We start from the raw sequence: 55,463 nt of genomic DNA, 5'->3' as shown, positions 1-55,463 counted from the left end.
GGGCACCGACCAGCCCGGTGATCCGCTCGGCGACGTCGCTCACCGCGCGTCCAGCGCGTCCAGGTCGAGCTTGGCGGCGGCCTTCTGGATGTCGTCCTGGTGCTTGAGGATCACCCCGAGACTGTCCCGTACGACCGTCTCGTCCAGCGCGTCGGCGCCCAGGGCGAGCAGGGTGCGCGCCCAGTCGACGGTCTCGGCGACGGACGGTGCCTTCCGCAGGTCCATCGCGCGCAGCGCCCCGACCACCCGCACCACCGATGCGGCCAGCGCCTCGCCGAGCCCGGGCACCTTCAGCCGTACGATCCGCCGCTCCAGCTCCTCCTCCGGGAACCCGATGTGCAGGAACAGACAGCGGCGGCGCAGCGCCTCGGACAGCTCCCGGCCGGCGTTGGAGGTGAGGACGACGAACGGGCGGCGGGTCGCCGTGACCGTACCCAGCTCCGGGACGGTGACCTGGAAGTCGCTGAGTACCTCCAGCAGCAGCCCCTCCATCTCGACGTCGGCCTTGTCGGTCTCGTCGATCAGCAGCACCGTCGGCTCGTCGCCGCGGATGGCGGTGAGCAGCGGGCGCGGGAGCAGGAACTCCTCGCTGAAGATGTCGGTGCGGGTCTCGTCCCAGGTCTCGTCGCGGCCCGCGCTGATGCGCAGCAGCTGCTTGGCGTGGTTCCACTCGTACAGCGCCCGGGACTCGTCCACGCCCTCGTAGCACTGGAGCCGTACCAGCCGGGCGTCCGCCACCTGGGCGACGGCCTTGGCCAGCTCGGTCTTGCCCACGCCCGCGGGGCCCTCCACGAGCAGCGGCTTGCCCAGCCGGTCCGCGAGGAAGACGGTCGTGGCGACGGCGGGCGAGGCGAGGTAGCCGGTCTCGGCGAGGCGGGCGGAGACGTCGTCGACGGACGTGAACAACGGGGGCCTCCGGCGGGTCGGGAGCGTGCGGGTCGGTCACCATCTTTGTGCTCAATCTATGTGGCACTATCTAAGCGCTTGTTCAGGGTCTGTGTCACGTGGAATCGGCCACGTCCGATACCCGACGGATCCGCCTGGTGCCGCACGAACGGGCCACCCCGGCGCGCCGACCCGTACGCCCGCCCGTGCAATGGAGAGGTGACCGCGCCCCCGCACGACTGCCTCACGCGCAACGAGTGGATCTGCGGCGCCTATCTGAGCACCCGCCGCCAGATCGTCCTCGACGCGGTCGTCCAGCACCTCCAGCTGACCGCGCTGTCGGTGCTCATCGGCCTGGCCATCGCCCTGCCGCTGGCGGTGCTGGCCCGGCGCTGGGCCTTGGCGGCAGGGCCGGTCCTCGCGGTGACGACGATCCTGTACACCATCCCGTCGCTGGCGATGTTCTCGCTGCTCCTGCCCCTGTACGGCCTCTCGGCGACCCTGGTCGTCGCGGGTCTCGTGCTGTACTCGCTCACCGTGCTCGTCCGGAACATCCTCGCCGGGCTGCGCGCGGTCCCCGAGGAGACACGGCAGGCCGCGCGCGGCCTCGGCTACGGCCCCGTGCGCCTCCTCCTCACCGTCGAACTGCCCCTTGCCCTGCCCGCCGCGATGGCCGGGCTGCGCATCGCGACCGTCTCCGCCGTCTCCCTGGTCACGGTCGGTGCGATCGTCGGTTTCGGCGGCCTCGGCAACCTCATCTACACGGGCATGAACACCTACTTCAAGGCCCAGGTGCTCACCGCGTCCGTGCTGTGCGTGCTGATCGCCGTCGCCGCCGACCTGCTCCTGCTCGGCGTGCAGTGGCTGATCACGCCCTGGGCGCGGGCGGCCCGCGCATGAGCACCCTCACCGCCGCCTGGGACTGGCTCAGCGACCCGGCGCACTGGTCCGGCGACGACGGCGTCCGGCACCGGCTGCTCCAGCACCTGCTGCTCACCGTGGTCTGCCTGCTCGTCAGCTGCCTGATCGCCCTTCCCGTCGCCCTCGTCCTCGGCCACCTCGGCAAAGGCGGCGCGCTCGCCGTGAACATCGCCAACGCCGGCCGTGCCGTGCCCACCTTCGCCGTGCTGGTCCTGCTGCTGCTCACCCCGGTCGGGAAGTGGGGCGAGGGGCCCACGGTCGTAGCCCTGGTGCTGTTCGCCGTGCCGCCGCTGCTCACCAACGCCTACGTCGGCATGCGCGAGGTCGACCGCAGCGTCGTACGGGCGGCCCGGGGCATGGGGATGGCCGGGCGGCAGCTGCTGTTCCAGGTGGAACTGCCCCTCTCGCTCCCCATGGTGCTGAACGGGGTTCGGATCGCCGCCGTCCAGCTCGTCGCCACCGCCACCATCGCCGCGCTCGCCGGTGGCGGCGGCCTCGGCCGGATCATTACGGCGGGCTTCAACCTGGCCAGCACACCCCAGGTGGTCGCGGGCGCGTTCCTCGTCGCCGTGCTCGCGCTCGTGGTGGAGGGCGTCTTCGAGGCCGTCGAACGGCTGGCGCCCGCCTGGGCGAGGAGGGGACGGTGAGAGGGCGCACCGCAACCGCTGTGGCCGCCCTGCTCACCCTCACCGCCTGCTCCACCGGCCCCTCCCTGGAGAACCGCGGCCAGGTCACCGCCCCGCCCGGCGACAGCCACCACCTGACCATCGGCTCGGCCGGCTTCACCGAGAGCGATCTGCTCGCCCAGATGTACGCCCAGCTGCTGAACCAGGCCGGCTACAAGACGTCCATCCTCACGGTCGCCGACCGGGAGCTGTACGAACCGGCTCTGGAATCCGGCCAGATCGACGTCGTACCCGAGTACGCGGCCACCCTCGCCGACTGGCTCAACGCCAAGACCCACGGCCCCGGCGCGGAGCCGGCGGGCTCGCCCGACCTGGCCGCCACGATGAAGGCCCTGCGCGCACTGGCCGCCCCGCGCGGACTCACCGTCCTCCCGCCGGGCCGCGCAGTGGACCAGAACGCCTTCGCGGTGAGCGCCGACTACGCCCGCCGGCACCGGCTCAGCACCCTCAGCGACCTCGGTGCCTCGCGGCTGGGAGTACGGCTCGCGGCAGGCGACGAGTGTGTACAACGGCCTTACTGCGAACCGGGGTTGAAGAAGGTGTACGGCATCGACATCACCGGCGTCGACCCCAAGGGCGTCGGCACCACCCCGGCCAAGCGGGCCGTGCAGGAAGGCCGGGACCAGATGGTGCTGACCACCACCACGGACGCCACCCTCGACGCCTTCGGCCTGGTCCTGCTCGCCGACGACAAGCACCTGCAGAACGCGGACTACGTCGTCCCGGTCGTCAACCGCTCCCGCGCGGGCAGCTTGGGCGTGACGAAGGCGCTCGGCAAGCTCAACGAGGCCCTGACGACAAGGGACTTGGCGCAGCTGAACCAGCAGGTGGACAGCTGGCGGCGGCTGCCCGCCGATGTGGCCCGGACCTATCTGAAGGACAAGGGCCTGCTGAAGTGACGTACCTCCGGGGAGGTTCAGGCATCCGCCACCGAGTCGAACGGCACCTGCCCCCGCGAGACTCCCCGGGCATCCGCGTCCACCGAGCGGCGCAGCGTCTCGTGCAGCTTCGCCGGGGTGAGGACGCCCAGGAAGCGCGCGCCGTCCAGCACCGCGACCCAACCGGCGTCGTACTGGAGCATCACCCCGAACGCCTGCTTCAGCGGGGCCCCGACCGGCACCCATGCGGTCATCCGATGGGCGAGGTCGCCGACCGCGCCGCCCGCCGCCAGCTCGTCGATGCCGGCCCAGCCGTGCAGGTCGCCCGCGCCGTCCAGTACGACCGCCCAGCGGGAGCCCTCGGCCCGCAGCCGCTCCAGGGCCCGCTCGGCGGGCTCGTCCATGCGGGCCACGGCCGGCTGCTCCAGATCGTCCGGCTCGATCGCGGTGACCGAGAGCCGCTTCAGGCCCCGGTCGGCGCCCACGAACTCTGCGACGTACGGCGTGGCGGGCGCCCCCAGCACGGCCCCCGGCGTGTCGAACTGCTCGATGCGGCCCTGCCCGTACACGGCGATACGGTCGCCCAGCCGGACCGCCTCCTCGATGTCGTGCGTGACCAGCAGTACCGTCTTGCGCACCGCCGCCTGCATGCGCAGGAACTCGTCCTGCAACTGCTCGCGCACCACCGGGTCGACCGCCCCGAACGGCTCGTCCATCAGCAGCACCGGCGGATCCGCCGCCAGCGCCCGCGCCACGCCCACCCGCTGCCGCTGGCCGCCCGAGAGCTGCTCCGGATAGCGCGGCCCGTACGTGTTCGGGTCCAGGCCCACCAGATCGAGCAGTTCGGCGGCGCGGGCCCGCGCCTTCGCCCGCTTCCAGCCGAGCAGCGCCGGGACCGTGGCGGTGTTGTCCAGGACGGTGCGGTGCGGGAAGAGGCCGACCTGCTGGATGACGTAGCCGATACGGCGGCGCAGCCGCACCGGGTCGACCCGCGCGATGTCCTCGCCCGCCACGAAGATCCGGCCGGAAGTCGGCTCGATGAGCCGGTTCACCATCATCATGGTCGTCGTCTTGCCGCAGCCGGAGGGGCCGACGAGCGTGACGAGTTCGCCCTCCGCGACCTCGAAGGAGAGGCCGTCCACAGCCGTCGTGCCGTCCGGATACCGCTTGGTGACCTGCTCGAACCGGATCATTCCCCCACGCTAGCCACTGGGCGCGTCACCCGCGCGCTCAGTCGCCCGAGCCGCTGACCAGCACCACCTCCAGGGTGCGGGGGCCGTGCACGCCCTCCACGCGGTCCAGCTCGATGTCGCTGGTGGCCGACGGGCCGGAGATCCAGGTCAGCGGGCGCGTGGGGGAGAGGCGTTCGAGGGCCTGCGGGACCGAGGAGACGACCTGGCCGGGCACCCGCACCACGCAGATGTGATGGTCGGGCACCAGACTGATCCGGCGCCGCCCCTGGTCCGGGCCGCCGTCCAGCACGATCGTGCCGGTCTCGGCGATCGCCACCGCGCAGCCCGTGACCACGCTGTCCACCCGGTCCAGCTCACCGGCCGTGCTCTCGGCCCGGTCGGCGACCCGTACGACCTCCGCCCGCGCGAGCCAGTCCTCCGCGAGCCCCGGCGGGACCAGCGCCGAGCCCGACTGCCGGTCGGCGAGCAACCGGCCGATCAGGGACGGCAGTTCACCCTCCGTGCAGCGGTGTACGAGTGCCCGGTAGTCCGCCAGGTTCTCGGCCAGCAGCTCCACCGTCTCCTCGGCCGTGCGCTCCCCGTGCTCGCGCAGATAGTCCCGCGGCACCGCCTCCTCGTACGGCCGCTCGTCCGGCTGTACGTCCGCGAGGGCGCGCCGCACCCGCCCCAGGATCCGCTCCCTGCTGCTCACTTCGCCTCGTCCTTTCCGCCGCGCGTGCGCTGCCACCAGTCGCGGAACGGCTCCGCCGGCACCGCCGGCAGGTCCCGGGCGCCGCTCCACGCCCGGCCGGGACCCGGCAGGGTGCGAGGGTGCAGCCGGCGGGTGCGGGAGGCCAGCCGCTGGCCCGCGCGGAGGGCACCCGGATGCGCGAACGCCCAGCGCGCCGCCCGCATGGCCGCCCGCTCGGCCGCGTGCCCCTTGGCCGGCTTCAGGACGACCTTGTTGCCGTGCCGGACGGCCGGTCCCCCCTCCACGACCCGTTCCCGCAGATGCACCAGCACCTCGGGGATGTCGATGGCGACCGGACACACCTCGTAGCAGGCCCCGCACAGGGAGGAGGCGAACGGCAGGGAGGCGTCGATCTCGCTTGCGGTGCCCCGGAGTTGGGGGCTGAGGATGGCGCCGATCGGGCCCGGGTAGACCGAGCCGTAGGCGTGCCCGCCCGCCCGCTCGTACACCGGGCACACGTTCAGGCAGGCCGAGCAGCGGATGCAGCGCAGCGCCTGCCGGCCGACCTGGTCGGCGAGGGTGTCGGTGCGGCCGTTGTCCAGCAGCACGAGATGGAAGGTCTGCGGGCCGTCCTCGTCCGTGGTGCCGGTCCACATGCTGGTGTAGGGGTTCATGCGCTCGGCGGTCGAGGAGCGGGGCAGGGTCTGGAGGAAGACCTCCAGGTCCCGCCAGGTCGGTACGACCTTCTCGATGCCGACGACCGAGATCAGCGTCTTGGGCAGGGTCAGGCACATCCGGCCGTTGCCCTCGGACTCCACGACGACCAGGGTGCCGGTCTCGGCGACCATGAAGTTGGCGCCGGAGATGCCGACTTCGGCCCGCAGGAACTTCTCCCGCAGATGCAGCCGGGCCGCCTCGGCGAGTTCGGCAGGGCTGTCGGTCAGGCCCTCGGGGGCCGGGCGGCCCCACGCGCCCATCTCGGTGCGGAAGATGTCACGGATCTCGCCCCGGTTGCGGTGGATGGCCGGGACCAGGATGTGCGAGGGCCGGTCCCTGCCCAACTGCACGATCAGCTCGGCGAGATCGGTCTCGTAGGCGCGGATTCCCTCGGCGAGCAGGGCCTCGTTGAGCCCGATCTCCTGCGTGGCCATCGACTTGACTTTGACGACCTCCGACTCACCGGTCTCCTTGACCAGTCGGGCGACGATCCGGTTGGCCTCGTCGGCGTCCGCCGCCCAGTGGACGGTACCCCCTGCCGCGGAGACCGCCTCTTCCAACTGCTCCAGATACCTGTCGAGATGGCGCAGGGTGTGGTCCTTGATGCGCCGGCCCGCCTCCCGCAGCCCGTCCCAGTCGGCCAGCTCACCCACCGCCTTGGCCCGCTTGGCGCGGATGGTGTGCGTGGCGTGGCGCAGATTGCCGCGCAGGGTGGGGTTGTTGACGGCATCGTGCGCGGCCTGCGGGAAGGCCGGCTGGGTGGGTGGGGGAAACACAGGCATCCCGACGAACGTTCCGCTCATACCGCCGCTTCCTCCTCCGTGGTCGCCAGGATCTCCGCGAGGTGCACCGGCCGCATGCCCGTTCGCAGCCGGCTCATCGTGCCGCCGATGTGCATCAGGCAGGAGTTGTCGGCCGCGCACAGCACCTCGGCGCCGGTCGCCTCGGCGTTGCGCACCTTGTCGACGCCCATCGCCGCCGAGACCTCGGAGTTCTTCAGCGCGAAGGTGCCGCCGAACCCGCAGCACTCCTCGGCCCCCGGCAGCTCGACCAGCTCAAGACCCTTGACGGCCTGAAGCAGCCGGCGCGGCCGGTCGCCGAGGCCCAGGCTGCGCAGGCCGTGGCAGGTGGGGTGATAGGTGACGGTGTGCGGGTAGTACGCGCCCACGTCCGTCACGCCGAGCACGTCGACCAGGAACTCGGTCAGCTCGTACGTCTTCGGCACCACCGGGGCCAGGGTCCGGGCGAGCGAGTCCCCGCGTCCCTCGGCGCGGGCCCGCTCGCCGAGGCGCGGATACAGCTCCCGCACCATCGCCGCGCACGAACCGGACGGGGTCACGATCGCCTCGTACTCCCCGAAGACCTCGGAGAAGTGCCGGGCCATCGGTTCCGTCTCGTGCCGGTAGCCGGTGTTGTAGTGCGCCTGCCCGCAGCACGTCTGGGCCATCGGGAAGTCGACCTCGACGCCCAGCCTGGTCAGCAGTTTCACCACGGCACGGCCGGTGTCCGGATAGAGCGTGTCGTTGACACAGGTCAGGAACAGAGCGACACGCATCGCGGCTCCTCGGGGTCGGCCATCGGACGGGTGCTGGGGGCACCTCCTACGGGCGTTCAGGGTAGTGGGGGAGCACGGGGACGGCTCGGCCGGCGGCCGGGCCATGTGCTGAACTGGGACTCGTCCGTCCCATCCGTCCCGGGAGCCCCGTTGAGCCTCAGCTACCGCCAGCCCGGCGTCGTCCTCACCGACCGCCACTTCACCGTGCCCCTCGACCACACCGACCCGGGCGGCGAGACCATCGAGCTGTACGCCCGCGAGGTGGTCGCGAGCGACAAGGCCGGGCAGAACCTGCCCTGGCTGCTGTACCTCCAGGGCGGTCCGGGCTTCGGGGCGAACCGTTTCGTCGGACGGCAGGCCTGGCTCGACCGTGCCCTGAAGGACTACCGCGTCCTGCTGCTCGACCAGCGCGGCACTGGCCGTTCCACACCCGCCACCCGGCAGACGCTCCCGCTGCGCGGCGGCCCCGCCGAACAGGCCGACTATCTGGCCCGGTTCCGCGCCGACTCGATCGTCCGCGACTGCGAGGCCATTCGCCCCGAGGTCACCGGCGGCGCGCCCTGGACCGTGCTCGGCCAGAGCTTCGGCGGCTTCTGCACGGTGTCGTACCTCTCCCACGCCCCCGAGGGCCTCGACACCGCGATCGTCACCGGCGGGCTGCCCTCCCTGGACGCCCACGCCGACGACGTCTACCGGGCCGCCTACCCGCGCATCGAGCGTAAGGTCACCGCGCACTACGCCCGCTACCCACAGGACGTCGGGCGGGCCCGCCGTATCGCCGACCACCTCCTCACCCACGACGTCGTCCTGCCCAACGGTCACCGCCTCACTGTCGAGGCCTTCCAGTCCCTCGGCCTGATCCTCGGCACGAGCGACGGCAGCCACCGGCTGCACTACCTGCTGGAGGACGCCTTCGTCCGCACGCCGGGCGGCGCGCAGCTGTCCGACGCCTTCCAAGAGCAGGCGCAGGCCCTGCTGTCGTACGCGGGCCACCCGCTGTACGCCCTCGTCCACGAGGCGATCTACGGCCAGGACGACCGCCCCACCGCCTGGGCCGCCGAGCGCGTCCGCGCCGAGTTCCCGCAGTTCGACGCCGCCAAGGCACTGGCCGGTGACGCCCCGGTGCTCTTCACCGGCGAGACGATCCACCCTTGGATGTTCGACACCGACCCGGCCCTGCGCCCGCTGCGCGAGACGGCCGAACTGCTCGCGGCCCGTACCGACTGGGCTCCCCTGTACGACACCGAGCGGCTCGCCGCCAACGAGGTCCCGGTCGTCGCGGCCGTCTACCACGACGACATGTACGTCGACACCGCCCACGCCCTGGAGACCGCGCGCGCCATCCGGGGCCTGCGCACCTGGGTCACGGACGAGTTCGAGCACGACGGGCTGCGTGTGGGGGCGCCCCGTGTGCTGGACCGGCTGCTGGCGCTCGCCCGCGACGAGGCGTGAGCCACGACGTACGGCGCCTGCGGCAACAGGAGTTGCTCTGACAAAAGGAGTTGCGCCAGGGGCGCGGCGGCATAGTCTGCGCCCCATGACCGACTCCAAGATCACCCAGCTCCAGCCCCTGCCCGACGACTGGCAGCGCGCCCTCGCCGTGGTCGCGCACCCCGACGACCTGGAGTACGGGTGCGCGTCGGCCGTCGCCGCCTGGACCGACGCCGGCCGCGAGGTCGCCTATGTGCTGGCGACCCGCGGCGAGGCCGGCATCGACACCCTCGACCCGGCCACCTGCGGCGAGTTGCGCGAGCGCGAGCAGCGGGCGAGCGCGGCCGTCGTCGGCGTGGACACCGTGGAGTTCCTGGACCACCGGGACGGGATGATCGAGTACGGTCTCGGGCTGCGCCGTGACATCGCCGCCGCGATCCGCCGCCACCGCCCCGAACTCGTCATCACCCTCAACCACCGCGACACCTGGGGCGGCGTCGCCTGGAACACCCCCGACCATGTCGCCGTCGGCCGCGCCACTCTGGACGCGGCGGCCGACGCCGGCAACCGCTGGATCTTCCCGGAACTCGCCGAGCAGGGGCTGGAGCCGTGGAACGGCGTCCGCTGGGTCGCCGTCGCGGGTTCCACGCAGCCGACCCATGCGGTGGACGCCACGGCCGGACTGGAGCGGGCGGTGCGCTCCCTGCTCGAACACCGCACCTACATCCAGGCGTTGACCGACGAGGACCCGCAGACGTACGCCCGTGACTTCCTGACCGCCAACACGAACGCCAACGCGGAACGCTTCGGCGGCACACCGGCCGTGGCCTTCGAGGTGTTCAGCCGATAGCGCCGATCTGCGCGGGGGCGGGGCGCCGCTCCAGGCCGAGCCGCAGCCCCTCCGGCATCACCGTCAGGCGTTCGGTGACCCGGAGCCGGTAGTCCGGGTCGGCCCGCAGCTCGTAGCGGCGTAGCAGCAGGCCGAGGACCAGGGTCGCCTCGTGCAGCGCGAACTGGCGGCCGATGCAGGCCCGCGCGCCGGTCCCGAACGGCTTGAAGGTGTGCGCGGGACGGGACCGTACGGCCTTGGCGTCGAACCGGTCCGGGTCGAACTGCTCGGCGTCCTCGCCCCATACCTCGGGGTCGCGGTGCAGCAGCGGCAGCAGCACCAGCGCCCACGCGCCGCGCCGCATCGGGTGGTCCCCGGCGAGCACCGTGTCCTGCAGGGCCTCCCGGGCGTAGGCGGGCGCGGTCGGCCACAGCCGCAGCGACTCGTCCAGCACCCGGCGGACGTAGCGCAGCTTGGCGACCTGGTCGTAGCCGGGCTGCGGGGTGTCGCCCCAGACGCGGTCCACCTCGGCGCGGGCCTTCGCGGCGATCTCCGGGTGCCGGGCCAGGTAGTACAGGGCGAAGGAGAGCGCGCCCGAGGTGGTCTCGTGGCCCGCCACCAGGAACGTGATGACCTGCTTGCGGACGTTCTCGGCCGACAGCCGCTCCCCGGTCTCGGGGTGGGCCGTCTCCAGCATGCGGTCCAGCAGGTCCCCGTCCCCGCTGCCGGAGAGGCGCCGGGCCGCCACGACCCCGTCGACCGTGTCGTTCAGGAAGGCGATGTCGGCATCGTTGCGCCGGGAGCGGTCGCGCAGCAGCAGCGGCGCCAGCGGCCGGGGCACGCTGTTCAGGCGCTGGGCGTAGGTGAGCGTGCCCACCATCGCCTTCACGAAGGGGTGCGGCCGGTCGCGCTCGAAGGAGCCGAAGTCGTGCCCGAACCCGGTGCGCGCGATCGTCTCCAGCGTCAGCTTGGTCATGTCGCCGGGCACGTCCACCGTGCGGCCGGCCGCCAGCTCCCGGTCCCAGTGGCCGGTGAGCCGCTCGGCGACGTCCAGCATCATCCCGTGGTAGCCCTCCATGGCCTCCCGGCTGAAACCGGGCGCCAGGACGTCGTGCGCAAGCTGCCAGTTCGGCTCGTGGTTGTACGCCGTGAACAGGCCGTCCCCGGCGAGCGGACGCAGGTTGGCGACCCCGAGGCCCACATGCTTGGCGAACCGGGACTCGTCGGCGAAATCGGCGACCAGGCGGGAGCCCCACACGAACACGAACTCGTTGCCGAAGGCGCGGCGCCGGAAGATCGGGCCCAGTTCGCGGCCGAAGCGCATGGAGTCCTGCACGGGCCGGCGCCGGTCGACGCCGAGGACATCGCCGAGCAGGGGAAGCCGGCGCGGCGGATGCGGGATGCGGTCCAGCTCGGGCCAGCCCTGCTCGGCACCCCGGAACCCCTTCGGCAGCCCGGTCTCCCTCGTCTCCGCCATGGCGTGATCTCCCTTGATCCAGCGGGGCGTTGTCCTTGCGCGCACGCGTGTTGTACGTGGGTTCAATAAGGCTTCCAGTGTGGTCCGCTTGTTGAACCGGCGTCAAGTAAAGTGGCGGCATGCCCGCGAACCAGGGGGAGCGTGCCCGGCGCAGACTCAGCACCGAGGAGCGCCGCGAACAGTTGCTGTCCGTCGGGGCCAGACTGTTCTCGGAGAGCCCGTACGACGACGTGTGGATCGAGCAGGTCGCCGAGATCGCGGGAGTCTCGCGGGGGCTGCTCTATCACTACTTCCCGACCAAGCGGGACTTCTTCGCGGCGGTGGTGGAGCGCGAGAGCGAGCGGATGCTGCGCATGACGGCGGCGGTGCCCGGAGTGCCGGTGCGCGAGCAGCTCACCGCGGGGCTCGACACCTACCTCGGCTATGTCCAGGCCCACGCCCATGGCTTCCGTGCCTTCCACCGTGCCGACGCGGCCGGGGACCAGGCCGTTCGGCGCGTCTACCAGCATGCGCTGGCCGCGCAGGAACGGCAGATCCTCGCCGCGCTCGCCGCCGACCCGGAGTTCGGGCCCGTCTTCGAGCGCAGCCCCGAGGTCGGCCTGGCCGTGCGCGGCTGGCTCGCGTTCACCACGGCCGTCTGCCTGGAGTGGCTGCGCGACGGCTCGCTGACCCGGGAGCAGGTCCGGGACCTGTGCGCACGGGCGCTGCTCGGTGTCATCGGATAGCTCCCCCGATCGGGTGGGTCATGGTTGGCGCCTGCCCCGAACTCCGATAAGTTAGGCAAGGCTTACCTAAGGAGGTCCGGGGATGGGTGACGGCGTGGGTGACGGGATGGGTGACACGCAAGGCTGGGTGGCCGGGCCCGGCGCGGCGGAACGGGCGCGTTCGGTGCTGGCCGCCGCCTGGTCCTGCGCGGTGACCGCGGACGGCGCCCGCGAGGAGTACGTCGCCGTGCACTCCGTCACCGAGGACGGCGGGGTGCGGCTGGCGGTGCCCGACGACGGTGCCGACAGCACGCTGCTCACGGCAGCCCTGTGCGCCCCGCGCGGGACGCCGTCGGCCGTGCTGGAGTTCGCCGACGTGGCCCCCGTCCCGGTGCGGTCCCGGATCCGGGCGCGGCTCTGGCTCGTCGGCTGGTTCGCCCCGGCCGACGGCCACCTGTACTTCAGGCCCACCCGGGTGGTGCTGCGGCAGCCCTCCGGCCCCGTCCTCGTCGACCTCGACGAGTTCGCCACCGCCCGGCCCGACCCGCTGACTGATGCCGAAGCCCGGCTGCTGACCCATCTCGCCGATGCCCACCCGGACGCCGTCGAACGGCTCACCCGGCTCGTCAGCCCTCAGAGCCTGCACGGCGCGACCCGCGTCCAGCCCCTCGCCGTGGACCGGCACGGACTGACCCTGCGCATCGAACGCACCCGCGCCCACGGCGACGTACGGCTGCCCTTCCACGCGCCCGCCGACGACGTCGCACAGCTCACCGAGCGCATGCACGTCCTGCTGTCGCAGGCGAGCACCGCCGCCTGTGCCCGGGCGCCAGGGGGTGTCTTCTGGATCAGGTCGGCCGGTAGCAACGGTGCCTGATCGGGCGACGCCGGCAAGATCCAGAAGGCACCCCCTAGAACGGCAGCGCGCAGACGGCGACGGGTGAGGCGAACGGCTGGCCCGCCAGGCTCAGTTCACCGTTCTCCGCGTCCACGTGGAAGACGCTGACGGTGCTCGACCGCTGGTTCGCGGTGAACAGCAGCCGCCCGTCCGGCGAGAAGGCGAGCTGCCGCGGCCAGTCTCCGGCCACCGGCACCGTGCCGAGCAGCCGCAGCCTCGCTCCGTCCGCCTCGACGGCGTACCGGGCCAGGGTGTTGGCGCCGCGGTTGGCCAGGAAGGCGTAGCCGCCGTTCGCCGTCACCAGAGGCTGCGACGGGTAGTTCTTCACGCCGCCCGACCCCGTCGGCTGCGGCTCCCCGATGGTCAGGCGGCCGGAGTCCGGGTCGTAGCCGCAGACCGCGACGGTGTCGTCCTGCTCGTCGGCGAGGTACGCGTACCGGCCGCCCGGATGGAAGGCCAGATGGCGCGGGCCCGCGCCCGGCCGCGTGTGCGCCTGGGCCACGTCCGTGAGCGTGCCCTTCTCGGGGTCGAGGCTGTACGCGTAGACGGTGTCGGTCCCGAGGTCGACGGCGAGCACGTGACCGCCGTCCGGGCTGGTGATGAACTGATGGGCGTGCGGGCTCTGTTGACCCGGACCGGGCGCCGGAGCCTGGTGGATCACCCGGTCGGTACGCTCCCCGAGGGCGCCCGAGGCGTCGATCGGGTGCACGGTGACGCTGCCCGACCGGTAGTCGGCGCTCAGCAGCCAGCGCCCGCTGGGATGCACCGACAGATGGCAGGTCCCGGCGCCGCCCGTGCTCCGGGTGCCGAGGATCCGCCGGTCCGCGAGGCGCACGGCGGTCACCGCCCCGTCCTGGCGTTCGTTCGTCGCGTAGAGCGTGCGGCCGTCCGGGTGGAGGGCGAGGTACGAGGGGTCGGGGACGCCCGTGAGCGTTCCCGAGCCGGTGATCCGGCCCGTCACCGGGTCGTACGAGGCCAGTCCGATGCCGGTGCCGCCGCCCTCGACGGAGGTGTAGGTGCCCAGGTACAGCGGACGGGATGTGGGCGGCTCAGGGGGCGCTTCGGTGGCCGTCCGCTCCTTGGGTGCGGGTGCGGGTGCGGGTGCGGGTGCGGGTGCGGGTGCGCCTTGCGCCGGTGGTGCCGCGGGCGACGGGACCGCCGCCACGGCCGCCGCGCCCGCCACGGCCCCCACGAAGCGGCGCCTGCTCCAGCCTCGCCTCACCGCTCGCCCCTCCTCGTCCACTACGCACCCAACCTCTTCACCAGGAACGTCCGCTTCACCAGGAACGTCCGCCGAGCCCGGCACGGTTCCGCCACAGGCGGTCCTGCACCCCGAGCCGCTCCCGCAACCGGGACATCCCCGGCAGCTTCGCCCGCTGCGCCCGGGACACGCGGTCCAGCTCCTCCAACAGGCGGCGGGTGCGGTGCTCGGTGTTGAGTTCGTCGATGATCCGGTTCACCTCGGTCAGCACGGCGCCCATCAGCTGCCAGTTCTCCCCGCCCTTGCGGACCTCCTCCTCCAGCAGCTGGGCGAGCCGGTCCCGGGTGCCGGCCGCCGTGTGCAGCTCGGCCGTCAGCCGCGCCTCCGCCGACTCGGCGTTCTCGCTCAGGTGCGTGGTCACAAGCACCGCGAAGCTGACCACGGCGTCGCCGATCTCCGACAGCAGCTGCTCCACCGTCGCCCCGATCCGGGGCGGGAACAGCTCCACCGAGCCGCGGGCCTTCGCCAGGTCCGTGAACGAGCGGGCCAGCACCCGCAGCACCACCGTGCAGATCTCCAGCGTGTCCAGGCCGGTGCGCAGCACCACCCGGTGCAGCAGTCCCTCCTTGACGCGCGGATTGAGCCGCAGACTGTCCTCGGCCTGCCGCAGGGACGCGTCCACCTGGACGATGTCGTGGTCCAGCCGGCGTGCCTCGTGCAGCCGCTCGGCCGCCCGCTGCCAGGGGATGCCGCCCGCGGCCTCCTCACCCATGCGCAGCATCAGCCGGCGCACCCGGCGTGCCAGGTCCTCGATCGACCGGCCGGCCTCGTCCACCCACACCGGGGGCGGCAGCAGCAGGTTGCAGGCCATCCCGACGACCGCGCCGATCAGCGTCTCCACGATCCGCGCCCAGGCCGTGAACCCGACCGTCGTCACCCCGAGCACCAGCATGGCGCTGATCGCCACCTCGGCCACGTACTCGTCGACGCGTACCAGGTGCCCCACAGCCAGCGAGGCCACGATCAGCAGCGCCAGACTCCACCAGGTCAGCCCCACCAGCAGGCTGAAGGCGATGGCGACCAGGACACCGGCCACCACCGAGTTCACCCGGCGGATGCCGTTGGTGAGCGTGGCGTAGAAGGTGACCTGGACGACCAGCAGGGCGGTCAGGGGAGCGGTCAGCGGGGCCGGCTCGGGGCTCAGCCGGAGCGCGATGACGTAGGCGATCGTCGCCGCCGCGGCGGACCGCAGCGTCTGGACGACCACCGGCTCCCGGCGGCGCCGCACCAGGCGCTTGAGTTCCGCGGTCCACTTCCGTACCTCGAGCATCCCTTCGCGTGTTCCCGTTCCTGGGGCACGTCGAACGTGGCCGCCCCCACCTGGGGACAACCCCCGAAGGCCCCGGGGGCTGCCCGCAGTACCGGGACGGTGGCCGGCCGGATGGTTCCCGCGCGGGCCCGGAACGGAGCCTGGGATCATGACTCGGCATCGGATCGGACCCGTAAGGACCCTGCTCGTCACGGCCACCGCCGCCTTCAGCGGCCTGGTCGCCACTGTCGCGGCGGTACCGCCGCAGACCGCCGCCGCGGCCACCTCCGGCACGCTCGCCACCACCCACGACCAGGTCGTGACCGCCCTGGACCGGGCCGCCCACCGGCTGCGCACCGTCGAACCCGGCGGCGCCGACGGCGACCTGCGTGCCCTGGACGGGATGCTCGGCGGAGCCAAGGTGGTGGGCCTCGGCGAGGCCACGCACAGCTCGCACGACTTCTTCGCCCTCAAGGACCGCGTGTTCCGCCATCTGGTCGAGAAGCAGGGCTTCCGCACCTTCGCCCTGGAGGCCCCCTGGAGCACCGGACAGCGCCTCGACGCCTACGTGGTGCACGGCACCGGCGACCCGCGGAAGATCATGCGGGACGAGTTCCAGCGGGACTACCTGTGGTGGGACAACACCGACTATCTGCGGCTCGTGGAGTGGATGCGCGCGTACAACATCCGCCACCCGGACGACCCCGTCCGCTTCATGGGCGACGACCTCGCCTGGAGCGGCCCCGAACTCTACGACGCGGTGTCCGGCTATGTGGCCCGCACCCACCCCGAGGTGCGGGAACGCCTGGAGACCCTCTACCGGGGGCTGCGGCCCACCGTGCCGACGGGGGAGTACATCGAGCGGTACATGAACACGCCGTACGCCGAGCGCAAGGAGATGGCCGAGCGGACCGGGCGTGCGCTGGGCCTGGTCCAGGGGCTGGGGCCGGGCGCCGACCGGACGGCGTACGAGCAGGCCGTACGGGACGCCACCGTCGTGGACCAGACGGCCCGGCAGTACGCCTTCGACTTCGGCGACCCGGCGCAGCTCGCCGCGGGCATGCGCTACCGCGACGAGACGATGGCCGCGAACGTGGTGTGGTGGCAGCAGCACACCGGCACGAAGGTGCTGCTGTCCGCGCACGACGCGCACGTCGCCTACGCGACCCAGGACCCCGTCCACTACCCCAGGATGCAGGGCGCGTTCCTGCGCGACCGGCTCGGCAGCGGCTATGTGAGCGTGGGGACGACCTTCGACCGCGGCTCGTTCAACGCCACCGGTCCGGACGACACCGTCGTCCACCGCTGGACGCTGGGCCCGGCGGGCCCGGGCAGCAACGAGGCCACGCTGGACCGGGTGCGCTACGACGACTACCTGGTGGACCTGCGCTCCGTGGCCGCGCCGGCGCGGTCCTGGCTGGAGCAGGCCCGGCCCACGCGCAGCATCGGCACCATCTACCCCGTCGCCCCCTGGGACATCGCTCTCGCGTCCGGGCACGACGTGCTGATCCACCTGCACAGCGTCGAGGCGGCACAGCTGCGCGACCGGTAAGCGGGACCGGGAGGCTCCCGCCCTCAGACGTACAACTTGTCGAGGAAGGCGGACAGATTGCCCGACAGACGGGCGATCTGTTCCTCCAGCGTCAGGCTCTCCTCGAACCGCGTCCCGGACTCGGGTACCTTCTTCCCGCGCACGTACAGCGAACACGCCAGGTCCGTGCACATGTACAGGCCGACCGAGTTGCCCTCGCGGCCCGCCGGGCCCGCCTTGCGCGCAGTCATCAGCGACACCCCGCCGCCGGGGTGGACCGTCAGGCACAGCGAGCACATGCTGCGGTGCAGGAACCCGCGCTGCGAGGCGGGGAAGCGCAGCGCGACCCCCACCGGCTCGCCCGCCCGCTCGGCGACCAGATAGCTGCGGTCGGGCGCCCCCGGATCACGCCAGCCGAGAAAGTCGAGGTCGTCCCACGGGCGTTCGCCGAGGTCGCGCGGGACCGTCAGCCGCTTGGCCTCGCCCTTGGAGCAGTTGACGAAAGAATTGCGGAGGTCCTGTTCGGCGAGCGGTCTCATGGGGGAGTCCTTCGGATGCGATCGGGGAACCTAGGGGGTCTAGGTTCCCGGCTAGCGTAGATAGCCAAGGGTAGAACGGGCGAATGGTTTTCCGGCATGCGGTGGTCCGCTTAGCTCACAGTTTGAAATAAGGGTTGGTGTAAAGTGAGCCGGACAGGTTCGAAGGGGGCCACATGGCGGGGCGGAACGGGCGCACGGTACGCGACCTCAGACGGGGCAACCGCACGGCCGTACTGCAACGGCTGTACTTCGACGGCCCGTTGAGCCGCTTCGAGCTGGGCCCGGCGACCGGACTGAGCTCCGGCTCGGTCAGCAACGTGGTCGCGGACCTCGTGGCCGACGGCCTGGTGGAGGAGGCCGGCAGCGTCGACTCCGACGGCGGCCGTCCCCGCACCCTGCTGCGCGTCGCCCCGCGCAGCGGGCAGATGATCGGTGTCGACGTCGGCGAAACCCGGGTCCGAGTCGAGCTGTTCGACCTGGCCCTCACCGAACTCGCCCGCATCGAACGCCCGTTGGCACCGCAGGGCTACGACGCCGAGGTCATCGCCGGTCACATCCGTGACGGCATCGCCGAGGTCCTCGCGGCCGAGGAGGCCTCGCCCGAGCGGCTGCTCGGCGTCGGTGTCGGCGTCCCCGGCATCGTCGAACACTCGGCGGACCGGGGCGCGGTGGTGCACGGGCAGACCATCGGCTGGGACGCCGTACCCCTGGAGCAGCTGCTCCGCTCCACCTCCCAACTCCCCGACACCGTCCCGTACTTCATCGACAACGGCGCCAAGACCCTGGGCCAGGCCGAGATGTGGTTCGGCGCGGGACGCGGCGCCCGCAACGCGGTGGTCGTGCTCTTCGGCTCCGGCGTCGGCGCCTGCCTGGTCACCCCGGAGGTGGAGCACGGGCGGGCCGTCGAGTGGGGCCATCTGACGGTACGGGTCCGCGGGCGCCGCTGCCGCTGTGGCGCCCCGGGCTGCCTGGAGGCCTACGCGGGCGCCGAGTCGCTGCTCGCCCGCTGGCGCGAGGCGGGCGGACGGCCGCCCGAGAACACCGACGAGGAGACCGCGCTCACCGCCATGCTCGCCGCCGCCTACCCGGCCGACGGCGGCGACCCCGACCCGGTCGCGCTGGCCGTGCTGGAGGAGACCGCCGAGTACCTGGGTGCCGGGCTGTCCGACCTGATCAACCTCTTCCAGCCCGAGCGGATCCTGATCGGCGGCTGGGCCGGCCTCCAGCTGGGCACCCGGTTCCTGCCCGCCGTACGCCGCCACGCGACGACGTACGCCCTGCGCCACCCCGCCGACAAGGTCACCATCGACCTCGGCCGGCTCGGCCCCGACGCGGTCACCGTCGGCGCCGCGATCCTGCCCCTCGCCGACTTCTTCGCCCGCGGGGGCCGCCGCGTCGAACCGGCCACCGAGGACCGGCTGCCGCCCTGGCGGGCGGCCCTGGAGGAGCGCGCGCCTCGGGCATGACCTGACAGGTAATCGACCCGCGTACGGGATCAGGGAACCATCGAGGTCGTCGGGCACGAAGCCCGTACCGCCGGATCGGCCGGAGACCGGCCGAAGACCCCGAGGAGGCCCTCATGCCGTACTTCGCGAGCCCCGTCGACGGCACCCGTCTGCACTACGTCGACCACGGTCCCGCCTCCGGGCCCGTCGCCGTCTTCGTGGCCAGCGCCTATGTGGGGCACGAGATGTGGGAGTACCAGATGCTCCCGCTCGCCGAGGCCGGATACCGCTGCGTCGGCCTGGACCGGCGGGGCCATGGCCGGTCCGAGGACACCTGGAACGGCTACGACCTCGACACCCTCGCCGACGACGTCCACGGCCTGCTGGACCACCTCGACCTCAGTGACGTCACCCTGGTCGCCCACTCCGTGGGTACGGGCGAGGCCGTGCGCTGCCTGACCCGGCACGGCTCCGGCCGCGTGGCCCGGCTCGCCCTGGTCGCCGGTGTCGCCCCCGGTGTCGTGCGCTCGCCGGGCACCCCGGACGGGCTGGACCCGGCGCTCGTCCAGGCCGACAACGAGCTGTTCCGGCGCGACCGGGCGGCGTACTACACGGCCCTGGCGGACGACTTCTTCGCCGTGCACCGGCCCGGCAACGAAGTGTCCCCGGCCTACGTCCGTTACCTGATCGACCGCTGCCTGGCGTCCACGCCCCGCGCCGCGAACGGTGTACGGGACGTGGTCGCCGCCCTGGACCTGGCCGCGGAGCTGCCGGCCCTGGACCTTCCGGTGCTCGTGGTGCACGGCACCCACGACACCTCGGCGCCCCTGGAGCTCACCGGCGCCCGCTGTGCGCGGCTCGCGCCGCACAGCGCCCTGAAGGTGTACGAGAACGGCGGCCACGGCCTGTTCGCGACCCACGCGGAGCTGCTCACCGCGGATCTGCGGGAGTTCATCGAGGCCGGGCGGGCCGGTCGGGCCGAAGCCGAGGCGCCCGCCGGAGCGGGCGCCGGGGCCTAGGCCCTGTCGTCAAATCGCCGCCTGCCGCGCGACGCCTGGCACGCACTCCCCCACTGCCTCAAGGGCGTGGGGGGACCCCCAGCCGCGTTGCCGGAGCGCCCACGTGACTCCGCCACGCGGACGCTCCGGCGCCTTGCGATCGCACGCTCCCCCACGCTCGAACACGCTCGCGCGGGGGCACCCCCATCGCCGCCGCGCGGCCCGCCCTCCGGGCGGACGACGGGAATTTGACGACAGGGCCTAGCGCGCCCCGGCCGCCCCGCGGCCCCCGTCAGGCGCCGACGTACGCCGCCAGGTGCTCGCCCGTGACGGTGGAGCGGGCGGCGACGAGGTCGGCGGGGGTGCCCTCGAAGACGATCCGGCCGCCGTCGTGGCCGGCGCCGGGGCCGAGGTCGATGATCCAGTCCGCGTGCGCCATGACTGCCTGGTGGTGCTCGATGACGATCACCGACTTCCCGGAGTCCACGAGCCGGTCCAGCAGGCCGAGCAGCTGCTCGACATCGGCGAGGTGCAGGCCCGTGGTCGGCTCGTCCAGGACGTAGACGCCGCCCTTCTCGGCCATGTGCGTGGCCAGCTTGAGCCGCTGTCGTTCGCCGCCGGACAGCGTGGTGAGCGGCTGGCCGAGGCTGAGGTAGCCGAGCCCGACGTCGGCGAGCCGCCCGAGGATGCGGTGCGCGGCCGGTGTGCGCGCCTCACCGGCGCCGAAGAACTCCTCGGCCTCGGTCACCGGCATCGCCAGCACCTCGCTGATGTCCCGGCCGCCGAGCCGGTACTCCAGCACCGAGGCCTCGAACCGCTTGCCCTCGCAGTCCTCGCAGGTCGTGGCGACGCCGGCCATCATCGCCAGGTCGGTGTAGATGACGCCGGCGCCGTTGCAGGTGGGGCAGGCGCCCTCGGAGTTGGCGCTGAACAGGGCCGGCTTGACGCCGTTGGCCTTGGCGAAGGCCTTGCGGATCGGGTCCAGCAGCCCGGTGTACGTCGCCGGATTGCTCCGTCGCGAGCCGCGGATCGCACCCTGGTCGACCGAGACCACCCCCGCGCCGGGCGGGACCGAGCCGTGCACGAGCGAGCTCTTGCCGGAGCCCGCGACGCCGGTGACGACGGCCAGCACCCCGAGCGGGATGTCGACGTCGACGCCCTGGAGGTTGTTCGTCCTGGCTCCGCGGATCTCCAGCGTGCCGGCGGGCTTGCGCACCGTCTTCTTCAGCGAGGCCCGGTCGTCGAAGTGGCGGCCGGTGAGTGTGCCGCCCGCCCGCAGCCCCTCGACAGTGCCCTCGAAGCAGACGGTGCCGCCCGCCGTACCGGCGCCGGGACCGAGGTCCACGACGTGGTCGGCGATCGCGATCACCTCCGGCTTGTGCTCCACGACGAGCACCGTGTTGCCCTTGTCCCGCAGCCGCAGCAGCAGGCCGTTCATGCGCTGGATGTCATGGGGGTGCAGGCCCGCGGTCGGCTCGTCGAAGACGTAGGTGGTGTCGGTGAGCGAGGAACCGAGGTGGCGGATCATCTTGACGCGTTGCGCCTCGCCGCCCGACAGCGTGCCCGCCGGCCGGTCCAGCGAGAGATAGCCGAGGCCGATCTCCACGAACGAGTCGAGGCTGTGCCCCAGCTTCTCCAGCAGCGGCGCCACGGACGGCTCGTCCAGGCCGCGGACCCAGGCGGCCAGGTCGCTGATCTGCATCGCGCAGGCGTCGGCGATGCTGATCCCCGCGACCTTCGAGGCCCGGGCGCCCTCGGCGAGCCGGGTGCCCTCGCACTCGGGGCAGACGGTGAACGTCGTCGCCCGCTCCACGAAGGCGCGGACGTGCGGCTGCAGGGCGTCGATGTCCTTGGCCAGCATCGACTTCTGGATCTTCGGGATCAGCCCCTCGTAGGTGAGGTTGATGCCTTCGACCTTGATCTTGGTCGGCTCCTTGTGGAGGAGGTCGTGCAGCTCCTTCTTCGTGTACTTGCGGATCGGCTTGTCCGGGTCGAAGTAGCCGCAGCCCTTGAAGATGCGGCCGTACCAGCCGTCCATGCTGTAGCCGGGGATCGTGAGCGCACCCTCGTTGAGCGACTTGGAGTCGTCGTAGAGCTGGGTGAGGTCGATGTCGGAGACCGTGCCCCGGCCCTCACAGCGAGGGCACATGCCGCCGGTGCGGGTGAAGGTCGCCTTCTCGGCCTTGCGGGCACCGCGCTCGACGGTGATCGCGCCGCTCGCCCGGACCGAGGGCACGTTGAAGGCGTACGCGCTGGGCGGGCCGATGTGCGGCTGCCCGAGCCGGCTGAAGAGGATGCGCAGCATCGCGTTGGCGTCGGTGGCGGTGCCGACGGTGGAGCGCGGGTCGGCGCCCATGCGCTGCTGGTCGACGATGATCGCGGTGGTCAGCCCTTCCAGGACGTCGACGTCGGGCCGCGCCAGGGTCGGCATGAAGCCCTGCACGAACGCGCTGTAGGTCTCGTTGATCAGCCGCTGCGACTCCGCGGCGATCGTGTCGAACACCAGGGAGCTCTTGCCCGAGCCGGAGACGCCCGTGAACACCGTCAGCCGGCGCTTCGGTATCTCGATGGTGACGTCCTTGAGATTGTTCTCGCGGGCGCCGTGCACGCGGATCAGGTCGTGGCTGTCGGCGGCGTGCGGCGCGGGGGACTGCGGGTCCGCGCCCGGGGCCATGCTCATCGTCTCTCCATCCGTGGGTCGGGGCCGCCTGCGCGGACTCCGGCAGACACGCTACGTGGCGGGCGGGGGCCGGCGCTTCTCGAAATTCTGACCAGCTTCCGACCGGCTTCCTATGGGCTTCCGATGGGCTCCTGATCGGCTCCGCTCGGCCCGGTCCCCGGCGGCGTCTCAGCCGCCCGCCAGGCGGGCCGGCGTACGGCCCTCACGCGTCCACGCCAGCAGCTCCTCCGCCGACCACGTCGTGACCACCCGCTCCGCGGGCACCCCGCACTCCTCGGCGCGGGCGCAGCCGAGGATCTGCCAGTCCAGCTGGCCGGGCGCGTGCGCGTCGGTGTCGATGGCGAACAGCACACCCGCCACCACGGCCTCGCGCAGCAGCCGCCGGGGCGGGTCGAGCCGTTCCGGACGGCTGTTGATCTCCACCGCCGTCCCGGACTCGGCGCACGCGGCGAACACCTCGCCCGCGTCGAACTGCGACTCCGGCCGCCCCCGCCCCGTGACCAGGCGCCCCGTGCAGTGCCCGAGGATGTCGGCGTGCGGGTCGCGTACGGCGGCCACCATCCGCCGGGTCATCGCGCGGGCGTCCATCCGCAGCTTGGAGTGCACGGAGACGACGACCACGTCGAGGCGTTCCAGCAGCTCGGGCTCCTGGTCCAGCGAGCCGTCGTCCAGGATGTCGCACTCGATGCCGGTCAGCAGCCGGAACGGTGCCCAGCGCGTGTTCAGCTCCGCCACCACGTCCAGCTGCTCGCGCAGCCGCTCGGGCGACAGGCCGCGGGCCACGGTCAGGCGCGGGGAGTGGTCGGTCAGGGCCGTCCACTCGTGCCCGAGGCCGGCCGCCGCACGCCCCATCTCCTCGATCGGGCTGCCGCCGTCGGACCAGTCGGAGTGGGTGTGGCAGTCCCCGCGCAGCAGGGCCCGCAGCTCCTCGCCGCCGTCGGCGCGGAACGGCCCGTCCGCCTTTTCTTCCAGGTCCCGCAGATAGCCGGGCACCTCCCCTGCCAGGGCCTCCCGCACCACCTGCGCGGTCTTCGGGCCGACCCCCCTCAGTGACTCCAGCGTCCCTGCCGCCGCCCGCTCGGCCGTCTCGCCCTCGGGCAGGGCGGCCAGCACCCGCGCCGCGGTACGGAAGGCCTGCACCCGGTACGTGGGCGCGAGCGAGCGCTCCAGCAGGAAGGCGATCCGGTCCAGGGCCGCGACGGGATCCATGGCCACCTCCAGCTCGGCACGCACGTCCAGAGTAGGGGCGGCTGCGTTCGACGACCCGTCGCGGCGGGTTCCGGCCTACGCTCTATTGCATGACGGAACAAGGAGCCCCGTACATCTCGAAGCCGCGGATCCTGGTGCTCGGGGTCTGTCCGGGCAAGCCGGGCAGCCCGCCCTTCCGGATCATGGAGATCGACGGTCAGGTGGTCGGCGAGGCCAGGCATCTCACCGACGTGCTGGAGACCGCCGCGGCCTACGGCATCGTCATCCACGACATGAACGACACCGACGTGGTCCGATGGGTGGGCGGCGACCAGTACCACTGGACACTGCGCTGAGCCGGGCGCGGCCCGGCCGGCCGTCCACCCCGGATCGGCGCCGCCGGCGCGGCACCGGATCCTGTGCGCCCCGGTGACGGCAGGGGACGGTTCGTAGCATGATCGACGCAGACCGTGCTGATCATGCGAGGAGCGGATCGTGCGAGACATCGCCGTCTTCAGTGGCAGTGCCCATCCCGAACTGGCCCAGGAGGTCTGCGCCCACCTCGGTGTGCCGCTCAGTCCGATCCGGGTGAGCCGGTTCGCCAACGACTGCCTGGAGGTACAGCTTCAGGCCAACTGCCGGGAACGGGACGTGTTCCTGGTCCAGCCGCTGGTCCGGCCGGTGCAGGAGCACCTGGTGGAACTGCTGCTGATGTGCGACGCGGCCCGGGGTGCCTCGGCCGCCCGGATCACCGTCGTCATGCCGCACTACTCCTACGCCCGCTCCGACAAGAAGGACGCCCCGCGCATCTCCCTCGGCGGGCGGCTGGTCGCCGACCTGCTGGTGGCGGCGGGCGCGCGCCGGGTCCTCGCCATGACCCTGCACGCCCCGCAGGTGCACGGCTTCTTCTCGGTCCCCGTGGACCATCTGCATGCTCTGCGTGAACTCGCCGCGCACTTCCGGCAGTACGACCTCTCGCGCACCACCGTCGTCTCCCCGGACCTCGGCAACGCCAAGGAGGCCGCCGCCTTCGCCCGGCTCATCGGCGCGCAGGTGGCGGCCGGTGCCAAACAGCGGTTCGCGGACGACCGGGTCAGCATCAGCTCCGTCATCGGCGAGGTCACCGGCCGGGACGTCATCGTGCTGGACGACGAGATCGCCAAGGGCAGCACCGTGCTCGAACTCCTGGACAGATTGCGGGAGTCGAACCCGCGCTCGATCCGACTGGCGTGCACGCACGGGCTGTTCGCCGCGGGCGCCCTGAAGCGGCTGAGTGAGCAGCCCGACGTACTGGAGATCGTCTGCACCAACACCGTGCCCCTGCCCGCCGACGAGCACACCGACAAGCTCCGCGTCCTGTCCATCGCCCCCGCCCTCGCCGAGGCCGTACGCCGTATTCACAACGGAGAGTCCGTAAGCGCCCTGTTCGACGAGCCGCACAGCGCCTAGACCGGAAGGAGTGGCGCGGAACCTGCGCCACCCGTCCGAGCAGGAGGGCCGGCAGTGGCGAAGGCGAAGTTCGAGCGGACCAAACCGCACGTGAACATCGGCACCATCGGTCATATCGACCACGGCAAGACCACCCTGACCGCCGCGATCACCAAGGTGCTGCACGACAAGTTCCCGCAGCTGAACCCGTTCACGCCCTTCGACCAGATCGACAAGGCCCCGGAGGAGCGGCAGCGCGGTATCACCATCTCGATCGCCCACGTCGAGTACCAGACCGAGCACCGGCACTACGCGCACGTGGACTGCCCCGGCCACGCCGACTACATCAAGAACATGATCACGGGCGCCGCGCAGATGGACGGCGCCGTCCTGGTCGTCGCCGCCACCGACGGGCCGATGCCGCAGACCAAGGAACATGTGCTGCTGGCCCGTCAGGTGGGCGTGCCCTACATCGTCGTCGCCCTCAACAAGACGGACATGGTGGACGACGAGGAGATCCTGGAACTGGTCGAGCTGGAGGTGCGCGAGCTGCTCACCGAGTACGAGTTCCCCGGCGACGACGTCCCAGTGGTCAGGGTGTCCGCGCTGCGGGCCCTCGAAGGCGACCCGGAGTGGGCCGCCTCGGTGCTCGAACTCCTCGACGCCGTAGACCGGTTCGTGCCCGAGCCGGAGCGGGACGTGGACCGGCCGTTCCTGATGCCCGTCGAGGACGTCTTCACCATCACCGGTCGCGGCACCGTCGTCACCGGCCGGATCGAGCGCGGCACGCTGCGGGTGGGCAGCGAGGTCGAGATCATCGGCATCCACGAGAAGAAGACGAGGACCACCGTCACCGGCATCGAGATGTTCCGCAAGCTGCTCGACGAGGGCCGGGCGGGGGAGAACGTCGGGCTGCTGCTGCGCGGGGTCAGGCGGGACGACGTCGAGCGCGGCCAGGTCGTCATCAAGGCCGGATCGGTCACCCCGCACACGGAGTTCGAGGCGCGGGCGTACATCCTCGCCAAGGACGAGGGCGGTCGGCACACCCCGTTCTTCGAGAACTACCGCCCCCAGTTCTACTTCCGCACCACGGACGTGACCGGCGTGGTGACCCTGCCCCGGGGCACGGAGATGGTGATGCCGGGTGACAACACCACCCTGCACGTCACGCTGATCCAGCCGATCGCCATGGAGGAGGGCCTGAAGTTCGCCATCCGGGAGGGCGGGCGGACGGTGGGTGCCGGTCAGGTCGTCAGGATCATCAAGTAGGACGTCAAACGGCCGTATTTCCAAGGTTGTTCACCAGGAGCCGGACGTGGCCCCGGACTGTTCCAGGGCCGCGTCCGGTGTCGGGTGCGCGGGCAGCAGCCGGGAAAGACCGGTGACCTTGAAGACGCGGAGGGTCAGCGGGTGGGTGCAGACCAGGTGCAGCTGCCCGCCGCGTTCCAGCACCCGGGAGCGGGCGCGGTAGAGCAGCCGCAGCCCGGAGCAGTCGAAGAACTCGACCGGCCGCAGGTCGATGACGATACGGGCGTCGGCGTGCTGGGTGACCCGGTCGAGGTACGGCATGATCTCCGCCGCCGCGGCGATGTCGATCTCGCCGCGGAACTCCAGGACCGTGTGCCCGCGGTACGTGTGTACGCGCAGATGCCGGATGAACGGTGCGGACTCGTGTCGCACGACCGCCTCACCTCCCGCCCGCGCCCGGAAATCAGTGCCCCGACCGTCAAGTTACCCTCGATGGAAGGAATTTGAGCATGTTCGATTGACATATGTCTTCGAGTTTTCAGACGTTCGCCATCGAACTTCAGTCGGACATGAGCACCGGCTTCCCCGTGGTCCTGCCGGTGTCACCCAGTTCGTGCGACTTGGCGGCTTCTGCCAGCGGGAACGTCCCGGCGATCATGGTGCCCTGCTGAGCTTCGAACGTTCCGGCCCGCTCCCGCGTCGAAGGACCGACAACAGCGACAAGGATCAGGCGAGCAACGGGGGCGGGCATGCGCAGAGGACTGGCGGCGGTGGCGGTACTGGCGGCCGTGACGGCGGTGGGCTGCGACGGCGGCACAGGGGTGCGGACGGTGGTCGAGGGCACCCCTCCCGCCACCCGTACAACGGGCCGCTGACGCCGGGAGACCGACCGGGTGCTGTACTCCTTCGACGTCGGCGGCCGTACCAAGGTGGCCGTCGTCGTGGCCAGGAAGCAGAAGGACCGGCCCGGTTGGGGCCCGGAGACGAACGCCTCCTGCGACCCCGCCGAACTCCCCGCGTCGTTCGCCGCCGCCCGGGGCTGGGAGGTCTGGACGGACGGCGCCGGCCGGCGGGTACCGGTACGCAGGCTCACCAGTTCGCCGGGCGCGGAACACTGCGACTGGCAGTCGGCCCACTACCTCAGCCTCGACGGCCGGACGTACGCCCGCGACCCCGAGGGCGTACTCCGCCGCGACGGCGTCCTCACGGTGCCGTACCGCAAGGACGTCCGTATGCCGACCGCTGCGCACGACACCGGATTCCACTACCGCGACTGGCGGTTGTGGCTGACCGACGACAAATCGACCGCGTACGTGCGCACTTCGCACGGCGTGGAAGCCTGGCCCCGGCAGGGGAGCCACGCCGGCTGCGCCTGAGCGGCGAGCGCCCCGACGGCCACCTGGTCGCCACGATGCGCCGCAGCTCCTTTACGGCCGCCCTGGAACTGCTCCCGTCGGCCGCGCAGACCTGCCTCGATGAGATCCGCGCGGCGGCCGGGTCCTGACGGTCAGCCGCTGACGTCCGTGGCTCAGGCCTTGGCAGTCCTGGCGGACCCGGCCCGGTACACGCCGCTCGTCGTCCGTCGCGGCGGGCACGGGAAGGCCCCGCCGCGACGGGGGAACGCGGCGGGGCCTGACGCACGCGTGCCCGCCCCGAAGCCGGTTCATGCGTCCCGGGCGCAGATTTTTCTAAAAAAGGTCGCTGCCCGGCCGGAACCAACCCCCGTGGAGGCCCGCTCAGGCGCCGTCGAACGGCTCCAGCACGAAGACCGGGATCTCCCGCGAGGTCTTCTCCTGGTACTCGGCGTACGGCGGGAACGCGGCCACGGCCCGCTCCCACCACTCGGCCTTCTCCGCGCCGGTGACCTCGCGAGCCCGCATGTCCTGCTTGACCGGCCCGTCCTGCAGCTCGACGTGCGGCTCCGACCTGACGTTGAAGTACCAGACGGGGTGCTTGGGCGCGCCGCCGAGCGAGGCGACGGCCGCGTACCTGCCCTCGTGCTCCACGCGCATCAGCGGCGTCTTGCGGATCTTCCCGCTCTGGGCTCCCCGGGTCGTCAGCAGGATCACCGGCAGCCCGGTGTCGAGCAGGGTCGTCCCCTTCGTCCCGCCGGAACTCTCGTACAGCTCGACCTGCTCGCGCACCCACTGCGTCGGGCTGGGCTCGTATTCGCCCTCAAGAGGCATGGCTTCCGTCCCCTTCGTCGGTCCCACGGCTGTCGCGCACCCGGCTGCAACGCCGGTGGCGCTCCGGATCATCCGTACCACGGATCCCCGCGGCCGGGGGGCCATTGCCCCACGAGGAATCGCGGAAGCTCGTCACGACGCGTCTCCTGCGCCAGCGCGCCGCTCGCCGACGAGCGCCTGTCCGGCGACACGACCCAGGGGATGCTGGAACTCCCCGTGAGCTGGTAAGAGGCTCTGGTCATGCGTATCGACATCGACAAGGACGTCTGTATCGGAGCGGGTTTGTGCGCGCTGACCGCCCCGGGCGTATTCACCCAGGACGACGACGGCTACAGCATGCTGCTCCCGGGCCGCGAGGACGGCGCGGGTGACCCGATGGTCAAGGAGGCCGTGCGCGGCTGCCCGGTGAGCGCCATCACCGTGGCGGAGGCGGGCGCATGACGCGTGGGCGTCAGGGCGCCTTGCGGACGTAGCCCGAGCTGCCCGGTGTGGAGACCTCGACGTCCCGGCGGACGATGCTCAGCCGACCGCCCCAACGGGCGACGGCCTTGCGCAGTCCACTGTCGGTGTACTCGATGTCCACGACCCGGTCGTCGAAGGCCTTCGCGTACACCTCGCACTCGTCGTACTGCCCGCACTCCTCCGCCACCGCGAAGTCCAGACCCGTCCGCGCGCGCTGCCCGGCCAGTTCCGTGGCGTTCTTCTGCGCGATGGCCAGATGCCGGGCGTGCGCGTGCCGGGACAGCAAGGTGATGAACGTGGTGGCATCGGCCGCGGTCAGCAGGTGCCGGGAGCGGGTGTAGCTGTCGTAGTTGTCGGGCTCGACGGCGTCGAAGCCCTTGGCCGCGCAGCCGTCGATCCACCCGTCCACCCGCTCGGCCACCCGCTCCCGCTTGGCGGCTGTGCCGATGTCGAGGAGCGGCTCGTTCCAGTCCTCGTCGATCACGACCTTGCCGTGCGCGTCGCGCAGCAGCAGGTCGGCGGGCCACGCGTCGCGCTCGGCCGGCTGTGCCTGGAAGGCGTTGACGTAGCAGATGTTGTACAGGCCGGGCGCGGGGGAGTCGGACCGGTCGCGGCTGACGATGCGGACGCCGGCGGGCGGGGGATAGGCCCCGCCGATCTGGTAGTCGAACCCGGCGTGGCGCGGGGGCAGGTGCACCGCGCCGGACTTCGGCGAAGCCGGCTGCTCCCGCTGCTTCTTCGCATCGCAGCCGGCGAGCGTCGACACGGCGAGGACCACGGCGAGCACGGCTGCGCCGACGGCCGCTGCGGGGCCTCGTGCACGGGTAACTCCCTTGGGGGGCACGCCCGCTCCCTTCTGCGCACGCCGGGCGGCGGGGCACGGGCAGGATCAAATCGCCGCCGCACGGTCGCGGTCAAATCGGCCGCGGCTGACGTCGTAGGCTCGGTGACGACCATCGTCCTGAAGGCGGGAGCAGCAACGATGCAGTACGTGAAGCTCGGTTCGACGGGCCTGGACGTGTCGCGGATCTGTCTGGGCTGCATGACCTACGGCCTGCCCGACCGAGGCGTGCACGAGTGGACCCTGGACGAGGAGGCGGCCCGCCCGCTCATCCGGCAGGCGCTGGAGGCGGGCATCAACTTCTTCGACACCGCCAACAGTTACTCCGACGGCACCAGCGAGGAGATCGTCGGCAAGCTCCTGCGCGAGTACGCCGACCGCGACGAGATCGTGCTGGCCACCAAGGTGTACAGCCGGGTACGGCCGGGCCCCAACGGCGCCGGCCTGTCCCGCAAGGCGATCATGACCGAGATCGACCACAGTCTGCGCCGCCTCGGCACCGACTACGTCGACCTCTACCAGATCCACCGCTACGACCACGCCACTCCCGTCGAGGAGACGATGGAGGCGCTGCACGACCTGGTCAAGGCGGGCAAGGTGCGCTACATCGGGGCGAGTTCGATGTACGCCTGGGAGTTCTCCAAGGCGCAGTACACGGCGGAGCTGCACGGCTGGACCAAGTTCGTGACCATGCAGAACCACTACAACCTCCTCTACCGCGAGGAGGAGCGGGAGATGCTGCCGCTCTGCGCCGACCAGGGCGTCGGCGTGCTGCCGTGGAGCCCCCTCGCCCGCGGGCGCCTCACCCGCGACTGGGGCACGGTCACCGAGCGCAGCGCGGGCGACAACTTCGGCAGCCGCCTGTACCTGGACAGTGACCGTTCCATCGTCGAGGCCGTCACCCGCATCGCCGGGGACCGCGGCGTCCCGAGCGCCCAGGTCGCCCTCGCCTGGCTGCTGCACCAGGACACCGTGACCGCGCCCATCGTCGGCGCGACCAGGCCGCAGCACATCGAGGACGCGGTGGCCGCGGTCGAACTGGAGCTGAGCGACAAGGAGATCGAGGAACTGGAGCAGCCCTACACCCCGCGCGCGATCAGCGGCCACTGAGCGGCCTTTCACGCTGGGCGGGCTGCCCCCTGTCCGTCACGACGACGGAGTGCCCGGGGCGCCCAGGAACTCCGCCCAGCCGCCCGTCGGCGCCTGGCCCGGGGCCAGGGTGCGCAGCTTGCGCAGGGCCGCCGGGTCCTGTGCCTCCAGCCACGCCACCAGCTGTTTGAAGGACACGAAGCGCACGTCGTCGTGGGCGGCCATCTGTCCGATCGCCTCCTCGACGGCGTCCATGTAGATGCCGCCGTTCCAGCGTTCGAAGTGGTTGCCGATGAAGAAGGGGGCACGATTGGTCTCGTACGCGCGCCGGAATCCGGCCAGATAGGTGTCGCGGGCCTGGGCGCGCCAGGCGTCGTACTGGGAGCGGTTGCCCAGGGGGTTCCCGGCGGACTGGTTGAACATCATGTTGTAGTCCATCGACAGCACTTGGAAGGAGTGCCCGGAGAAGGGTATGGACTGCAGCGGGAAGTCCCAGATCCGGCCGCCCTGTACCTTTCCCGGCCAGATCTGCAGGCCGCCCGGGGAGCTGGCGTCGTACTTCCAGCCGAGCGCGGCGGCCGTGGGCAGCAGGTTGGACTGGCCTTCCAGGCAGGGAGTGCGTCCGCCGATCAGCTCCTTGCGGTAGTCGAAGGGCAGCGGTTCGAGGTCGGTGAAGCCCGTGTTCGTCTTCCACTTCGTCACGAAGTCCACGGCCTGCTCGATCTCGCTGCGCCACTCGGCCGGGGACCAGTTGCGCACCCCGGTCGCGCCGCAGAAGTGCCCGTTGAAGTGGGTGCCGATCTCGTGGCCCTCCAGCCAGGCCGCCCGCACCTGCTGGAGCGTGGCGTGGATGTGCCGGTCGGCGAGATAGCCGATCGCGGAGGCGCCGACCGGGTGCTGCGGCGGGCGGTACAGGTTCTTCTTGGACTCCGGAAGCGTGTAGATGCCGCTGAGGAAGAACGTCATCTTCGCGCCGTGGTCTGCGGCCACCTTGCGGAACCGGGAGAACAGCTGGTTGCTCACCTCGCCCGCGCCGTCCCACGAGAACACCACGAACTGCGGGGGCCGCTGTCCCTGCTTCAGCCGGTCCGGCACCGGCTGGTGCGGCTGCGCGCCGGTGTCGGCGGTGGAGCCGTCGCCGATCAGCCGGACCGGCCGGGCCTGCGCGGTGCCCGTGCCGTCCGCCGCGGCGGGCCCGTCGACCCGCAGTCCGCCGCCGGAGGAGCAGGCGGACAGGGCGCCGAGGGCGCCCGCCGCCGCTCCGGCCGTCAGCACACGCCTGCGTGAGAAGCCGTTCATCGTTGTCCCCGATTTCCTCGTCACGACCCCGTGCGGGGCCTTCTTGCTGTGCGGTCGACGGGGTTCGATGAACGGGAGCGGCGGAAAGATCGCGGCCGGCGGTGCCTGTTGCCTTCCTGTGACAGTTGTGGCGCGGTCATGACGAACCCCGCTGCCGGAGTCCGACAGCGGGGTCCAGGGGGTGTCTTCTGGATCAGGTCGGCTGGAGCCGACGGTGTCTTCTCACTGAGCCGAGCGGGGTCTGGTGCGTGCAGCTGCAAGGCGGAGGAGGGCGCCGACGATGGGGGTCCCCCCGCGCGAGCGCATTCGAGCGTGGGGGAGCGTCGGCAACCGACGACAACGCCGCAGATGTGCGTGCCAGACCCCGCGACGCCGGCAAGATCCAGAAGACACCCCCTGGGAGGCGCGGTGGCTCAGGGGCCGGTGCCGGGGCTGAACACCGTCAGGGAGACGGAGGACGAGTTGCCGGAGACCGGGACCGGTCCGGCCGACCATGCCACCTTCAGCTGGTCCCGCTCGTCCGGCGGGGTGACCAGCAGGGCGGCCGGGGTGGCCGTCTTCGCGCCGCTGATCCCGGGGTTGGAGAAGGTGAGCCCCGCCCAGGCGCTCTGGCCGGGCCTGAGCGTGACGGTCACCGGCGAGCCCGACTCACGCCTGGGGTCGGGGCCGAGCTGGGCGCCGGAGGCGCTGACGAAGGCCGCGCCCGGGTAGCCGCGCACGGTGCAGGTGCGGGCGGAGGCGTTGGTCAGCACGACGGGGAAGTTCTCCTGGCCGGCGCCCGGGTCGTTACGGCCCACGGAGGCGCGCAGCTCGGAGGTGTGGCAGCGGGTGCCCGTGCCCGTCGCCGGGGTGGTCGTACGGCCGCCCGAGGAGGCTCCTGCCGTGCCGGCGGAGGCGGCGGCGGTGGCCGAGGACGAGGCCGTACCGGCCGCCGGGGCGGACGTGGCGGAGGCCGGGCTCTTGGTGGTCTCGGTGGCGGGTGCCGCTGTGCCTGGTGCCGTTTCCATGGGGCCGTTGCGGACGTCGGAGCTTTTGCCGCAGCCGGTCAGCAGGCCCAGCACGGCGACCGCGCTCACCAGCAGGGCCCCGCGCCGTACGGACGGGGGTGTGTACACCATGTCGCTCAACACTCCTGGATCTTCACGGCACACGCGGTCCGCGTGCCTGCGGCGCCGAGCGCGCCGTCATGACACTCCGATGCGCGAGCCGACGGAAAAGTTCGCCACACCCAGGGTTCTTTCCCCCGCCTTGACCGACGGACGCCACCCTTGCGCGTGACGTCACCCCTGGCGCGTCAGCTCACCCGCAGCGAGCGGAGTACGGCTTCGGTCGCGTCGCCCGCACCCTGCTGGCGCACCTGCACGTACACCTGCGGCTGCTTGGCGCCGCTCGCCGGATTCAGGGCGGACTCCGTCACCGAGCCGCCGTCGGGGCAGCCGCTCCAGGCGCGGACCAGGCCGCGCCAGTGGGCGTCGGCGAAGGTGCGGCTGCCGGAGTAGCGGCAGGCGGAGTGGGCGAGGGCCTTGACCCGGGCGGTGAGGTCGCCGTGTTCGCTGACCCCGATGAACACGCCGTCGACCGAGGCCTTCAGGTCCGGCCATCGCGCGAGGTCGTCGGCGACCACCAGACCCGGCTCGTGCCCGGCCCGCAGCCCGAGCGTGCCCGGGTTCCAGCCGGAGGCGCGCAGGGTGTGGCCCCAGTCGGCCGGGACCTCGGCGACCACCCGGCCGGTGGAGTCCGACACGCGTGTCCCGTCCGCCGTGCCGGGCCGGTTGGCCAGCATGGTCACCGTCACCGCGGCGGCCCCCGCGGCCAGCACCGCGGCGAGGGCCAGGGTCACGGTGTTGAGCCTCCCGCGGACGGAGTCCAGCCGCCTCCGGCTCCGCGCGACCGGGCCCGCCGCCAGCCGGTCCAGCTCGTCCGCCAACACCTGAGCACCGGGCCAGCGGCGCGCCCGGTCCGGCTCCAGCGCGCGCAGCAGCGCCCGCTCCACGTCCTCGCCGAGCTCCGGCCGCAGCCGCGTGGGCGGTACGACCTTCCCGGGCGGGCCCGGCACGGTGCCGGTGACCAGCTCGTAGCCGACCGCGCCCAGGCTGTAGACGTCGGCCCGCTCGTCGATGCCCGCCCCGGGCTCGGCCTGCTCCGGCGGCCGGTACCCCGCCGAGCCCGCCGCCAGCGTGAGCACCGAGGCCTGCGCAAGGCTCTTGGCCAGCCCCAGATCGGCCAGCAGCACCCGCCGCCCGCCGTCGGGCGCGGTGTGCAGCAGCACGTTGGTCGGCTTGATGTCCCGGTGCACGATGCCCGCCTCGTGCAGCGCGGCGGCGCTGCGCGCGGCCAGTGCCGTCAGCCGCAGCGCCTCCGGGACCGGCAGCGGACCGGCCGCCAGCAGATCGGCGAGGGTGCCGCCGTCGGCGTACTCCATCACGAAGTACGGCCTGCCGTCGGGGAGTTCACCGATGTCGTAGACCTGCACCACCCGGCTGGAGCCCGCCCTGCGCAGCAGCCGCGCCTCGGACAGGAAGCGCTCCCGGATGTCGAGCCGGTGCGCCCAGTTCTCGGCGAGGACCTTCACGGCCACCGGGGCCTCGAGTTCGTCGTCGTGGGCGAGCCAGACCGTGGCGAAGGCGCCGGTGCCCAGGCGCCGTTCGAGACGATAGCGGCCGATCCGCTCCAGGGGGTGCATACGACTATCATGCCTGCCCTGAGATCGACTTCGAGGGGGACCCTTCCGTGCACGACCCGGCGCCGTTGGAAGACCTCGCCCGGCGGGCCGCCGCGGGCGACAGCGCTGCTCTGGACCGGCTGCTGACCGACATCCGGCCCGAGGTCGTACGCCGCTGCGGACGCTTCCTGCCGTGCCGCGAGGACGCGGAGGAGGCCGCCCAGGACGTGCTGTTCCAGGTGGCCCGGTACATCACCGCCTTCGAGGGCCGCAGCCGCTTCGGCACCTGGCTGTACACCGTGGTCGCCAACTGCTGCCGGCAGAAGTACCGCGAGCTGAAACGGCGGGCCGCCGAGCAGCCCGCCGCCATCGAGCCGGCCGCACACGTCGACCCGCGCACCACCAGCGTCATCGCGGGCTCCCGCGTCGACCTGCTGGAGGCGCTGGACCGGCTGGAGCGGGAACACCCGCAGCTGGTCGCGCCGCTGGTCTACCGGGACATCTGCCAGCTGGAGTACGCCGAGGTCGCCGAGCGCCTCGGCATCCCGCTCGGCACCCTCAAGTCCCGGCTGCACGAGGCCCGTAAACAGGTCCGGCCCTGGCTCACGGCCGGCTGACCCACCGGTCCTGACGCAGGACTCCTCGCAACGGGTCCGGCCTACGCCTCCTCGAACAGGGCGATCTCCGCCCAGATCGTCTTGCCCTCCGCGGTGTGCCGGCTGCCCCAGCGCTGGGTGAGCTGGGCGACCAGCAGCAGGCCCCGACCGCCCTCGTCGAAGGTCTTGGCCCGGCGCAGGTGCGGGGCGGTGTGGCTGGTGTCGGACACCTCGCAGATCAGCGTGTCCGCGTCGTGGATCAGCCGCAGCCGGATCGGGCGGGCGCCGTACCGGATCGCGTTGGTGACCAGCTCGCTGACCACCAGCTCCGTCGTGAACCCGGCCTCGCTCAGCCCCCAGGTGTCCAGCTGGCCCACGACCTGTTTGCGGATCGGCGCGACCAGCGCCGGGTCGGCGGGGATGTCCCAGGTCGTCACCTGCGAGGCCGGCAGGCCGTGGGTGCGGGCCAGCAGCAGGGCCACGTCGTCGGGGGCGCCGCCCGACGGCAGCAGGGCGTGCAGGATGCCGTCGCAGGTCTCGTCCAGGGCGCCCACCGTTCCCCCGAGCGCCCGGCACAGCAGCTCACGGCCGGCGTCCCCGTCCCGGTCCCGGGACACCACCAGGCCGTCGGTGTACAGGGCGAGCACGGTGCCCTCGGGCAGGTCCACCTCGGTCGACTCGAAGGGGAGTCCGCCGAGGCCCAGCGGGGGACCGGCGGGCAGGTCGAGCCGTTGGGGCCGGCCGCCCGGCCGCAGCAGCACCGGCGGCGGATGCCCGGCCCGGGACAGGGTGCAGCGCCGGGACACCGGGTCGTAGACCGCGTACAGACAGGTCGCGCCGACCTCGCCGGTGCTGGCGTCGTGGCCGGACTCCTCCGACAGCCGGACCACCAGGTCGTCCAGGTGCGTGAGCAGTTCGTCCGGGGCGAGGTCGATGTCGGCGAGGGTGCGTACGGCGGTGCGCAGCCGGCCCATGGTGGCCGAGGCCTGGATGCCGTGCCCCACGACGTCCCCGACGACCATGGCGACCCGCATCCCGGACAAGGGGATCACGTCGAACCAGTCGCCGCCCACTCCGGCCCGGGCCGCCGGCAGATAGCGGGAGGCGGCCTCCAGGGCCGCGGTGCGGGGGAGCGAGCGGGGCAGCAGGCTGCGCTGGAGCGCGAGGGCGGTCTCCCGCTCGCGCGAGTAGCGGCGGGCGTTGTCGATGCAGACGGCGGCCCGCGCGGTGATCTCCTCGGCGAGCATGGCGTCGTCCGCGGTGAACCCGTCCGGGCGCCGGTGCCGGGTGAGCACCGCGACGCCGAGGGTCAGCCCGCGCGCCTGGATCGGCACCGACATCGAGGAGTGGACGCCGAACTGCCGCACCTTCTCGGAGCGCGGGGCGTTCCAGTCCAGCCACTGGTCCATGTCGCCCGCGGCCACGGAGGCGGTGATCGTCCGGCCCGTGGTGACCGAGTGCGCCTGCGGGGAGAAGTCGGGGTAGATCTCGATCCGGCCCGGCTCGGTCACCGCCTCGGGCACGCCCGGCAGGACGGACTGGTGGGCGGTCCGCCGCAGTCGGACCGGCGCCGTGAGGCGGGCCGGGGGCTCGCTGCCGTTCTCCTCCGGGTCGAGCAGGTCGATCGTGACGAAGTCGGCGAGCGCGGGCACGCACACGTCCGCCAGTTCCTCCGCCGTGCGGGTGACGTCCAGGGTGGAGCCGATGCGGATGCTCGCCTCGTTCACCAGCTGCAGGCGTTGCCGGGCCCGGTAGATGTCGGTGACGTCGTGCGCGGCCAGGCACACGCCCCGCACCCGGCCCTCGGCGTCCCTGACCGGTGCGATCCGGGCGAGCCAGGCGTCCGCCGGGTCCTCGCCGGAGGTGTGCGTGAAGGTCTGGGCGTCCAGCGGAAGCCCGGTGTTCAGCACCCGGAGCATGCTCCGCTCCAGCTCCTCGCTCTGCGGCCGGCCGCCGATCTCCGCGAGCCTGAGGCCCCGCACCCGTTCCTCGGGCAGGCCGTAGACCTCGGCCATCGCGGCGTTCATCCGTCGCAGCCGCAGCTCGGCGTCGTACACGGCGACGGCACACGGCGACTGGGTCAGGCCCGCCGCGGTCAGCGGGTCGTCCGGCTCGGCCGGTTCGGTGCCGGTCAGCGGGGTGACCACCAGCCAGTCGCCGGGCCGGCCGTCGTGCGCCGGGCGGTGGTGCGCGAGCAGCCACACCGAGACCGTACGGCCGTCCCGGTGGCGCAATTCGACCGTTCCGGCCCAGCGGGCGCCGCCGGGCACGGGCGGAGTGCCGTCTTCGGCGAGCAGTTCGGTGGCGGGGCGGCCCAGGACGGTCTCGGGCGCGTGACCGAGCAGGCGCCGGGCCCCCTCGTTCCACTCCACCAGGGTTCCGTCGTCGTCAATGACAGCCCGGGCCGTAGCCGCATCGTCGAACGGATAGACCCGGCTCATCGTCGCCGCTCCCAAGCGCACACTCACAGTGAACAGGCTGTACCACTCGTGTTCCAGCGTAGTGCGTCGGACGCCGGCGTGAACGGTGACCCCCGATGACATGACTGGTACGTCGGTCATGGTCAAGGGGGAATTCCCGCCGATCTTCCGCCGGAGCCGGGCAGCCACTTCCGGACGCCTGACGATCGTGTTGGCGAGCCGTCAGAATCTGTTCGCTCACGATCAGTTGTGAGTGCTTCTGGATCCTGATGGGCGGCAGGGTCGCCGGGTGTCCGGCGCGATCACGTGGCGTCGTGGAAGACCAGCCCCAGGGTGCGCCGTCGCCCGGACCGCACCGTGCTCACCCCGTGCCGCACCGCCCCGGCCGACCAGCCCCGCCGGGTGCGCACGGGGCGGTCCCGGGTGGTGAACACCAGACCGTGGCCCTGGCGCAGGACGCTCGCCGTGCCCCGGGACTGGGCGCGTGGGCGCTGCTCCACCAGCAGGAACTCGCCGCCGGTGTAGTCGGTGCCGTACGCGTCCAGGGCGATCACCACCTGGAGCGGGAAGACCAGCTCGCCGAACAGGTCCCGGTGCAGGGCGTTCCAGTCGCCTGGGCCGTAGGAGAGCAGGATCTGCGCCGAGCGGTCCTGCCCGGCGGCATGGCAGCGCTCCAGCCACTCCTCCAGCGTGTCCGGCCAGGGGGCCGGGCGGTCCAGGCGGGCCGCCCAGTCCCGGGCGACCGGCAGCAGGCGCGGGTAGAGCGCGGCGCGCAGCGCGGCCACCGGGGCGGGCAGGTCGTGCGTGAAGTAGCGGTACTCGCCGGAGCCGAACCGGTGCCGGGCCAGGTCGACCGTCGTACGGAACAGCTCGGGTGCGTCGTAGAGGGCGGCCAGGCCGGCGCATTCGGCCGGCGTCAGCAGCGGGCCCGTGGACGCGCAGCCGTGCTCGTCCAGCTCGGCCGCGAGCGCGGTCCAGTCGGTACGGGCGGCGCGGCGGCGGGCCTCGTCCGGCTTGTTCATCGGGGGCGCGTCCATCAGCTTGTCCATGAGGTCGAGTCTGCTGCGCCGGGGCAACGGTCACCGGCGGGAATCGGACAGGACGCTCGGCTCGCCGCCCACTCTGGCAGGTACCGGTAAAAGTAGCGCTTGACCTGGTGATATTTACGGGTAAGTACCCGCACGGTACCGTGAGGGGCATGCCAGCTCTCAACGTGGAGTTCAGCGAACGCGAACTAGAGGACCTGCGGCAGATCGCCAAGGAGCGCGGTACGTCGATGAAGGCCCTCGTGCGCGAGGCGGCAGCCGCCGACATCGCCCGGCACCGGGCGCTGCAGGAGGGTGCCGAGGCGTTCCGCAGCTTCTTCACCGCCCACGCCGAGGAGTTCGCCGCCGCGTTCCCGGACGACGAGTCCCCCGCCGACGGCGAGGCCGCCTGAGCTATGCCCTCCATCATCCATATCGACGTCCCCTGGCTGCTCCAGCGCCACGAGGAGGTCCTGCCCGACCAGCCCACGGTCGACGACTTCTCCGCGCTGGTCGCCGCCGTCGCCCGGCACCGTGTCGACCCGCCCCGGCTCGGAGTGGACTCCGACCCCGCCTGGCGGGCCGCCGCGCTGCTGCACACCCTCGCCGTGCTCAAGCCGCTGCCCGCGGCCAACGCCCGGTTCGCCTGCGCGACCGCCGTGGCCTACATGTTCGTCAGCGGCGTCGGCATCGACCCGCCCTACGGCGCCCTCGTCGACCTCGCCCGCGACCTGATGTCCGGCAAGGCCGATGTCTACGGCGCGGCCGACCGGCTCCGCTCCTGGCAGATCTGACAGATCACAGCTCTGGCAGATCTGACAGATCACAGCTCTGGCAGAGACACATCCGACAGTTGCGACACCAGCCGGCCGGCGGGGGAAGCCGCCTGGGCCGTCGGCCGGGGGCGGTTCTTCACACGGGGCACGGGAGAAACAGAAAGCCGACCGCTCCGACCAGCCCGCCCCCGCCGCATTCTGACTTTCTTTCAACAAGGCCGATGTCGTACGGCTCTCTTGTTGCTCATGTGGAAGTTGTGCAAGGGTTGCCACGCCCGTGCGGGGGTAAAGTCCGGGCTTCTTTCGGCAGTTGACCAATCGGACCGGCGGCAAGCCCGTGAATTCCCGCTCCCCGTACGCACCCATAGGTATGTGCCAAAGCACCGACGTACGTCACCCGCACCAAAGGAATCCGCTCAGTGTCCACCCCCCACCCCCCTCGTCCCCCCTATCCGCCGCCCGGCGGAGAACGCGGGGAATCCGATGAATCCCTCGCCGGCCCACTGCGCGCCGGCTCCGACGCGGAGGCCTCCCGGTCCGCCGCCCTGCTGATGGCCCGGCACTGGCGGTCCGCGCAGGACTACGCCGTCATCTGCCTGGCCACGCCCGGCCCCCTGGCCCACATGGTCAGCGCCGACGCCTTCCACCAGGTCCTGGGCCGCCTCGCGCTCGGCGAACCCGCCGAGGCGCTCCGGCCCCGACTGCTGGTGACCGTCCGGGACACGGTCGTCAACTGGTCCGGGACCGAACGAATAGCCGCTGTTCTGCCCGGACTTCAGAAACCGGCCGGGGGACGCGGTATGCGCGCGGCGAAGTCCCTGATACCGGAAAACCGCGCCCTGTCCGAACACTCATTTCACGCTCTTCCCCGGCTGGAGCAGACTCTGCTGTGGCACACCGAGGTGGATGCCGAGCCGATAAACGTCCCCGCGGAGCTGCTCGGCATGGACACCGACACCGCGGCGGCCACACTCGAACAGGCCCGGGACGGATTCCGGGAAGGCCTCGTCCGCGCTCACCGGGAACTCGCGCCCACCAAGGACTGCCGCTACTACAACCGCCTTCTCGACGTCCCGATCCGGCGCGGGGGCGGCCTGCTGCCCGACGTCCGGCAGCACCTCGCCGCCTGCCCGTACTGCCGGCACGCCGCCGAGCAGCTCGGCCAGGCCGAGGCCGGTCCGGGCGTGCTCCTCGCCGAAGCCGTCCTCGGCTGGGGAGCCCGCCGCTATCTCGACTCGCGCCCCGGCCGCCGCGGCCCGGAACCCGTCCGCGCCCGCGGCGGCACCCGTAGCTCCGGCGGACGCCGGCGCGGCGGCGGAAGACCCGGGCTGCTCGCCCGTACGGCCTTGTCCGGTACGGCCCTGCGCGGCGCCCGCCGGCACGGCGGCCCGGACCGTGGGCCGCTCGCGCTGATCCCAACGCTCGTGCGCCGCGCACCCGGCGCCGCCCGGTCGTCACCGGTGCTCCTCGCCACGGTCGGCGTCGCCTCGGTCGCGCTGCTCGCGACGGTCGTGGCGATCAGCGTGTGGCCGGAGGGCGGCCACGGTACCGGCCCTGTCGCCTCCACGAGCGCCGTGCCGGGCAACGCCTCCTCGTCTCCGCCCGCCGCCGCGACCACGGGACTGCCCGTCGCCGGTCGCCCGACCCGGCTGCGCAACGCCGACGCGGGTCTCTGCCTGGACATCGCGGGCAAACCCGCGGCCGGCGCGGGCGCGATCCTCGCCGCCTGCTCCTCGGCCGGGACGCAGCAGTGGACGTACGAGGCCGACGGGCTGCTGCGCAGTGCCGCCGACTCCCGGCTGTGCCTGGACTCGCACGCCGACGCCGGGGTGGTGATCCTCGGCAGCTGTGCCGCCGCGGGCAGCAAACGGAGCGACGACGTGCGCTACGACCTCACCGTGCACGGCGAGTTGCTGCCCCGCTGGGACGAGAGGCTGGCCCTGGCCCCGGCCGGGAAGGACCCCGGCACCGACCTGGTCGTCAAGGTCCGCGACCGCTCGACCGCGCAGCGCTGGCTGACCGACGGGCCTTCGGCCGCCCGCGGCTCGCTGTCGATCGCGGGCAGCGCCGGGCCCTCCGCCGAGCCGGCGCGGCTGTCCGGGCAGGGCACGTAGGTCCTGCCGTCAAATTCCCGTCGTCCGCCCGGAGGGCGGGCCGCGCGGCGTGTGGTGCGTGCGATCGCAAGGCGCCGGAGCGGCCTCGATGGGGGTGCCCCCGCGCGAGCGTGTTCGAGCGCGGGGGAGGAGTCACGTGGGCGCTCCGGCAACGCGGCTGGGGGTGCCCCCCTGGGGGAGTGCTTGCCAGACGCGCGGGGCAGGCGGGAATTTGACGACAGGGCCTAGGCCGGTTACGGCACCTGGCGGTACCCACTGCGTCCTGCCGGGCCCTCGTGGCACGGCCCGGCAGGACGCGGGCAGGGCTCAGGCCGGGTCGACGACGAGGTCGTCCGCGGTGATGCCGGCCGGCGTGGCGTGTCCGGACAGGGCGAGGGTCAGGTCGAACTCGGCGAGCAGGCACCGGATGACGTGTTCGACGCCCGCCTGCCCGTCCAGGCCGAGCCCGTACACGTACGGCCGCCCCAGCAGCACCGCCCGCGCGCCGAGCGCGAGCGCCTTGAACACGTCGTCGCCGGTGCGTACGCCGCTGTCGAACAGCACAGTGAGACGGTCGCCGACCGCGTCCGCGACCCGGGGCAGCGCGTCGGCCGCCGCGACGGAACCCGCCACCTGCCTGCCACCGTGGTTGGAGACGACCACCCCGTCGACCCCGGCGTCCGCGGCGAGCCGGGCGTCGTCCGGGTGCAGGACGCCCTTGAGGACGATCGGGCCGTCCCAGTGCTCCCGCAGGAAGGCCAGGTCCGGCCAGGTGTGGCTCGCGTCCCCGAACAGACCGAGGAAGTGCCGTACCGCCGCGGCCGGATCCTCCTGCACGGGCTTGGCCAGGCCCGCCTGGAACGCCGGGTCGGTGAAGTAGTTGGCGGTGCCCACCCCGTGCAGGAACGGCAGGTACGCCTGGTCGAGGTCGCGGGGCCGCCAGGCAAGCATCGGGGTGTCCAGGGTGACGACCAGCACCGTGTACCCGGCGGCCTTCGCCCGGGTGAGGAAACTCCGGGTCACCTCCCGGTCCTTGCCCCAGTACAGCTGGAACCACCGCTCGCCGTCCCCCATCGCCTCCGCCACCTGCTCCATCGGTGTGCTGGAGGCGGACGACAGGATGTACGGCACGCCCTGCGCGGCAGCGGCCCGGGCGACGGCCGACTCGGCGTCCGGATGCATGATCGAGATCGTGCCCACCGGAGCGAGCGCCAGCGGGGCCGGCAGGGCCCGCCCGAGCACCTCGGTGGACAGGTCCCGCTCGGCCACGGCCCGCAGCATGCGCGGCACGATCCGGCGCCGGGCCAGAGCTGCCCGGTTGGCGCGGGCCGTGCTGCCGTCGCCCGCGCTGCCCGCCACGTACCCCATCGGGCCGGGCTGGAGCCGGTGGGCGGCCAGTTCCTCCAGCCGGGTGAGGTCGGTGGGCAGCCGGGGCACGGCGCCTGTCATCCCGTTCAGATAGATCTCGTACTGGAAGTCGCCCCAGTGCTTCGCCATCCGTGCCTCCCGCCGCTCGTCGCCGCATCGCGCTGCCGCCCGACGATACTGATGGGTAGGTACGGGGCTGTCCACGGGGCTTCCGCGCTGTTCCTCACTCCTCGTCCGCCGGTGCCTCCTGTCCCTGGGTGTCGGGTGCGTCGGGTCCCTGTGCCCGGACCCGCTGGACATGTTCGAGCGACTCGCGCAACTCGGCGAGCCAGTCGTCCGCGTGACGCTGTACCAGCCGTACGCACCAGGCCAGAGCGTCGCTGCGGCTGCGCGCGACGCCCCCGGCGACGAGGGTGTCCAGGACCTGCCGCTCGGGCTGCCGCAGCCGGGTCATCACCGGCGCCGCCAGATGCGTGAACAGGGCCCGCTCGGTGCCGCACACCACGCCCCACGACACCTTCCGGCGGAACCGGTGCTCGGCCTCGCGGGCCACCTCCATCCGGGCCTCCCGGGTGCGTTCCCGGAAGTCCTGGATCCGGGCCCCCACGGCGGCCTCCCGCTCGGCGTCCGAGACGTCCTCGGCGAGCCGCGGCTCGGGGATGCGCCCGATCACGGTGATCTCCTCGCGGTCGACCGCCACCTCGACCAGCTCCGTGAACAGGTCGTCCGGAAGCCGTCCGGAGAACCAGCCGCGCAGCTTCTCTTGCTGCTCTGTCGTAATCATGTAATCACGATTACCCCGACCGCAGCATGAACACAAGGGGTCACCAAGGGGTTCACCGGGGGCGGAGCCGGAATGTTTCAGGACGATTAACGAGGCGGTGTTTTTCGGCCAATCGGCCGCATCCCTCGATCAAGAACCGCTCAACTGTGCGGAGTTGGCGTTCGATTTCCGTAACTTCACGCCACTGTTTCAATACGCAAGGTTACTGAAATCGATGGGTTGGATGTGTGTTTCGGCGGCGGACTCGGCAGAGTGGCGCTCGCCGCTCCGGCACCGACCGAGCTGGAGCCGGCACCCCGTAGTTTCGAGCGGAAGGATGCATACAATGCGGACCACCGCGCGCTGGGCAGCGAGCCTCGGCCTCACGGCCGCCGCCGTCTGCGGACCCCTGACCGGGGCCGCCGTCGCTGCACCGGGCGCCGCCCCGGCCTCGCTCTACGCCCCCTCGGCGCTGGTGCTCACCACCGGCCACGGCGCCAGCGTGGCCACGGCCACACCCGAGCGCGCCGTCACCCTCAACTGCGCCCCTACAGCCTCCGGCACCCACCCGGCCGCGACCCAGGCCTGCGCTGAACTGCGCGGCGTGGGCGGCGACTTCAACGCTCTGAAGCCGGCCCCCGACGTGTGGTGCACGAAGCTGTACGACCCCGTGGTCGTCACGGTCCAGGGCGTGTGGCAGGGACAGCGCGTCAACTTCGAGCGTGTCTTCGGCAACTCCTGCATGCGGGACGCGGCCGGCGGCAGCGTCTTCGCGTTCTGAGAGCCCGGGATCGCATGGTCCACCGTTGTGCCGGATCAGGCCCGCGAATGGGGAGTGCGGCCCCCTGGAGGCGGGGAACCTGCGATCTCGCACCGGGACTGGCGGGCGGAGTGGGGCCTCCCGTCGGTTTCCGGTAAACAGCCGCTCCCCGGGCAGGCCCGTGGGGGGCCGACCCGGGGAGCGGCGAAAAACAGACCGTTTGCGCGGCGTATGCCATTGACTCGTGTCGCGTGACAGCGGCAGCGATGGCTGCGCAGAGCGACAACCGGAGTGACAGTCGGAGCGACGGCCAGGGCGAGGAGCCCCCGTCGCGGCCGGCCGGGAGTCCGGCGCGATCGGCTCACGCACCGCGCCAGGGCGTGCGCCGGGGCAGCCAGCCCGGTACGGCCCGCCGGTAGTGAGCGTAGTCCGCGCCGAACCGGCGCAGCAGCCGCGGCTCCTCGTCCCAGCGCACGAAGACCCAGGTGAGCGCCAAGAGGCCGGCGGCGTAGGCGAACAGCACCGGGCGGGCGAGCAGCAGGCCCTGGCCGCAGAGCACGGCGGCCACGGCGAGGTAGATCGGGTTGCGCACGAACCGGTACGGCCCGCTCACCACCAGCCGCTCGGGCGGCGCCACCGGCGACGGGGTGCCGAGGCCCTCCAGCGCGAACCGGGCGAAGGAATCCAGGATCACCGCCGCCCCGGCGGCCAGGGGCAGCAGCCCGAGCAGCCGCAGTGGCAGCCACCAGTGCCCGGCCTGCCAGCCGCCCGTCAGCCAGTAGGGCACCAGCACGGACACGCTGCCCGAGACGAGGACGAGGAACAGGGCGCTGCCGAGAGCCGCGGTCGCCTTGCGCATACCCTCACCATGACACCAGGAGGGGCCGCCGTCTCCCTGCGGACGGTGGCCCCTCGGTCTGGTGGGGACTAGGACGGTCACATGGACCGGGCTGTCACATGTGGACGACGGGGGCGCCCGCGTCCTGCCTCGGCACACCGCGCCGGTAGAGCAGGAAGGCGATCACCGCGCCCGCGGCGAAGAAGCCCGCCGACCACCAGAAGGCGGTGGTGTAGCTCTCGATCGTCGCCTGGGCCTGTACCAGCTTGCTGGTGGCGTTGCGGCCCGACAGGTAGTCCGTGGCGGCGCTCGAGGCGAGCGTGCTCAGCAGCGCGGTACCGACCGAACCGCCCACCTGCTGCATGGCGTTGACGGTCGCGGAGGCGACGCCCGCGTCCTCGGCGGCGACCCCGCCGGTGGCCAGCTGCATGGAGGGCGGCATGACCAGGCCGAGGCCCACGCCGATCACGATCAGCTGCGGCAGCACCGCGCTGACGTAGTGCGAGCCGAGGCCGATGCCGGTGAGCCAGGCCATGCCGGTCATGGCGATCGCGAAGCCCAGCGGGATGACGGCCTTCGGGCCGATGCGGGGCAGCAGGACCGTGGTCCCGAGCTGCGCGGTCACCATCACCGCGCCGACCATCGGCATGATCGCCGCACCGGTCTTCGTCGGGCTGAAGCCGAGGTTGATCTGGAGGTAGTAGGTCAGGAAGAGGAAGACGCCGAACATGCCCGCGCCGGTGATCAGCACCGCGAGGAAGGAGGCCGCGCGGTTCCGGTCGAGCAGGATGCGCAGCGGCAGCAGCGGGTGCGCGGCCCGGGTCTGCCACCAGGCGAAGGCCGCCAGCAGCAGACCGCCCGCGATCAGGAAGCCCCAGGTCAGCGGGGAGCCCCAGTCATGTGTCTCGGCGTTGGAGAAGCCGTACACGACGGAGAAGAGACCGCCGGCGACCAGGACCGTGCCCGGCACGTCCAGCTTGGCGTTCGCCGCGTCGCGGTGGTTGCCCAGCAGCACCCAGCCGCCCGCGAAGGCGACGACCGCGATGGCCACGTTGACGTACAGGGTCGAGCGCCAATCGAATGCGTCGGTCAGCACACCGCCGAGCAGCAGGCCCACCGCACCGCCGGCTCCGGCGATGGCGCCGTACACGCTGAACGCGCGGGCCCGCTCGCGGGCGTTGGTGAACGTGGTGTTGAGCAGCGACAGCGCGGCGGGCGCGAGCAGTGCGCCGAACGCACCCTGCAGGGCGCGCGCGGTGACCAGCATGGTGAAGCCGTTCGCGGCACCGCCCAGGGCGGAGGCCCCGGCGAAGCCGACGACGCCGATGAGGAAGGCGGGCTTGCGGCCGAACAGGTCGGCGATGCGCCCGCCGAGCAGCAGCAGTGAGGCGAAGGCCAGCGCGTACGCGGTCACGACCCACTGCCGGTTGCCGTCGGAGAAGCCGAGGTCGGCCTGGGCGGAAGGCAGGGCGATGTTCACGATCGTGGCGTCGAGGATCACCATCAGCTGGGCGACGGCGATGACCCCGAGGATCCACCACCGCTTGGCCGAGGCCTCGGCAAAGGCCGGTGCCACCGCTTCCGTGCGGGGGCCTTCGGCCAGGGTCTTCTGGGACATGGGGAACCACTCCAGGGAAGTCGTTCTGGGAACACGCGAGGGGCGCATGCGAAGAGCAGCGCCGTAAACGAAACTGTTTCGTACACATGGAGCGTAGGACAGTTTCAGCGAAACGGCAACGTTTCGCTGGGTGAGGTCGTCCGACCAGCTCCCTTGGCGGGACCGGGTGAGCTACGGTGACGCCGTCGGTATGGGGGCTCTGAGTCGAGAATCGGTTACAGGTGGTAAACACTTCTTCTGAACCCGTTGCGGTGATCCTCACCGCGCTGCAAGTGGAGTACGAGGCGGTACGCGACCGGCTCACGGATCTGACCAGGACCAACGAGGGCGGCACGATCTTCGAGCGGGGGCGGTTACCCGGCACGGGGTGGAGCGTCGTCCTCGCCATGAGCGGGCCGGGCAATGACAACGCCGCCGCGGTCACCCGGCATGCCTACGACCTCTACCGGCCCAGGGTGCTGTTCTTCGTCGGCGTCGCGGGCGGGCTGAAGGACGACCTCCGGATCGGCGACGTCGTCATCGGCTCACGCATCTACGACTACCACGAGAAGCAGGGCCCCGACGGCGACCACTACCGGCCGCGCGGCTGGGAGACGCCCTGGCGGCTCGCCCAGCATGTGCAGCGGGTGGACTTCGGCCGGGAGGTCCCCGGCCGAGTGGTCTTCGCACCGATCGCGTCGGGCAACGTCGTGCTGGACAAGGGCACTTCGGGGCTCGCCCGGCATCTGCGGGGCAACTACGACGACGCGGCAGCGATCGAGATGGAGAGCGCCGGTGTGTGCCGGGCCGCCCATCAGGTCCGCACGCTCGACACGTTGACGATCCGGGGGATCTCCGACAAGGCGGACGGTGCCAAACGCCAGGCGGACGCGGGCGGTTCCCAGAAGGTCGCGGCCTGGAGCGCAGCCGCGACGGCGATGGCGATCCTCGCCTCCCTCGCCCCGGACGGCGACGCCGAGACCCCGGACCGAGTTGAGGTGACCTCCCCGCCCGAGGGCGCCGTTCCGGGTGCCGGCGCCGGTGCGGGCGGAGCGACTCGCCGGAACGGAGGCTCGGCCGGTGCGCTCCTCGGATCCGCAGTCGCGGGCGTTCCGTCGTCCGGTGTCACCCGGCCTGCGTCCGAGCACCCCACGCTCCCACTGGCCCCGCGCCCCCGCCCCCCGCGAGTCTCCCTGCTGTCCGCCGCCCGGCGCTGGTTGCGCGACAAGAAGCCCAAGGGAGCCTCCAAGCGTGTCGTGTTCACGGTCTGTGTCGCGCTGGGCCTGGTCGGCGCCCTGATCGTGGTGCTGCTGCCGTCGCAGTCCCACCGTCGCGGGGGCGGCAAGGACTCAGGGCTGGCCTCGTGTCCGGCGTCCCCGGCGAACCTCCAGCTGCGTGTCGCCGCTTCCATCGATCTCTCCGCGTCGCTGGCCGAGGCGGCCCGCCACTATGGGGCACGGCGCGCTCCGGACGGGCGTTGCGTGAGTGTCAAGGTGTACGACCTGAACTCCGGTACGGCGATGCGTGCGTTGGCCAGGGGCTGGCGGGAGGAAGACGGCGACCGGCCCGACGTGTGGTCGCCCGCCGGCAGCGCCTGGCTCACCCTCGCCCGGACCCGGGCCACCGGAAGCGCGAAGACCCTGCTGCCCGAGACCGCGCAGCCGATTGTCACCAGCCCCCTGACGATCGCGATGCCCAAGCCGATGGCCACGGCCCTGGGCTGGCCGGAGTACACCCTCGGCTGGAGCAAGCTCGCGGAGTGGGCCGCCGACCCGGCGAAGTTCTGGAAGAAGGTCGGGCACAAGGAGTGGGGCGTGTTCAAACTCGGCAAGACCAACCCCCTGTACTCCACCTCCGGCCTGAACGCCACGATCGGCGCCTACTACGCCAAGACCGGGACCAGCGCCGAACTGTCCACCCGGGACATCGACCTGCCGAAGAACCAGGACTTCGTCCGCTCCATCGAGAAGTCCGTGGTCCACTACGGCGACACCACGCTCACCTTCCTGGCCAACCTGCGCGCCGCCGACGACCAGGGCGGCGCCGACGAGGCGCTGAAGTACATCTCGGCCGTCACCGTCGAGGAGGACGCGGTCGTCGCCTACAACGAGGGCTATCCTTGCGGTGCTTACAGCACGGACAAGGCCTGCAAGAAGCGGCCCACCCGCCCGCACACCCCGCTCGTCGCCTTCTACCCCACCGACAGCCGCCCGAGCAGCGACCACCCCTATGTGCAGCTGCGCGGCATCGGCAAGGCCAAGGAGGCGGTGTCGGCCGACTTCCTGAGCTACCTGCACCACACGGACATCTACGCGAAGTACTTCGCGCCGTACGGCTTCCGTACCTACAAGGGTTCGGCCGACTCCGACGACGCGCCGCTGATCTCCCCGCGTGACGGCGCGCTGCCCAAGACTCCCGTTGCGGACTACACGGCACCCGACGGCAAGGTCCTGGTGGAGGTGCAGAACGTCTGGCCGGGCCTGCGCCGCCGGGCCAACGTCCTCGTGCTGATCGACACGTCGAAGTCGATGGACGAGAAGGTGCCCGGTAACGGCGCCACCAAGATGCAGCTGCTGCGCGCCGCCGAACCGGCCCTCTTCAACGGCTTCGCCGACACCGACCAGGTGGGCCTGTGGAAATTCTCGAACGCGGCCAGCCTCGACGGCAAGCACCATTACGTCCCGCTGGTGGACATCGGCCCGATGGGGGAAAGGCTCGCCGACCACCACGGCGTCACCCGGGGCAAGGAACTCGTGGACGAGGTCGAGGGATTGATACCCAACGGCGCCACCGGCCTCTACGGCACGATCGAGGCGGCGGTGGACACCATGCGCGAGAACTACGACCCGGGCGCCATCAACGCGATCGTCCTGCTCACCGACGGGCGCAACGAGGGCGTGCCGTCGAATCCGACCCTCCAGGACGTCCTGGCCAGGATCGGCACCCCGGACAAGCGCATCCGAGTGTTCACCGTGGCCTACGGCTCTCAGGCCGACCAGCAGGACGTGAACGGCAAGAGTGTCCTGGAGGAGATCTCCGCCGCGACGGGGGCACGCGCGTACTCGGCCAAGAACCCGAAGATCATCAGCGACGTGCTGACCAGCGTGATCTCCAACTTCTGAGCCACGGTCCCAGGCGAAGGAGGTTGCATTCCTTGACGGGAATATAACTGGATAGGCATATTGTCCTCATGTCCGACACTGCGCTCTGGACCGCTCTCGCCGACCCCCACCGGCGGGCCATCGTCGCTCTGCTCCTGGAGCGGCCCCGGCCGGTCGGGGAGCTCGTGGAGGCATGCGGGCTGAGCCAGCCGAGCACGTCCAAGCATCTGAAGGTGCTGCGGGAGGCGGGCCTGGTGCGGGTCAGGCAGGACGCGCAGCGCCGCGTCTACGCCCTCGACCCGGCCCCGATCGCCGCCCTGGACGCCTGGCTGGCGCCGTACCGCGCGCTGTGGAACAGCAGCCTGGACGTCCTGGGCCGCCGCCTCGACGAGACGGACGAGACGTCGGACGCCACCTGAGACCCCCACCGCGAAGGACCGAAGCGCCATGTCCGTCGACCTCACCGGCACCTGTCTGACCCTCGACGACGGCCGCCCAGCCGTCCGCTTCAGCCGCACCTACGACCACCCCGTCGACCGCGTCTGGCACTTCGTGACCGACCCGGACGAACTCGCCGGCTGGTTCCCCTCCCGCGCCGAGATGGACCTGCGCCCCGGCGGGACCATCCACTTCACCGGCGATCCGAACATGCCTGAGTCCACCGGCCGCGTGCTCGCCGTCGACCCGCCCCGGCACCTGTCCTTCGCCTGGGGCGGCGACGAACTCCACTTCGACCTGGAGGTCTTGGACGCCGGGCGCACCCGGTTCACCCTCACCAATGTCCTCGGCGCCGAGAACACCGCCGCCCGCAACGGCGCCGGCTGGGAGGTGTGCCTGGCCGCGCTGGACGCAAAGGCCCGCGGCGAGCGCTTCGAAGGGGCGCACGCCGGGATGAGCGCTCCCTGGAAGGAGTTCTACGAAGGTTACGTCGGAGCCGGGGTGCCCTCGGGTGCGCCGGTGCCGGGACTCGACTGAGCGCCCGGCTCGGCGTGCCGGACGTCCTCCAGGTCGCGTCCCGCCGGGTAGGCGATCCGTGTCGTGATCAGCGCTATCCGGCGGGCCGAATCCTCCGGCGGGGCCACCGGCTGCACGATATGACTGACCGTCAGGCGCACGATGGTCTCGACCGCCAGGCCCCGTGACTCCGCGTCGACCTCCGGCCACGCCTCGATGGCGTATGCGTCGAGCATCGCCATGGCGGTGGCGAAGACCGGCTCGGGGCGGGTCGTGAGGTAGGCGAGGAGTTCGTCGTCGCCGCCGCGTGCCGCCAGGAGGATGGCCTTGATGAGCGGATTGTCGACGGCCTGCTGGAGGGTGTAGGCGACACCCGCCGCGGCAGCCGCCATCAAGTCACCCCGGTTCGCGTCGAGTTCCTGCTGGATGCCGACCAGGAAGCCTTCGAGTTCGCGCTGGACGAGGGCCTTGCCGATCGCGTCCTTGGTGCCGAACTCGTTGTAGAGCGTCTGTCTGCTGACGCCGGCCGCGCGGGCGATGCCGGCCATGCGCAGCCCGCCCCAGCCCTCCGCCGCGACCAGCCGGTAGGCGGCGTCGAGCACCTGCTCACGCAGGAGAGATCGAACACTTTCACGGAATCGGCTCATCGTGCACTCACTCTAACCAAACGCCCTCCCACCCCTGCACCCCTCTTTTCCGCCGGGGAAGACGGTCTCATCGATCGCTGTCCGAAGCATTGACGTCTCCTCAGATACCTGTCTATCTACTGGACTGAACGCATGCAAAGTGTCCAATCGGTGACGGCGAGGAGTCCGCACATGGCCGTGCATGGCGACCGAGAAGCAGTTCCGGCGAAAACCCAGGGGACTCCCTGGCGAGACCCCAAGCGCTATCTCTGGCTCATGGGCCTGATCGTGCCCTCGTTCCCGTTCCTGTCCTGGGGGCTCGTCGAACTCACCGGGCTCCGCCTGTTCTGGTGGACCGGGATCGGCATCCTGTACGTGCTCTTCCCGCTCATCGACCAGCTCATCGGCAAGGACTCGGTCAACCCCCCGCAGAGCGCGTTCGCCTGGCTGGAGCGGGACCGCTACTACCGCTGGTGCATCTACCTCTACCTGCCCGTGCAGTACGCCGGCCTCGCCGTGGGCTGCTGGCTGATCAGCGACGGCGGCCTGTCGGCGCTCGACAAGGTGGGCCTCGCCTTCACCCTCGGCGGCGTCGCGGGGATCGGCATCAACACCGCCCACGAACTGGGCCACAAGAAGGAGTCGGTGGAGCGCTGGCTGTCCCGGGTCGCGCTCGCCCAGACCTTCTACGGCCACTTCTACATCGAGCACAACCGCGGCCACCACGTCCGCGTGGCGACCCCCGAGGACCCGGCGAGCGCCCGGCTGGGGGAGAGCTTCTGGCGGTTCCTGCCGAGGACGGTCGCCGGCAGCCTGGTCTCCGCCTGGCGGCTGGAGAAGACCCGGCTCGCCCGCAGCGGCAAGTCGCCGTGGACGCTGCGCAACGACATCCTGAACGCCTGGACCATGTCCGTCGCCCTCTTCGGCGCCCTCACCGCGGCCTTCGGGCCGGGCATCCTGCCGTACCTCGCCTTCCAGGCGGTCTTCGGCTTCTGCCTGCTCGAAGTCGTCAACTACATCGAGCACTACGGTCTGTTGCGGCAACGGGTGGCGAGCGAACGGTACGAGCGGTGCGCCCCGCGCCACAGCTGGAACAGCGACAACGTCGCGTCCAACGTCTTCCTCTACCACCTCCAGCGGCACAGCGACCACCACGCCAACCCCACCCGCCGCTACCAGGCGCTGCGCCACTTCGACGACGCCCCCGAACTCCCCACCGGCTACGCGGGAATGATGCTCCTCGCCTATGTCCCGCCCCTGTGGCGCCGGGTCATGGACCACCGGGTCCTCGCCCACTACGACGGCGACGTCCAGCGTGCCAACATCCAGCCGGGCAAGCGCGCGGCCGTCCTGGCCCGCTACGGCGCCGCCGCGTGAGCCGCCACCGCTGCCCCTCCTGCGACTACGTCTACGACGAGAGCGCCGGCCACCCCCGCGAGGGCTTCCCCGCCGGTACGCCGTGGAGCCAGGTGCCGGACGACTGGTGCTGCCCCGACTGCGGGGTGCGCGAAAAGACCGACTTCGAACCCGAGGAGAGTGCGTGACCGGCAACGACCGCCCCGCGAAGAGGTGGCAGTGCATGGTGTGCGGCTTCGTCTACGACGAGGCCGAGGGCTGGCCCGAGGAGGGGATCGCCCCCGGCACCCGCTGGGAGGACATCCCCGACGACTGGAGCTGCCCGGACTGCGGCGCCGCGAAGGCGGACTTCGAGATGGCCGAGATCACCCATGCCTGAACCCGCCCGGGTGAGGGCCGGCATCAGGCCAGCTGCCGTCGCACCAGCTCGTGGAGCCGTCCGGTGGTGTCGGCGAGCAGGTCGGCGGGCCGGCCCTGCTGGACGACCTTGCCCTCCTCCATCACGATCACCCGGTCCGCGTCCAGCACGGTCGACAGCCGGTGGGCGATGACGATCCGCGTGGCGTTCAGCTTGCGGGTGCTCTCGATGACGATGCGCTGCGTGTCGTTGTCCAGGGCGCTGGTCGCCTCGTCGAAGAACAGGATGCGCGGACGGCGGATCAGCGCCTGCGCGATCATCAGCCGCTGCCGCTGACCGCCGGAGATCGCGCCGCTTCCCGCGACGATCGTGTGCAGGCCCATCGGCATCCGCTTGATGTCCTCGGCAAGGCCCGCCAGTTCGGCCGCCGCCATCGCCTCCTCCGGCGTGTACGGCTCGGTGCCGCAGATGACGTCCAGGATCGAGCCGGTGAACGGCTGCGCGTGCTGAAGCACCACCCCGCACTGGCGGCGCACCGCCGACTGGTCCAGTGCCGCCAGGTCCTGGCCGTCGTACAGGATGCTGCCGGAGACCGGCCGGTCGAAGCCGATGAGCAGGCGCAGCAGCGTGGACTTGCCGCAGCCGCTGGGGCCGACGACGGCCACGAACTCGCCGGGGCGGACGGCGAAGGACACGTCGTCCAGGACCAGCGGACCGTCGTCGGCGTACCGGAACGACAGCCGCCGGGCCTCCAGCGCGCCCGACAGCGGACCCGGCCGGGTGCTCGCCGTGCGCACCTCGGGCGTGGCCTCCAGGACCGGCTTGATCTCCTCGAACAGCGGCAGGGCCGCCACCGCCGACACGAACGACCCGGTGAGCTGGGTGACCGCGGTCAGCACCATCGTCACCGACGTGTTGAAGGCGAGGAAGTCCGCCGCCGACATCGCGCCCTTGGCCGGGCCCGCCAGCAGCATGAACATCAGCAGCGTGCACACCGGCAGATAGACCGAACCCAGCACCGTGGTGAGGTTCTTGATCCGGCCGACCTTCTGCTGGAGTTCCCGGCTGTGCGCGAACTCCCGTGCCCAGGCGGCGTACGCGTAGTTCTCCGCCGCCGCGACGCGCAGCTTCGGCAGGCCGCGCAGGGTCTGGAACGCCTGGTTGTTCAGCTTGTTGCCGAGCACCACGAGCCGCCGCTGCCAGCGCACCTGCCACAGTCCGAGGCCCAGGAACACGCCTGCGATGACGACGAGCATCGCGAGCGCCGCGAGCGCCAACGGCACGCTGTACCACAGCAGCAGACCGAGGTTCATCGCGCCGACCGTCACCGACTGCGCGACCACCGGGCCGACGCCCGCGAGCAGCCGGCGGATCGCGCTGATACCCATGGCCGCGCTGGCCAGTTCACCGGTGGAGCGCTGGGCGAAGAACCGGGTCGGCAGGCGCAACAGCCGGTCCCAGACGGCCGGTTGCAGCGCCGCCTCGATACGGCCCTCCAGGCGCAGGATGGTCAGGTTCTCCAGCAGCATGAAGGCCGCCGCGACCACCCCGCTCACCATCACCGCCAGGCACACCTGGACGATCAGGCCCTGTTCGGCCCTGGGCACGTACTCGCCGAGCACCTTGCCCGTGGCGATCGGCACCAGCGCGCCGATCCCCACGGTCACCAGCCCGGCGAGGATCAGGTTGACCAGGTCGCCGCGCGTGCCGCGCAGGCTGAACCGCAGCAGCGCGAGCGGACCGAGCCGCCCTTCGGGCAGCGGCCGGTAGAACATCACCGCGCGCGGCTCGAACTCCTCCGCGTTCGCCTTCTCGACCGGGGTCTCGCGTCCGGTCCCGGGGTGCACGGCCACATAGCCGCCGCGCCGCCACAGCAGTGCGA

The 55,463-nt window shown here is 71.9% G+C and carries 54 protein-coding genes (2 of these 54 cut by a window edge); 27 read left to right on the top strand and 27 right to left on the bottom strand.

Annotated elements, in window-relative coordinates:
- Together ACWD3E_RS09905 and ACWD3E_RS09900 are read right to left on the bottom strand one after the other, a co-directional pair.
- On the bottom strand, positions 1–43 hold the start of the coding sequence (locus tag ACWD3E_RS09905) for a vWA domain-containing protein (protein ID WP_451387027.1). It extends 1,310 nt beyond the left edge of the window; the window shows 43 of its 1,353 coding nt (coding positions 1–43); it begins with the start codon at positions 41–43; its stop codon lies off the left edge, out of view.
- Positions 40–906, bottom strand: a complete 867-nt coding sequence (locus ACWD3E_RS09900) for an AAA family ATPase (protein ID WP_451350865.1) — start codon at positions 904–906, stop codon at positions 40–42. The genes ACWD3E_RS09905 and ACWD3E_RS09900 overlap by 4 nt, the downstream gene beginning before the upstream one ends.
- 198 nt (positions 907–1,104) lie before the next feature.
- Here ACWD3E_RS09900 and ACWD3E_RS09895 point away from each other — a divergent pair, with 198 nt between their 5' ends.
- Genes ACWD3E_RS09895 through ACWD3E_RS09885 form a run of 3 tightly spaced genes read left to right on the top strand, consistent with a single transcriptional unit; the run spans position 1,105 to position 3,391 of the window.
- On the top strand, positions 1,105–1,785 hold the full coding sequence (locus ACWD3E_RS09895) for an ABC transporter permease (protein WP_451387026.1): 681 nt from the start codon (positions 1,105–1,107) through the stop codon (positions 1,783–1,785).
- Entirely contained in the window at positions 1,782–2,453 is a 672-nt protein-coding gene (locus ACWD3E_RS09890; RefSeq protein WP_451387025.1) for an ABC transporter permease, read from the top strand. Before ACWD3E_RS09895 ends, ACWD3E_RS09890 begins: the two co-directional genes overlap by 4 nt.
- A complete protein-coding gene (locus ACWD3E_RS09885; protein ID WP_451387024.1) occupies positions 2,450–3,391 on the top strand; it encodes an ABC transporter substrate-binding protein in 942 nt (313 codons plus the stop codon). Before ACWD3E_RS09890 ends, ACWD3E_RS09885 begins: the two co-directional genes overlap by 4 nt.
- 17 nt (positions 3,392–3,408) lie before the next feature.
- Here the strand turns inward: ACWD3E_RS09885 and ACWD3E_RS09880 are convergent, their stop codons facing one another.
- The 4 genes from ACWD3E_RS09880 to ACWD3E_RS09865 are packed head-to-tail and all read right to left on the bottom strand — an operon-like array spanning position 3,409 to position 7,505.
- On the bottom strand, positions 3,409–4,563 hold the full coding sequence (locus tag ACWD3E_RS09880) for an ABC transporter ATP-binding protein (RefSeq protein ID WP_451387023.1): 1,155 nt from the start codon (positions 4,561–4,563) through the stop codon (positions 3,409–3,411).
- A 37-nt stretch (positions 4,564–4,600) separates the two neighbouring features.
- A complete protein-coding gene (locus ACWD3E_RS09875; RefSeq protein ID WP_451387022.1) occupies positions 4,601–5,254 on the bottom strand; it encodes a LutC/YkgG family protein in 654 nt (217 codons plus the stop codon).
- The gene (locus ACWD3E_RS09870; RefSeq protein WP_451387021.1) at positions 5,251–6,753 is read right to left on the bottom strand and encodes a LutB/LldF family L-lactate oxidation iron-sulfur protein; all 1,503 of its coding nucleotides are present in this window, start codon (positions 6,751–6,753) and stop codon (positions 5,251–5,253) included. Before ACWD3E_RS09870 ends, ACWD3E_RS09875 begins: the two co-directional genes overlap by 4 nt.
- A complete protein-coding gene (locus tag ACWD3E_RS09865) occupies positions 6,750–7,505 on the bottom strand; it encodes a (Fe-S)-binding protein (RefSeq protein WP_451387020.1) in 756 nt (251 codons plus the stop codon). Before ACWD3E_RS09865 ends, ACWD3E_RS09870 begins: the two co-directional genes overlap by 4 nt.
- Positions 7,506–7,655: 150 nt before the next feature.
- Here ACWD3E_RS09865 and ACWD3E_RS09860 point away from each other — a divergent pair, with 150 nt between their 5' ends.
- Together ACWD3E_RS09860 and ACWD3E_RS09855 are read left to right on the top strand one after the other, a co-directional pair.
- Positions 7,656–8,957, top strand: coding sequence for an alpha/beta fold hydrolase (locus ACWD3E_RS09860; protein ID WP_451387019.1), 1,302 nt, complete (start codon positions 7,656–7,658; stop codon positions 8,955–8,957).
- Positions 8,958–9,042: 85 nt separating this feature from the next.
- A complete protein-coding gene (locus ACWD3E_RS09855) occupies positions 9,043–9,786 on the top strand; it encodes a PIG-L deacetylase family protein (protein WP_451387018.1) in 744 nt (247 codons plus the stop codon).
- Here ACWD3E_RS09855 and ACWD3E_RS09850 read toward each other — a convergent pair.
- The gene (locus tag ACWD3E_RS09850) at positions 9,776–11,242 is read right to left on the bottom strand and encodes a cytochrome P450 (RefSeq protein ID WP_451387017.1); all 1,467 of its coding nucleotides are present in this window, start codon (positions 11,240–11,242) and stop codon (positions 9,776–9,778) included. The genes ACWD3E_RS09855 and ACWD3E_RS09850 overlap by 11 nt on opposite strands.
- Before the next feature lie 119 nt (positions 11,243–11,361).
- On the opposite strand from ACWD3E_RS09850, the gene ACWD3E_RS09845 reads away from it, so the two are divergent.
- A complete protein-coding gene (locus ACWD3E_RS09845; protein ID WP_451387016.1) occupies positions 11,362–11,967 on the top strand; it encodes a TetR/AcrR family transcriptional regulator in 606 nt (201 codons plus the stop codon).
- A 106-nt stretch (positions 11,968–12,073) separates the two neighbouring features.
- Positions 12,074–12,823, top strand: a complete 750-nt coding sequence (locus ACWD3E_RS09840; RefSeq protein WP_451387130.1) for a DUF2470 domain-containing protein — start codon at positions 12,074–12,076, stop codon at positions 12,821–12,823.
- A gap of 34 nt (positions 12,824–12,857) precedes the next feature.
- Here the strand turns inward: ACWD3E_RS09840 and ACWD3E_RS09835 are convergent, their stop codons facing one another.
- A complete protein-coding gene (locus tag ACWD3E_RS09835; protein ID WP_451387015.1) occupies positions 12,858–14,066 on the bottom strand; it encodes a lactonase family protein in 1,209 nt (402 codons plus the stop codon).
- A 55-nt stretch (positions 14,067–14,121) separates the two neighbouring features.
- A complete protein-coding gene (locus ACWD3E_RS09830) occupies positions 14,122–15,375 on the bottom strand; it encodes an FUSC family protein (RefSeq protein WP_451387014.1) in 1,254 nt (417 codons plus the stop codon).
- A 148-nt stretch (positions 15,376–15,523) separates the two neighbouring features.
- On the opposite strand from ACWD3E_RS09830, the gene ACWD3E_RS09825 reads away from it, so the two are divergent.
- Entirely contained in the window at positions 15,524–16,906 is a 1,383-nt protein-coding gene (locus ACWD3E_RS09825; protein WP_451387013.1) for an erythromycin esterase family protein, read from the top strand.
- A 23-nt stretch (positions 16,907–16,929) separates the two neighbouring features.
- On the opposite strand, the gene ACWD3E_RS09820 is transcribed toward ACWD3E_RS09825, so the two are convergent.
- Positions 16,930–17,424 carry an FBP domain-containing protein gene (locus ACWD3E_RS09820; RefSeq protein ID WP_451387012.1) on the bottom strand — a complete coding sequence of 165 codons (495 nt, stop codon included), beginning with the start codon at positions 17,422–17,424 and terminating at the stop codon, positions 16,930–16,932.
- A 173-nt stretch (positions 17,425–17,597) separates the two neighbouring features.
- Between ACWD3E_RS09820 and ACWD3E_RS09815 the strand changes: the two genes are divergently transcribed.
- The gene (locus tag ACWD3E_RS09815; RefSeq protein WP_451387011.1) at positions 17,598–18,890 is read left to right on the top strand and encodes an ROK family protein; all 1,293 of its coding nucleotides are present in this window, start codon (positions 17,598–17,600) and stop codon (positions 18,888–18,890) included.
- A 113-nt stretch (positions 18,891–19,003) separates the two neighbouring features.
- On the top strand, positions 19,004–19,888 hold the full coding sequence (locus ACWD3E_RS09810; protein ID WP_451387010.1) for an alpha/beta fold hydrolase: 885 nt from the start codon (positions 19,004–19,006) through the stop codon (positions 19,886–19,888).
- Positions 19,889–20,159: 271 nt separating this feature from the next.
- Here ACWD3E_RS09810 and ACWD3E_RS09805 read toward each other — a convergent pair whose 3' ends face one another.
- Together ACWD3E_RS09805 and ACWD3E_RS09800 are read right to left on the bottom strand one after the other, a co-directional pair.
- A complete protein-coding gene (locus tag ACWD3E_RS09805) occupies positions 20,160–22,541 on the bottom strand; it encodes an ATP-binding cassette domain-containing protein (RefSeq protein WP_451387129.1) in 2,382 nt (793 codons plus the stop codon).
- A 174-nt stretch (positions 22,542–22,715) separates the two neighbouring features.
- Entirely contained in the window at positions 22,716–23,756 is a 1,041-nt protein-coding gene (locus ACWD3E_RS09800) for a PHP domain-containing protein (protein ID WP_451387128.1), read from the bottom strand.
- 89 nt (positions 23,757–23,845) lie between these two features.
- On the opposite strand from ACWD3E_RS09800, the gene ACWD3E_RS09795 reads away from it, so the two are divergent.
- The 3 genes from ACWD3E_RS09795 (at position 23,846) to tuf (ending at position 26,432) form a co-directional block, all read left to right on the top strand.
- Positions 23,846–24,091, top strand: coding sequence for a hypothetical protein (locus tag ACWD3E_RS09795; protein ID WP_451387009.1), 246 nt, complete (start codon positions 23,846–23,848; stop codon positions 24,089–24,091).
- A gap of 139 nt (positions 24,092–24,230) precedes the next feature.
- Positions 24,231–25,184: a ribose-phosphate diphosphokinase gene (locus ACWD3E_RS09790; RefSeq protein ID WP_451387008.1), complete on the top strand. Its 954-nt coding sequence runs from the start codon at positions 24,231–24,233 to the stop codon at positions 25,182–25,184.
- Between the two features lie 54 nt (positions 25,185–25,238).
- A complete protein-coding gene (gene tuf, locus ACWD3E_RS09785) occupies positions 25,239–26,432 on the top strand; it encodes an elongation factor Tu (protein WP_451387007.1) in 1,194 nt (397 codons plus the stop codon).
- Positions 26,433–26,462: 30 nt separating this feature from the next.
- Here the strand turns inward: tuf and ACWD3E_RS09780 are convergent, their stop codons facing one another.
- Positions 26,463–26,843, bottom strand: a complete 381-nt coding sequence (locus ACWD3E_RS09780) for an anti-sigma factor antagonist (RefSeq protein WP_451387006.1) — start codon at positions 26,841–26,843, stop codon at positions 26,463–26,465.
- 127 nt (positions 26,844–26,970) lie between these two features.
- A complete protein-coding gene (locus ACWD3E_RS09775) occupies positions 26,971–27,255 on the bottom strand; it encodes a hypothetical protein (RefSeq protein ID WP_451387005.1) in 285 nt (94 codons plus the stop codon).
- 49 nt (positions 27,256–27,304) lie between these two features.
- Between ACWD3E_RS09775 and ACWD3E_RS09770 the strand changes: the two genes are divergently transcribed.
- On the top strand, positions 27,305–27,787 hold the full coding sequence (locus ACWD3E_RS09770; protein ID WP_451387004.1) for a hypothetical protein: 483 nt from the start codon (positions 27,305–27,307) through the stop codon (positions 27,785–27,787).
- Between the two features lie 360 nt (positions 27,788–28,147).
- Here ACWD3E_RS09770 and ACWD3E_RS09765 read toward each other — a convergent pair whose 3' ends face one another.
- Positions 28,148–28,597: a nitroreductase family deazaflavin-dependent oxidoreductase gene (locus tag ACWD3E_RS09765; protein ID WP_451387003.1), complete on the bottom strand. Its 450-nt coding sequence runs from the start codon at positions 28,595–28,597 to the stop codon at positions 28,148–28,150.
- 240 nt (positions 28,598–28,837) lie between these two features.
- On the opposite strand from ACWD3E_RS09765, the gene ACWD3E_RS09760 reads away from it, so the two are divergent.
- Complete coding sequence (locus ACWD3E_RS09760) at positions 28,838–29,038, top strand: ferredoxin (RefSeq protein ID WP_451387002.1); 201 nt, start codon at positions 28,838–28,840, stop codon at positions 29,036–29,038.
- Positions 29,039–29,048: 10 nt separating this feature from the next.
- Here ACWD3E_RS09760 and ACWD3E_RS09755 read toward each other — a convergent pair whose 3' ends face one another.
- The gene (locus ACWD3E_RS09755) at positions 29,049–29,903 is read right to left on the bottom strand and encodes an endo alpha-1,4 polygalactosaminidase (protein ID WP_451387001.1); all 855 of its coding nucleotides are present in this window, start codon (positions 29,901–29,903) and stop codon (positions 29,049–29,051) included.
- Positions 29,904–30,041: 138 nt separating this feature from the next.
- Here ACWD3E_RS09755 and ACWD3E_RS09750 point away from each other — a divergent pair, with 138 nt between their 5' ends.
- Positions 30,042–31,010: an aldo/keto reductase gene (locus ACWD3E_RS09750; RefSeq protein WP_451387127.1), complete on the top strand. Its 969-nt coding sequence runs from the start codon at positions 30,042–30,044 to the stop codon at positions 31,008–31,010.
- Positions 31,011–31,046: 36 nt separating this feature from the next.
- Here ACWD3E_RS09750 and ACWD3E_RS09745 read toward each other — a convergent pair whose 3' ends face one another.
- The 3 genes from ACWD3E_RS09745 to ACWD3E_RS09735 form a co-directional block, all read right to left on the bottom strand.
- The gene (locus ACWD3E_RS09745) at positions 31,047–32,288 is read right to left on the bottom strand and encodes a hypothetical protein (protein WP_451387000.1); all 1,242 of its coding nucleotides are present in this window, start codon (positions 32,286–32,288) and stop codon (positions 31,047–31,049) included.
- A gap of 413 nt (positions 32,289–32,701) precedes the next feature.
- Positions 32,702–33,406 (bottom strand): DUF4232 domain-containing protein, encoded by a 705-nt coding sequence (locus ACWD3E_RS09740; protein WP_451386999.1) that lies wholly within the window; start codon positions 33,404–33,406, stop codon positions 32,702–32,704.
- Between the two features lie 176 nt (positions 33,407–33,582).
- On the bottom strand, positions 33,583–34,971 hold the full coding sequence (locus tag ACWD3E_RS09735) for a serine/threonine-protein kinase (protein ID WP_451386998.1): 1,389 nt from the start codon (positions 34,969–34,971) through the stop codon (positions 33,583–33,585).
- A gap of 47 nt (positions 34,972–35,018) precedes the next feature.
- Here ACWD3E_RS09735 and ACWD3E_RS09730 point away from each other — a divergent pair, with 47 nt between their 5' ends.
- Positions 35,019–35,567: an RNA polymerase sigma factor gene (locus ACWD3E_RS09730; RefSeq protein WP_451386997.1), complete on the top strand. Its 549-nt coding sequence runs from the start codon at positions 35,019–35,021 to the stop codon at positions 35,565–35,567.
- Positions 35,568–35,608: 41 nt separating this feature from the next.
- Here ACWD3E_RS09730 and ACWD3E_RS09725 read toward each other — a convergent pair whose 3' ends face one another.
- A complete protein-coding gene (locus tag ACWD3E_RS09725) occupies positions 35,609–37,987 on the bottom strand; it encodes a SpoIIE family protein phosphatase (RefSeq protein WP_451386996.1) in 2,379 nt (792 codons plus the stop codon).
- Between the two features lie 281 nt (positions 37,988–38,268).
- On the bottom strand, positions 38,269–38,988 hold the full coding sequence (locus tag ACWD3E_RS09720) for a 2OG-Fe(II) oxygenase (protein ID WP_451387126.1): 720 nt from the start codon (positions 38,986–38,988) through the stop codon (positions 38,269–38,271).
- Between the two features lie 176 nt (positions 38,989–39,164).
- Between ACWD3E_RS09720 and ACWD3E_RS09715 the strand changes: the two genes are divergently transcribed.
- The 3 genes from ACWD3E_RS09715 to ACWD3E_RS09705 all read left to right on the top strand — a co-directional run bounded on the left by ACWD3E_RS09715 (position 39,165) and on the right by ACWD3E_RS09705 (position 41,881).
- Positions 39,165–39,404, top strand: a complete 240-nt coding sequence (locus ACWD3E_RS09715) for a hypothetical protein (RefSeq protein ID WP_451350834.1) — start codon at positions 39,165–39,167, stop codon at positions 39,402–39,404.
- A gap of 3 nt (positions 39,405–39,407) precedes the next feature.
- Positions 39,408–39,785, top strand: a complete 378-nt coding sequence (locus ACWD3E_RS09710) for a toxin Doc (RefSeq protein ID WP_451350833.1) — start codon at positions 39,408–39,410, stop codon at positions 39,783–39,785.
- Positions 39,786–40,186: 401 nt separating this feature from the next.
- On the top strand, positions 40,187–41,881 hold the full coding sequence (locus tag ACWD3E_RS09705) for an RICIN domain-containing protein (RefSeq protein WP_451386995.1): 1,695 nt from the start codon (positions 40,187–40,189) through the stop codon (positions 41,879–41,881).
- Positions 41,882–42,187: 306 nt separating this feature from the next.
- On the opposite strand, the gene ACWD3E_RS09700 is transcribed toward ACWD3E_RS09705, so the two are convergent.
- The gene (locus ACWD3E_RS09700; protein ID WP_451386994.1) at positions 42,188–43,357 is read right to left on the bottom strand and encodes a lactate 2-monooxygenase; all 1,170 of its coding nucleotides are present in this window, start codon (positions 43,355–43,357) and stop codon (positions 42,188–42,190) included.
- 94 nt (positions 43,358–43,451) lie between these two features.
- Complete coding sequence (locus ACWD3E_RS09695) at positions 43,452–44,012, bottom strand: hypothetical protein (RefSeq protein WP_451386993.1); 561 nt, start codon at positions 44,010–44,012, stop codon at positions 43,452–43,454.
- Between the two features lie 325 nt (positions 44,013–44,337).
- Here ACWD3E_RS09695 and ACWD3E_RS09690 point away from each other — a divergent pair, with 325 nt between their 5' ends.
- A complete protein-coding gene (locus tag ACWD3E_RS09690) occupies positions 44,338–44,772 on the top strand; it encodes a subtilase-type protease inhibitor (protein WP_451386992.1) in 435 nt (144 codons plus the stop codon).
- A gap of 340 nt (positions 44,773–45,112) precedes the next feature.
- Here ACWD3E_RS09690 and ACWD3E_RS09685 read toward each other — a convergent pair whose 3' ends face one another.
- Positions 45,113–45,610, bottom strand: coding sequence for a methyltransferase family protein (locus ACWD3E_RS09685; RefSeq protein WP_451386991.1), 498 nt, complete (start codon positions 45,608–45,610; stop codon positions 45,113–45,115).
- Between the two features lie 94 nt (positions 45,611–45,704).
- Positions 45,705–47,207, bottom strand: a complete 1,503-nt coding sequence (locus ACWD3E_RS09680; RefSeq protein WP_451386990.1) for an MFS transporter — start codon at positions 47,205–47,207, stop codon at positions 45,705–45,707.
- 251 nt (positions 47,208–47,458) lie between these two features.
- Here ACWD3E_RS09680 and ACWD3E_RS09675 point away from each other — a divergent pair, with 251 nt between their 5' ends.
- The 3 genes from ACWD3E_RS09675 to ACWD3E_RS09665 all read left to right on the top strand — a co-directional run bounded on the left by ACWD3E_RS09675 (position 47,459) and on the right by ACWD3E_RS09665 (position 51,262).
- On the top strand, positions 47,459–50,308 hold the full coding sequence (locus ACWD3E_RS09675) for a phosphorylase family protein (RefSeq protein ID WP_451386989.1): 2,850 nt from the start codon (positions 47,459–47,461) through the stop codon (positions 50,306–50,308).
- Between the two features lie 68 nt (positions 50,309–50,376).
- Positions 50,377–50,706, top strand: a complete 330-nt coding sequence (locus ACWD3E_RS09670; protein WP_451386988.1) for an ArsR/SmtB family transcription factor — start codon at positions 50,377–50,379, stop codon at positions 50,704–50,706.
- Positions 50,707–50,734: 28 nt separating this feature from the next.
- Positions 50,735–51,262 carry an SRPBCC family protein gene (locus tag ACWD3E_RS09665; RefSeq protein ID WP_451386987.1) on the top strand — a complete coding sequence of 176 codons (528 nt, stop codon included), beginning with the start codon at positions 50,735–50,737 and terminating at the stop codon, positions 51,260–51,262.
- Here ACWD3E_RS09665 and ACWD3E_RS09660 read toward each other — a convergent pair.
- Complete coding sequence (locus tag ACWD3E_RS09660; RefSeq protein WP_451386986.1) at positions 51,211–51,888, bottom strand: TetR family transcriptional regulator; 678 nt, start codon at positions 51,886–51,888, stop codon at positions 51,211–51,213. The genes ACWD3E_RS09665 and ACWD3E_RS09660 overlap by 52 nt on opposite strands.
- Positions 51,889–52,059: 171 nt before the next feature.
- Between ACWD3E_RS09660 and ACWD3E_RS09655 the strand changes: the two genes are divergently transcribed.
- From ACWD3E_RS09655 to ACWD3E_RS09645, 3 genes are read left to right on the top strand one after another with little or no spacing between them, the layout of a single operon-like run.
- On the top strand, positions 52,060–53,244 hold the full coding sequence (locus tag ACWD3E_RS09655) for an alkane 1-monooxygenase (RefSeq protein ID WP_451386985.1): 1,185 nt from the start codon (positions 52,060–52,062) through the stop codon (positions 53,242–53,244).
- Complete coding sequence (locus ACWD3E_RS09650) at positions 53,241–53,411, top strand: rubredoxin (RefSeq protein ID WP_451386984.1); 171 nt, start codon at positions 53,241–53,243, stop codon at positions 53,409–53,411. The genes ACWD3E_RS09655 and ACWD3E_RS09650 overlap by 4 nt, the downstream gene beginning before the upstream one ends.
- Entirely contained in the window at positions 53,408–53,602 is a 195-nt protein-coding gene (locus ACWD3E_RS09645) for a rubredoxin (RefSeq protein ID WP_451386983.1), read from the top strand. The genes ACWD3E_RS09650 and ACWD3E_RS09645 overlap by 4 nt, the downstream gene beginning before the upstream one ends.
- A gap of 23 nt (positions 53,603–53,625) precedes the next feature.
- Here the strand turns inward: ACWD3E_RS09645 and ACWD3E_RS09640 are convergent, their stop codons facing one another.
- Positions 53,626–55,463 carry the 3' portion of an NHLP bacteriocin export ABC transporter permease/ATPase subunit gene (locus ACWD3E_RS09640; protein ID WP_451386982.1) on the bottom strand. 979 nt of this gene lie beyond the right edge of the window, so the window shows 1,838 of its 2,817 coding nt (coding positions 980–2,817); the start codon falls outside the window, past its right edge — the gene reads right to left on this strand; its stop codon occupies positions 53,626–53,628.

It is taken from the genome of Streptomyces sp. NPDC002676, from assembly GCF_053592455.1.
The sequence above is the reverse complement of the archived record's forward strand: the minus strand, read 5'-3'. Positions and strand labels throughout refer to the sequence as shown.

What these genes read in the sequence shown, in the direction of transcription:
- ACWD3E_RS09890 (WP_451387025.1), top strand. Translation starts at nt 1,782, where the DNA reads ATGAGCACCCTCACCGCCGCCTGGGACTGGCTCAGCGACCCGGCGCAC.
- ACWD3E_RS09880 (WP_451387023.1), bottom strand. Translation starts at nt 4,563, where the DNA reads ATGATCCGGTTCGAGCAGGTCACCAAGCGGTATCCGGACGGCACGACG.
- ACWD3E_RS09870 (WP_451387021.1), bottom strand. Translation starts at nt 6,753, where the DNA reads ATGAGCGGAACGTTCGTCGGGATGCCTGTGTTTCCCCCACCCACCCAG.
- ACWD3E_RS09865 (WP_451387020.1), bottom strand. Translation starts at nt 7,505, where the DNA reads ATGCGTGTCGCTCTGTTCCTGACCTGTGTCAACGACACGCTCTATCCG.
- ACWD3E_RS09855 (WP_451387018.1), top strand. Translation starts at nt 9,043, where the DNA reads ATGACCGACTCCAAGATCACCCAGCTCCAGCCCCTGCCCGACGACTGG.
- ACWD3E_RS09850 (WP_451387017.1), bottom strand. Translation starts at nt 11,242, where the DNA reads ATGGCGGAGACGAGGGAGACCGGGCTGCCGAAGGGGTTCCGGGGTGCC.
- ACWD3E_RS09845 (WP_451387016.1), top strand. Translation starts at nt 11,362, where the DNA reads ATGCCCGCGAACCAGGGGGAGCGTGCCCGGCGCAGACTCAGCACCGAG.
- ACWD3E_RS09840 (WP_451387130.1), top strand. Translation starts at nt 12,074, where the DNA reads ATGGGTGACACGCAAGGCTGGGTGGCCGGGCCCGGCGCGGCGGAACGG.
- ACWD3E_RS09830 (WP_451387014.1), bottom strand. Translation starts at nt 15,375, where the DNA reads ATGCTCGAGGTACGGAAGTGGACCGCGGAACTCAAGCGCCTGGTGCGG.
- ACWD3E_RS09825 (WP_451387013.1), top strand. Translation starts at nt 15,524, where the DNA reads ATGACTCGGCATCGGATCGGACCCGTAAGGACCCTGCTCGTCACGGCC.
- ACWD3E_RS09820 (WP_451387012.1), bottom strand. Translation starts at nt 17,424, where the DNA reads ATGAGACCGCTCGCCGAACAGGACCTCCGCAATTCTTTCGTCAACTGC.
- ACWD3E_RS09815 (WP_451387011.1), top strand. Translation starts at nt 17,598, where the DNA reads ATGGCGGGGCGGAACGGGCGCACGGTACGCGACCTCAGACGGGGCAAC.
- ACWD3E_RS09810 (WP_451387010.1), top strand. Translation starts at nt 19,004, where the DNA reads ATGCCGTACTTCGCGAGCCCCGTCGACGGCACCCGTCTGCACTACGTC.
- ACWD3E_RS09805 (WP_451387129.1), bottom strand. Translation starts at nt 22,541, where the DNA reads ATGGCCCCGGGCGCGGACCCGCAGTCCCCCGCGCCGCACGCCGCCGAC.
- ACWD3E_RS09800 (WP_451387128.1), bottom strand. Translation starts at nt 23,756, where the DNA reads ATGGATCCCGTCGCGGCCCTGGACCGGATCGCCTTCCTGCTGGAGCGC.
- ACWD3E_RS09795 (WP_451387009.1), top strand. Translation starts at nt 23,846, where the DNA reads ATGACGGAACAAGGAGCCCCGTACATCTCGAAGCCGCGGATCCTGGTG.
- ACWD3E_RS09765 (WP_451387003.1), bottom strand. Translation starts at nt 28,597, where the DNA reads ATGCCTCTTGAGGGCGAATACGAGCCCAGCCCGACGCAGTGGGTGCGC.
- ACWD3E_RS09760 (WP_451387002.1), top strand. Translation starts at nt 28,838, where the DNA reads ATGCGTATCGACATCGACAAGGACGTCTGTATCGGAGCGGGTTTGTGC.
- ACWD3E_RS09750 (WP_451387127.1), top strand. Translation starts at nt 30,042, where the DNA reads ATGCAGTACGTGAAGCTCGGTTCGACGGGCCTGGACGTGTCGCGGATC.
- ACWD3E_RS09745 (WP_451387000.1), bottom strand. Translation starts at nt 32,288, where the DNA reads ATGAACGGCTTCTCACGCAGGCGTGTGCTGACGGCCGGAGCGGCGGCG.
- ACWD3E_RS09740 (WP_451386999.1), bottom strand. Translation starts at nt 33,406, where the DNA reads ATGGTGTACACACCCCCGTCCGTACGGCGCGGGGCCCTGCTGGTGAGC.
- ACWD3E_RS09735 (WP_451386998.1), bottom strand. Translation starts at nt 34,971, where the DNA reads ATGCACCCCCTGGAGCGGATCGGCCGCTATCGTCTCGAACGGCGCCTG.
- ACWD3E_RS09725 (WP_451386996.1), bottom strand. Translation starts at nt 37,987, where the DNA reads ATGAGCCGGGTCTATCCGTTCGACGATGCGGCTACGGCCCGGGCTGTC.
- ACWD3E_RS09720 (WP_451387126.1), bottom strand. Translation starts at nt 38,988, where the DNA reads ATGAACAAGCCGGACGAGGCCCGCCGCCGCGCCGCCCGTACCGACTGG.
- ACWD3E_RS09715 (WP_451350834.1), top strand. Translation starts at nt 39,165, where the DNA reads ATGCCAGCTCTCAACGTGGAGTTCAGCGAACGCGAACTAGAGGACCTG.
- ACWD3E_RS09710 (WP_451350833.1), top strand. Translation starts at nt 39,408, where the DNA reads ATGCCCTCCATCATCCATATCGACGTCCCCTGGCTGCTCCAGCGCCAC.
- ACWD3E_RS09700 (WP_451386994.1), bottom strand. Translation starts at nt 43,357, where the DNA reads ATGGCGAAGCACTGGGGCGACTTCCAGTACGAGATCTATCTGAACGGG.
- ACWD3E_RS09695 (WP_451386993.1), bottom strand. Translation starts at nt 44,012, where the DNA reads ATGATTACGACAGAGCAGCAAGAGAAGCTGCGCGGCTGGTTCTCCGGA.
- ACWD3E_RS09690 (WP_451386992.1), top strand. Translation starts at nt 44,338, where the DNA reads ATGCGGACCACCGCGCGCTGGGCAGCGAGCCTCGGCCTCACGGCCGCC.
- ACWD3E_RS09685 (WP_451386991.1), bottom strand. Translation starts at nt 45,610, where the DNA reads ATGCGCAAGGCGACCGCGGCTCTCGGCAGCGCCCTGTTCCTCGTCCTC.
- ACWD3E_RS09680 (WP_451386990.1), bottom strand. Translation starts at nt 47,207, where the DNA reads ATGTCCCAGAAGACCCTGGCCGAAGGCCCCCGCACGGAAGCGGTGGCA.
- ACWD3E_RS09670 (WP_451386988.1), top strand. Translation starts at nt 50,377, where the DNA reads ATGTCCGACACTGCGCTCTGGACCGCTCTCGCCGACCCCCACCGGCGG.
- ACWD3E_RS09665 (WP_451386987.1), top strand. Translation starts at nt 50,735, where the DNA reads ATGTCCGTCGACCTCACCGGCACCTGTCTGACCCTCGACGACGGCCGC.
- ACWD3E_RS09660 (WP_451386986.1), bottom strand. Translation starts at nt 51,888, where the DNA reads ATGAGCCGATTCCGTGAAAGTGTTCGATCTCTCCTGCGTGAGCAGGTG.
- ACWD3E_RS09655 (WP_451386985.1), top strand. Translation starts at nt 52,060, where the DNA reads ATGGCCGTGCATGGCGACCGAGAAGCAGTTCCGGCGAAAACCCAGGGG.